Source organism: Novosphingobium indicum (assembly GCF_014645195.1).
Lineage (GTDB): Bacteria > Pseudomonadota > Alphaproteobacteria > Sphingomonadales > Sphingomonadaceae > Novosphingobium > Novosphingobium indicum.
In genome coordinates, this window is sequence record NZ_BMLK01000004.1 from 1 (window position 1) to 56,341 (window position 56,341).

The 56,341-nt window shown below is 62.0% G+C and carries 56 protein-coding genes (1 of these 56 cut by a window edge); 31 read left to right on the forward strand and 25 right to left on the reverse strand.

What is annotated here, in order from left to right; translation table 11 throughout:
- Positions 1-368: 368 nt before the first annotated feature.
- Positions 369-1,346 (reverse strand): helix-turn-helix transcriptional regulator, encoded by a 978-nt coding sequence (locus tag IEX64_RS04665; protein ID WP_188818530.1) that lies wholly within the window; start codon positions 1,344-1,346, stop codon positions 369-371.
- A gap of 396 nt (positions 1,347-1,742) precedes the next feature.
- Between IEX64_RS04665 and IEX64_RS04670 the strand changes: the two genes are divergently transcribed.
- The 4 genes from IEX64_RS04670 to IEX64_RS04685 are packed head-to-tail and all read left to right on the forward strand — an operon-like array spanning position 1,743 to position 6,046.
- Positions 1,743-3,671 (forward strand): TonB-dependent receptor, encoded by a 1,929-nt coding sequence (locus tag IEX64_RS04670; RefSeq protein ID WP_188818531.1) that lies wholly within the window; start codon positions 1,743-1,745, stop codon positions 3,669-3,671.
- A gap of 10 nt (positions 3,672-3,681) precedes the next feature.
- Positions 3,682-4,827 (forward strand): PepSY-associated TM helix domain-containing protein, encoded by a 1,146-nt coding sequence (locus IEX64_RS04675; protein ID WP_188818532.1) that lies wholly within the window; start codon positions 3,682-3,684, stop codon positions 4,825-4,827.
- Positions 4,824-5,018: a hypothetical protein gene (locus tag IEX64_RS04680; protein WP_188818533.1), complete on the forward strand. Its 195-nt coding sequence runs from the start codon at positions 4,824-4,826 to the stop codon at positions 5,016-5,018. The genes IEX64_RS04675 and IEX64_RS04680 overlap by 4 nt, the downstream gene beginning before the upstream one ends.
- The gene (locus IEX64_RS04685; protein ID WP_229710074.1) at positions 5,015-6,046 is read left to right on the forward strand and encodes a pyridoxamine 5'-phosphate oxidase family protein; all 1,032 of its coding nucleotides are present in this window, start codon (positions 5,015-5,017) and stop codon (positions 6,044-6,046) included. The genes IEX64_RS04680 and IEX64_RS04685 overlap by 4 nt, the downstream gene beginning before the upstream one ends.
- 98 nt (positions 6,047-6,144) lie before the next feature.
- Here the strand turns inward: IEX64_RS04685 and IEX64_RS04690 are convergent, their stop codons facing one another.
- Positions 6,145-6,339 (reverse strand): type II toxin-antitoxin system VapB family antitoxin, encoded by a 195-nt coding sequence (locus IEX64_RS04690; RefSeq protein ID WP_188818535.1) that lies wholly within the window; start codon positions 6,337-6,339, stop codon positions 6,145-6,147.
- On the opposite strand from IEX64_RS04690, the gene IEX64_RS04695 reads away from it, so the two are divergent.
- Both IEX64_RS04695 and IEX64_RS04700 read left to right on the forward strand, forming a co-directional pair.
- Complete coding sequence (locus IEX64_RS04695) at positions 6,320-6,532, forward strand: TonB-dependent receptor (protein ID WP_188818536.1); 213 nt, start codon at positions 6,320-6,322, stop codon at positions 6,530-6,532. The two genes, IEX64_RS04690 and IEX64_RS04695, sit on opposite strands and share 20 nt — an antisense overlap.
- A 161-nt stretch (positions 6,533-6,693) precedes the next feature.
- Positions 6,694-6,843, forward strand: a complete 150-nt coding sequence (locus IEX64_RS04700) for a hypothetical protein (RefSeq protein WP_188818537.1) — start codon at positions 6,694-6,696, stop codon at positions 6,841-6,843.
- A gap of 152 nt (positions 6,844-6,995) precedes the next feature.
- Here the strand turns inward: IEX64_RS04700 and IEX64_RS04705 are convergent, their stop codons facing one another.
- Complete coding sequence (locus IEX64_RS04705; RefSeq protein ID WP_188818538.1) at positions 6,996-7,325, reverse strand: YnfA family protein; 330 nt, start codon at positions 7,323-7,325, stop codon at positions 6,996-6,998.
- A complete protein-coding gene (locus IEX64_RS04710; protein WP_188818539.1) occupies positions 7,322-7,738 on the reverse strand; it encodes a MerR family transcriptional regulator in 417 nt (138 codons plus the stop codon). The genes IEX64_RS04705 and IEX64_RS04710 overlap by 4 nt, the downstream gene beginning before the upstream one ends.
- Before the next feature lie 68 nt (positions 7,739-7,806).
- Here IEX64_RS04710 and IEX64_RS04715 point away from each other — a divergent pair, with 68 nt between their 5' ends.
- Positions 7,807-8,451: a cation efflux transmembrane domain-containing protein gene (locus IEX64_RS04715; RefSeq protein ID WP_188818762.1), complete on the forward strand. Its 645-nt coding sequence runs from the start codon at positions 7,807-7,809 to the stop codon at positions 8,449-8,451.
- 196 nt (positions 8,452-8,647) lie between these two features.
- Here IEX64_RS04715 and IEX64_RS04720 read toward each other — a convergent pair whose 3' ends face one another.
- Entirely contained in the window at positions 8,648-8,842 is a 195-nt protein-coding gene (locus tag IEX64_RS04720) for a type II toxin-antitoxin system VapB family antitoxin (protein WP_188818540.1), read from the reverse strand.
- 151 nt (positions 8,843-8,993) lie between these two features.
- Here IEX64_RS04720 and IEX64_RS04725 point away from each other — a divergent pair, with 151 nt between their 5' ends.
- The gene (locus IEX64_RS04725) at positions 8,994-9,254 is read left to right on the forward strand and encodes a ribbon-helix-helix domain-containing protein (RefSeq protein ID WP_188818541.1); all 261 of its coding nucleotides are present in this window, start codon (positions 8,994-8,996) and stop codon (positions 9,252-9,254) included.
- A 3-nt stretch (positions 9,255-9,257) separates the two neighbouring features.
- A complete protein-coding gene (locus IEX64_RS04730; RefSeq protein WP_188818542.1) occupies positions 9,258-9,680 on the forward strand; it encodes a putative toxin-antitoxin system toxin component, PIN family in 423 nt (140 codons plus the stop codon).
- A 281-nt stretch (positions 9,681-9,961) separates the two neighbouring features.
- On the opposite strand, the gene IEX64_RS04735 is transcribed toward IEX64_RS04730, so the two are convergent.
- The 3 genes from IEX64_RS04735 to IEX64_RS04745 are packed head-to-tail and all read right to left on the reverse strand — an operon-like array spanning position 9,962 to position 16,514.
- Positions 9,962-10,147, reverse strand: coding sequence for a hypothetical protein (locus IEX64_RS04735; RefSeq protein ID WP_188818543.1), 186 nt, complete (start codon positions 10,145-10,147; stop codon positions 9,962-9,964).
- A 2-nt stretch (positions 10,148-10,149) separates the two neighbouring features.
- The gene (locus IEX64_RS04740) at positions 10,150-14,403 is read right to left on the reverse strand and encodes a translocation/assembly module TamB domain-containing protein (RefSeq protein WP_188818544.1); all 4,254 of its coding nucleotides are present in this window, start codon (positions 14,401-14,403) and stop codon (positions 10,150-10,152) included.
- The gene (locus tag IEX64_RS04745) at positions 14,403-16,514 is read right to left on the reverse strand and encodes an autotransporter assembly complex protein TamA (protein ID WP_229710075.1); all 2,112 of its coding nucleotides are present in this window, start codon (positions 16,512-16,514) and stop codon (positions 14,403-14,405) included. The genes IEX64_RS04740 and IEX64_RS04745 overlap by 1 nt, the downstream gene beginning before the upstream one ends.
- Before the next feature lie 279 nt (positions 16,515-16,793).
- Here IEX64_RS04745 and IEX64_RS04750 point away from each other — a divergent pair, with 279 nt between their 5' ends.
- Positions 16,794-17,843, forward strand: a complete 1,050-nt coding sequence (locus tag IEX64_RS04750) for a YihY/virulence factor BrkB family protein (protein ID WP_188818546.1) — start codon at positions 16,794-16,796, stop codon at positions 17,841-17,843.
- A gap of 2 nt (positions 17,844-17,845) precedes the next feature.
- On the opposite strand, the gene IEX64_RS04755 is transcribed toward IEX64_RS04750, so the two are convergent.
- From IEX64_RS04755 to IEX64_RS04765, 3 genes are read right to left on the reverse strand one after another with little or no spacing between them, the layout of a single operon-like run.
- On the reverse strand, positions 17,846-18,670 hold the full coding sequence (locus IEX64_RS04755; RefSeq protein WP_373290128.1) for a kinase: 825 nt from the start codon (positions 18,668-18,670) through the stop codon (positions 17,846-17,848).
- Between the two features lie 10 nt (positions 18,671-18,680).
- Positions 18,681-19,136 (reverse strand): MEKHLA domain-containing protein, encoded by a 456-nt coding sequence (locus IEX64_RS04760; protein WP_188818547.1) that lies wholly within the window; start codon positions 19,134-19,136, stop codon positions 18,681-18,683.
- Positions 19,133-19,807 (reverse strand): TetR/AcrR family transcriptional regulator, encoded by a 675-nt coding sequence (locus IEX64_RS04765; protein WP_188818548.1) that lies wholly within the window; start codon positions 19,805-19,807, stop codon positions 19,133-19,135. Before IEX64_RS04765 ends, IEX64_RS04760 begins: the two co-directional genes overlap by 4 nt.
- Positions 19,808-19,942: 135 nt before the next feature.
- Between IEX64_RS04765 and IEX64_RS04770 the strand changes: the two genes are divergently transcribed.
- From IEX64_RS04770 to IEX64_RS04800, 7 genes are all read left to right on the forward strand, one after another.
- On the forward strand, positions 19,943-22,048 hold the full coding sequence (locus IEX64_RS04770) for a PQQ-dependent dehydrogenase, methanol/ethanol family (RefSeq protein WP_188818549.1): 2,106 nt from the start codon (positions 19,943-19,945) through the stop codon (positions 22,046-22,048).
- Positions 22,049-22,177: 129 nt separating this feature from the next.
- Complete coding sequence (locus IEX64_RS04775; RefSeq protein WP_188818550.1) at positions 22,178-23,011, forward strand: coniferyl-alcohol dehydrogenase; 834 nt, start codon at positions 22,178-22,180, stop codon at positions 23,009-23,011.
- A 145-nt stretch (positions 23,012-23,156) separates the two neighbouring features.
- Positions 23,157-24,470, forward strand: a complete 1,314-nt coding sequence (ribB, locus tag IEX64_RS04780) for a 3,4-dihydroxy-2-butanone-4-phosphate synthase (RefSeq protein ID WP_188818551.1) — start codon at positions 23,157-23,159, stop codon at positions 24,468-24,470.
- Position 24,471: 1 nt separating this feature from the next.
- Positions 24,472-24,894 carry a 6,7-dimethyl-8-ribityllumazine synthase gene (gene ribH, locus IEX64_RS04785; RefSeq protein WP_188818552.1) on the forward strand — a complete coding sequence of 141 codons (423 nt, stop codon included), beginning with the start codon at positions 24,472-24,474 and terminating at the stop codon, positions 24,892-24,894.
- Positions 24,887-25,825: an aldo/keto reductase gene (locus tag IEX64_RS04790; RefSeq protein ID WP_188818553.1), complete on the forward strand. Its 939-nt coding sequence runs from the start codon at positions 24,887-24,889 to the stop codon at positions 25,823-25,825. Before ribH ends, IEX64_RS04790 begins: the two co-directional genes overlap by 8 nt.
- Before the next feature lie 301 nt (positions 25,826-26,126).
- Positions 26,127-26,291, forward strand: a complete 165-nt coding sequence (locus tag IEX64_RS04795; protein ID WP_188818554.1) for a hypothetical protein — start codon at positions 26,127-26,129, stop codon at positions 26,289-26,291.
- 185 nt (positions 26,292-26,476) lie between these two features.
- Positions 26,477-27,037 (forward strand): MarR family transcriptional regulator, encoded by a 561-nt coding sequence (locus IEX64_RS04800; RefSeq protein ID WP_188818555.1) that lies wholly within the window; start codon positions 26,477-26,479, stop codon positions 27,035-27,037.
- Positions 27,038-27,147: 110 nt separating this feature from the next.
- Here the strand turns inward: IEX64_RS04800 and IEX64_RS04805 are convergent, their stop codons facing one another.
- Genes IEX64_RS04805 through cysD form a run of 3 tightly spaced genes read right to left on the reverse strand, consistent with a single transcriptional unit; the run spans position 27,148 to position 30,790 of the window.
- Positions 27,148-27,885, reverse strand: a complete 738-nt coding sequence (locus IEX64_RS04805) for a 3'(2'),5'-bisphosphate nucleotidase CysQ (RefSeq protein WP_188818556.1) — start codon at positions 27,883-27,885, stop codon at positions 27,148-27,150.
- Complete coding sequence (gene cysN, locus IEX64_RS04810) at positions 27,885-29,822, reverse strand: sulfate adenylyltransferase subunit CysN (RefSeq protein ID WP_188818557.1); 1,938 nt, start codon at positions 29,820-29,822, stop codon at positions 27,885-27,887. Before cysN ends, IEX64_RS04805 begins: the two co-directional genes overlap by 1 nt.
- Positions 29,822-30,790 carry a sulfate adenylyltransferase subunit CysD gene (cysD, locus tag IEX64_RS04815; protein ID WP_268238440.1) on the reverse strand — a complete coding sequence of 323 codons (969 nt, stop codon included), beginning with the start codon at positions 30,788-30,790 and terminating at the stop codon, positions 29,822-29,824. Before cysD ends, cysN begins: the two co-directional genes overlap by 1 nt.
- A 195-nt stretch (positions 30,791-30,985) precedes the next feature.
- Between cysD and IEX64_RS04820 the strand changes: the two genes are divergently transcribed.
- Positions 30,986-31,912 carry a helix-turn-helix transcriptional regulator gene (locus tag IEX64_RS04820; protein ID WP_229710076.1) on the forward strand — a complete coding sequence of 309 codons (927 nt, stop codon included), beginning with the start codon at positions 30,986-30,988 and terminating at the stop codon, positions 31,910-31,912.
- A 36-nt stretch (positions 31,913-31,948) separates the two neighbouring features.
- Here IEX64_RS04820 and IEX64_RS04825 read toward each other — a convergent pair whose 3' ends face one another.
- The 4 genes from IEX64_RS04825 to IEX64_RS04840 form a co-directional block, all read right to left on the reverse strand.
- Positions 31,949-33,796 (reverse strand): GGDEF domain-containing protein, encoded by a 1,848-nt coding sequence (locus tag IEX64_RS04825; RefSeq protein ID WP_188818560.1) that lies wholly within the window; start codon positions 33,794-33,796, stop codon positions 31,949-31,951.
- A gap of 241 nt (positions 33,797-34,037) precedes the next feature.
- The gene (locus tag IEX64_RS04830; protein ID WP_188818561.1) at positions 34,038-35,306 is read right to left on the reverse strand and encodes an MBL fold metallo-hydrolase; all 1,269 of its coding nucleotides are present in this window, start codon (positions 35,304-35,306) and stop codon (positions 34,038-34,040) included.
- Positions 35,307-35,308: 2 nt separating this feature from the next.
- A complete protein-coding gene (locus IEX64_RS04835) occupies positions 35,309-36,313 on the reverse strand; it encodes a zinc-dependent alcohol dehydrogenase (RefSeq protein WP_188818562.1) in 1,005 nt (334 codons plus the stop codon).
- Between the two features lie 33 nt (positions 36,314-36,346).
- A complete protein-coding gene (locus IEX64_RS04840) occupies positions 36,347-37,135 on the reverse strand; it encodes an SDR family NAD(P)-dependent oxidoreductase (protein ID WP_188818563.1) in 789 nt (262 codons plus the stop codon).
- Positions 37,136-37,309: 174 nt separating this feature from the next.
- On the opposite strand from IEX64_RS04840, the gene IEX64_RS04845 reads away from it, so the two are divergent.
- The 4 genes from IEX64_RS04845 (at position 37,310) to IEX64_RS04860 (ending at position 41,267) form a co-directional block, all read left to right on the forward strand.
- On the forward strand, positions 37,310-38,206 hold the full coding sequence (locus tag IEX64_RS04845) for a helix-turn-helix transcriptional regulator (protein ID WP_188818564.1): 897 nt from the start codon (positions 37,310-37,312) through the stop codon (positions 38,204-38,206).
- 141 nt (positions 38,207-38,347) lie between these two features.
- Entirely contained in the window at positions 38,348-39,514 is a 1,167-nt protein-coding gene (locus IEX64_RS04850) for a sulfotransferase family protein (protein WP_188818565.1), read from the forward strand.
- Positions 39,515-39,635: 121 nt separating this feature from the next.
- Complete coding sequence (locus IEX64_RS04855) at positions 39,636-40,112, forward strand: VOC family protein (protein WP_188818566.1); 477 nt, start codon at positions 39,636-39,638, stop codon at positions 40,110-40,112.
- Positions 40,113-40,547: 435 nt separating this feature from the next.
- Positions 40,548-41,267, forward strand: coding sequence for a helix-turn-helix transcriptional regulator (locus IEX64_RS04860; RefSeq protein ID WP_188818567.1), 720 nt, complete (start codon positions 40,548-40,550; stop codon positions 41,265-41,267).
- Positions 41,268-41,270: 3 nt separating this feature from the next.
- Here the strand turns inward: IEX64_RS04860 and cofH are convergent, their stop codons facing one another.
- From cofH to cofE, 3 genes are read right to left on the reverse strand one after another with little or no spacing between them, the layout of a single operon-like run.
- Positions 41,271-43,613: a 5-amino-6-(D-ribitylamino)uracil--L-tyrosine 4-hydroxyphenyl transferase CofH gene (gene cofH, locus IEX64_RS04865; protein WP_188818568.1), complete on the reverse strand. Its 2,343-nt coding sequence runs from the start codon at positions 43,611-43,613 to the stop codon at positions 41,271-41,273.
- A gap of 2 nt (positions 43,614-43,615) precedes the next feature.
- The gene (gene cofD, locus IEX64_RS04870; RefSeq protein WP_188818569.1) at positions 43,616-44,569 is read right to left on the reverse strand and encodes a 2-phospho-L-lactate transferase; all 954 of its coding nucleotides are present in this window, start codon (positions 44,567-44,569) and stop codon (positions 43,616-43,618) included.
- A complete protein-coding gene (gene cofE / locus IEX64_RS04875; RefSeq protein ID WP_188818570.1) occupies positions 44,566-45,348 on the reverse strand; it encodes a coenzyme F420-0:L-glutamate ligase in 783 nt (260 codons plus the stop codon). Before cofE ends, cofD begins: the two co-directional genes overlap by 4 nt.
- A gap of 116 nt (positions 45,349-45,464) precedes the next feature.
- On the opposite strand from cofE, the gene npdG reads away from it, so the two are divergent.
- The 7 genes from npdG (at position 45,465) to IEX64_RS04910 (ending at position 52,020) form a co-directional block, all read left to right on the forward strand.
- Positions 45,465-46,115, forward strand: a complete 651-nt coding sequence (gene npdG / locus IEX64_RS04880) for an NADPH-dependent F420 reductase (protein ID WP_188818571.1) — start codon at positions 45,465-45,467, stop codon at positions 46,113-46,115.
- A complete protein-coding gene (cofC, locus tag IEX64_RS04885; RefSeq protein WP_188818572.1) occupies positions 46,112-46,723 on the forward strand; it encodes a 2-phospho-L-lactate guanylyltransferase in 612 nt (203 codons plus the stop codon). Before npdG ends, cofC begins: the two co-directional genes overlap by 4 nt.
- A gap of 54 nt (positions 46,724-46,777) precedes the next feature.
- Positions 46,778-47,635, forward strand: coding sequence for an SDR family NAD(P)-dependent oxidoreductase (locus IEX64_RS04890; protein WP_229710077.1), 858 nt, complete (start codon positions 46,778-46,780; stop codon positions 47,633-47,635).
- Positions 47,636-47,664: 29 nt separating this feature from the next.
- Entirely contained in the window at positions 47,665-48,585 is a 921-nt protein-coding gene (locus IEX64_RS04895) for an LLM class F420-dependent oxidoreductase (RefSeq protein WP_188818573.1), read from the forward strand.
- A 31-nt stretch (positions 48,586-48,616) separates the two neighbouring features.
- A complete protein-coding gene (locus IEX64_RS04900; RefSeq protein ID WP_188818574.1) occupies positions 48,617-49,864 on the forward strand; it encodes an MFS transporter in 1,248 nt (415 codons plus the stop codon).
- 62 nt (positions 49,865-49,926) lie between these two features.
- A complete protein-coding gene (locus IEX64_RS04905; protein WP_188818575.1) occupies positions 49,927-51,198 on the forward strand; it encodes an MFS transporter in 1,272 nt (423 codons plus the stop codon).
- 9 nt (positions 51,199-51,207) lie between these two features.
- Positions 51,208-52,020, forward strand: coding sequence for a sugar phosphate isomerase/epimerase family protein (locus IEX64_RS04910; protein WP_188818576.1), 813 nt, complete (start codon positions 51,208-51,210; stop codon positions 52,018-52,020).
- On the opposite strand, the gene thiE is transcribed toward IEX64_RS04910, so the two are convergent.
- Complete coding sequence (thiE, locus tag IEX64_RS04915; protein ID WP_188818577.1) at positions 52,017-52,670, reverse strand: thiamine phosphate synthase; 654 nt, start codon at positions 52,668-52,670, stop codon at positions 52,017-52,019. The genes IEX64_RS04910 and thiE overlap by 4 nt on opposite strands.
- A gap of 94 nt (positions 52,671-52,764) precedes the next feature.
- On the opposite strand from thiE, the gene IEX64_RS04920 reads away from it, so the two are divergent.
- Entirely contained in the window at positions 52,765-53,235 is a 471-nt protein-coding gene (locus tag IEX64_RS04920; protein ID WP_188818578.1) for a hypothetical protein, read from the forward strand.
- A gap of 32 nt (positions 53,236-53,267) precedes the next feature.
- Complete coding sequence (locus IEX64_RS04925) at positions 53,268-53,699, forward strand: hypothetical protein (RefSeq protein WP_188818579.1); 432 nt, start codon at positions 53,268-53,270, stop codon at positions 53,697-53,699.
- A 12-nt stretch (positions 53,700-53,711) separates the two neighbouring features.
- Here IEX64_RS04925 and IEX64_RS04930 read toward each other — a convergent pair whose 3' ends face one another.
- From IEX64_RS04930 to IEX64_RS04940, 3 genes are all read right to left on the reverse strand, one after another.
- Positions 53,712-54,512 carry a fructosamine kinase family protein gene (locus tag IEX64_RS04930; RefSeq protein ID WP_188818580.1) on the reverse strand — a complete coding sequence of 267 codons (801 nt, stop codon included), beginning with the start codon at positions 54,510-54,512 and terminating at the stop codon, positions 53,712-53,714.
- 323 nt (positions 54,513-54,835) lie between these two features.
- Positions 54,836-55,747, reverse strand: coding sequence for a fructose bisphosphate aldolase (locus IEX64_RS04935; RefSeq protein WP_188818581.1), 912 nt, complete (start codon positions 55,745-55,747; stop codon positions 54,836-54,838).
- Between the two features lie 97 nt (positions 55,748-55,844).
- Positions 55,845-56,341: the end of an acyltransferase family protein gene (locus IEX64_RS04940; RefSeq protein WP_188818582.1), read on the reverse strand. 640 nt of this gene lie beyond the right edge of the window; the window shows 497 of its 1,137 coding nt (coding positions 641-1,137); the start codon falls outside the window, past its right edge; its stop codon occupies positions 55,845-55,847.

The following is a 56,341-nucleotide window of genomic DNA, read 5'->3' on the forward strand; positions in this document are numbered from 1 at the left end:
TCTGAATCAGAAATCGTGACCAAAGGGAATCCCATGCCGATTCAGAACGGTCGAAAACCGCTCTAATATCCTGGCGTCCCGTAATTACGAGATGCTCGCCCCGGTGTTCGATAGCCTGATGCACCTATGCGAAGACGCGCTCGGACGTCGACTCGTTGTCGGTGGCGCCGCGGCACTGTCGGGTGACGAACATCTGCTACTTGGAATGATCGATGGATCGACGCCGCGTCGCGCCTGCATAGATTGCTCCGAAGGCGCAGCCTCGGCCCTCGATTGCGCCATCTGCTCGACACGGATCATGATGGGGTTGGTGATTTCCTCAAATGCCCATGCCCAAGACGCCTTACGCTGAGCGCAGGAGACAGATTTCACCGTCTTGCCGAGGGCGGGTGTCCATAGTGGCGGCGATAGGCGACAGTGAATGCCGCAGCATTGGTGAAGCCGACCCTGTAACCGGCCTCGGCGATGCCAAGCCCGTGATCGTGGATGAGTATCCGTGCCATCTCCAGCCTACGGCTGCGCACATAACCAAAGATCGTCGTGCCGAACGCCGCCTTGAAATTGGCCTGCAATGTCGAGACGTTGACGCCGAGTTCGCGGGCCAGATCGAGCAGTTTGGGCGGTTCGACGAGTGACCGGTCCAGTAATTCCCGGGCGTGGCGAACGCGATCATATTGCCGACGTCCGATCTTCCGGATCAGTTGCTCTTCTTCCTGCAACAGCGCGGCGACTTCGAGCGTGAAGCGCAACGCCTGCGATTCCCGAAAGAGTGACCGCAATGACCCACCATAAGGGGCGACCAGCCCCTCGTGAGCCTGATCGACGATTCTGCGCGACCATGGCAATGACGCGCTGTGCACTCCGGGCTCGATGTATCGTTCGAGAATAGCGATCCCGTCATCGGCAACCATGTCACCGAAGCGCTCGAAGAAACGGGGCTCCAGGGTAACGCTGAACACCTTTGCATGCTGCCCCCTGTGCCATGGGCGAGTGCAAATCTTTGTTTCGCCAAAGCCAAAGATGACCACATGCTCGATTTCATGCGTCACCGGCGGATGGCCCTGCACTTCGAGCGGCTCCCCCGAACCTTCAAGCAGGACAGCGCAGCAGACCGAGCGCTCCACTTTCGCATCGAGGCGGCATTCCGCAGTATAGGTGAGGTCGAAACCGGAGACGAGCAAACCGGGCTGGACTTCCTCGGCGAGAATCATGCCCGACATGGCAGGCGCATCGATCTCGGGGATGGTTTCGGTAACGTACCCCAACTCGATCGAGCGCTCCGCTGCTTCGCGAAGCAGATCGCCTATGGAAAAGTGGCCTTCGATGATCGGCAGCAGTTTACCCATCGTCTAGCTGACGCTCTTCCCTAGCTCGAACCGCATGTGTCTCCGACTCCGTTTTCGCAATAGACTTACAATATTCCGCAATAGTCCATTGAGTGGCAGACGGCCAGAACAATCGCTAATAAGAGGCAATCGCAATATGGAGCTGCCCTATTGCGTGGTCATGGGTGCGTGGCCGGTACAACGGCTCATGGCAGATAGACGCAATTGAGATGGCCTGATTTTTCCATCGGCGCCACGCGCCGGAGAAATAGGGGCTGATCGAATATGTCGAACAAAGTCAGGTTGGCGGTCGGGGCGGGATTGCTGATCATTGTGCAGGCACAGGCTGTCAGAGCAGAAGACAGTCCATATCGTTCAGACGTGATTGTTATCACGGCGGAGCGGACCGATCGCAGCTTGGACGACACGGCGGCCAGCGTCCAGGTCGCAACGCAGGATGACATTGAAACGCTGGCGGGAACCTACAGCACCGGGGACGTGCTTGCCCGCATACCCAATGTGGTCGCAATCGACTCCGGCGGTATCGGTCCTGCCGTTCGCGGCATCGATGGAACCGGCCCGGCGATCGGCGGCGATGCCTTTTTCGGCGGCACCCGCCCGCGCGTCGTCTTCCAGATCGACAATCGCCCGTTGAGCTTCAACGAGTCGATCTATGTCGATGGCCTCTTGTGGGACGCGCAGCAGGTAGAGGTCTATCGAGGCCCGCAATCCACGCTCCAGGGCCGCAACGCAATCGGTGGTGTGGTCGCAGTCAAGACGGCCGATCCCAGCTTTGAATGGAGCGGAAAGGTTCGCGGTGTCGTCGGCGAGAATGATATCCGACAGGTTTCGGGGGCTCTTGGCGGCCCGTTGGCATCCGATGTGCTGGCATTTCGCCTCGCGGCGGACTGGCGCACCGAGGATTTCTTCGTCGACTACACACCCTATACCGCGCGTCAGGCGGGATTGTCCGACGAACTCAAGGACATCGAGAACCCGTCACTCAAGCGCTCCCTGGCGTTCCGCGGCAAGCTGCTTTTCACCCCTTCTCCCGACGCGCGTGCGCTGATTACGCTTTCGCACAGCGACGCCTATGGCCCGCAAGCCGGCCAGGTATTGCGGCCCTTTAGCGAGCATATGCCGGCCTTCCCGCCGATGCCGCGTTTCCGGACGCGGGCTAATGTAGCCATCATCGATACGGACGTTCGGATTGCCGATGGCCTGTCGCTGGTCGTCCTGGGGACGGCGACGGACTTTCGCGTCCAGCGCTTCTCCCCCTTGTTCGAAGGCAACGCGCTTATCGATGGAACTGAATGGAGCATCGAACCGCGCCTGCGCTTCGGGTCTTCGGGCGAACGCCTGTCCGGTTTCATTGCCGGCCTTCTCTATCGTGCCGAGCAGGATGAAGAGATCGACCTCTTCAACAGCCTGTTCGATGACAGCACCCGGACCAATGCCGTTTTCGGCGAACTGCTGTTCAGGGCCAGCTCCTCAGTCGATGTAACGTTGGGAGCCCGTTACGAATCCGAGAAGCGCGAGCGCGCAGGCGGTGGCGGGCCATTCGCCATCGACTTTCATCGGACGTTCGAGGCCTTCCTGCCGCGCCTGACCGTGACGCTGAAGGCGAGCGATGCCGTAACCGTCGGTGCGACCGTGGGGCGTGGCTACAATGCCGGTGGCGCCGGGTTCAGTTTCGAACCGCCCTTCCCCAGCTATGTCTACGACAAGGAGACGGTCACCAATGTCGAGGGATTCGCGCGGGCCACGCTTGCCGGAGGCCGGCTCGATCTGAGAACCAATGTCTTCTTCAACAGCTATAAGGGCCTGCAACTGCCCTTCGATCTCAATCCCGATCCGGCGATTTTCGCGACCGTGATCCGCAATGCCGAACGCGCCACGACATATGGAGCGGAGATCGAAACGCGCTATCGTCCGCTCGACAGCCTGGAATTGTTTGCCAATGCCGGTCTGCTCAAGACCAAGGTCAATCGCTACGTGGAACCGGCGGTCGAGGGTAATGAACTTGCCCGCTCACCCGCGTTCACGCTCAATGCCGGGCTAGTGGCCAGGCCGGTCGAACAGCTCTCGCTGTCGTTCGATGTCCGCTATACCGATTCCTACTATTCGGATGTGTTCAACAACGCGCGCGGCAAGACCGATCCCTATGTCCTCGCCAACGCGCAGATCGCCTGGCAGGCGGGACCGGCACGGCTGTTCCTCGCCGCCACCAACCTGTTCGACACGACCGACGCCACGCTGATAACACCCGGTGCCACGTTCGCGCAGGACAACGCGCAGATAACGCGGCCTCGCCAGGTGACCGGCGGCATCGAATTCAGCTTCTAGGAAAGGGTCGATGGCACTTTCGCAAACCGGCATCAGGCGATGGTATCTGGTCCACAAATGGACCAGCATCGTGTGCACCGCCTTCCTGCTGATGTTCTGCATCACCGGCCTCCCGCTCATCTTCCATCATGAAATCGACGAACTGACCAGGGCTCCGGTGCTGTCGGAACAGACGGAGGGCACGGCCAGCCTCGATGCCGTCGCGGCCGATGCGGTGGGCAAGCATCCCGGTTGGCACAATATCTTCATCAGCTATGACGAGGAAGAACCGATCATTTACGCTGCGGTAGGACCGACCCTCACGGCGGGGGACGATACCGGCAAGCTCTACCTCTACGATGCACGTAGTGGCGAACATCTGAATGCACCGCCTTTCGATGAGGGCGTGATGGCGTTCCTTCTGGATCTCCACGCCCATCTGCTGATGGGGATTCCCGGCCAGCTTTTCCTTGGCGTCGTCGGGCTGGTCTTTCTCGTGGCTGTCATTTCGGGAGTCGTTGTCTACGCACCCTTCATGCGCAGGCTTTCCTTCGGCACCGTCCGCAAGGACCGAAGCAAGCGCGTCAAATGGCTCGACACGCATAATATGGTGGGCATCGTCACGCTTGGCTGGGTCACCGTGGTGGGGCTGACCGGCTTCATCATCACGATGACCGTGCCGATCCAGGCGATCTGGCAGATGGACCAACTCGCGGAGATGGCCGCTCCCTACAAGGATGCACAACCGCCCGAGAAGCTCGCTTCCGTCGATGCTGCGGTCGCCACCGTCAGAAATGCCGTACCTGACGCCAAGGTCAGTTTCGTCTCCTGGCCGGGCACGCAGTTCAGCACCACACATCACTATATGGTCGCGCTCGCAGGCGACACCCCGCTTACCGAGCGCCTTATCAATCCGGCCATGGTCGATGCCGAGACAGGTGAGCTCACCGACGTGCGCGACATGCCCTGGTATGTGCAGACCCTGTTTCTCTCTGTCCCGCTGCATTTCGGCGATTATGGCGGATTGCCGCTCAAGATCATTTGGGCGCTGCTCGACATCGCAGCCATCGTCGTCCTCGTGACCGGCCTTTACCTGTGGCTCGGGCGTCGGCGTGTGCCGATCGAAAAGCGTATTGCGGAACTGAACAGCGGCGGCCTGGCGGAGCCGGCGGAATGAAAGCGCGGCAGAGCACACGCAACAATGGTTGGCAAATCTTCCGCTGGCCGTTGCTGATGGCGCTTGCCAACGCGGTCGGCCTTATCGCGGCGCTGGTCGGCAATGGCTGGTACGACCTGCTGTCTTGGGCGACGCTCGGCCTCACTCTTGTCGTGATTGTGGCCGCCTGGCGCGGATGGAGCGCAAAGTGAGCAACAGTCCCGTCGAAACGGCTTCTCATATCGATACAGTTGCCGCGCTAGAAAATGTGATCGGCAAGACACCCGGCGCGATGCATCTCAAGGTCATCGACCATCTCGACGACGGCGCGTTGCGATGGATCGCGGCCTCGCCGCTGATGTTTGCGGGGTTTGGAAGCGATGCGGGCGTCAGAATTACCCTTGGGGGTGGTGCGTGCGGCTTTGCCCGTGGTGATGCGCGCGAATTGCGTATCCCTCTATCGTCTCTCGACGATCCCGGGCTTGCGCAGCCCGGTGCGGCCTTTGGTTCCTTGTTCCTGATCCCGGGCATCAGGGAAACGCTGCGCATCAACGGCAAGGTATCGAGCGCCGATTCTGGCGAAATTCGTATCGCGGTCGAGCAATGTTACGGACATTGCGCCAAGGCACTCATCCGCTCCGAACTGTGGTCGGCTCAGCCTATGGTTGACGCACCGGGCGATCCGGCGGCATTAATTGCTACCAGCCGGTTCATGGCGCTGGCAACGATGGGGATGGATGGACGCGCCGATTTGAGCCCCAAGGGCGATCCTGCCGGCTGCATGGCTCGGCTCGACGGCGACACGCTCTGGTTCGCCGACCGTCCCGGCAACAAGCGCGTCGACAGCTTCCGCAATATTATCGAACAGCCCAGTGTGGCCGCGGCGCTTCTGGTCCCGGGTGCCGATCATGTCGCTATCGTGCGAGGCAAGGCGCAACTCACCACCGACAAGGAGAAGAGAGTGCTGTTTCGCGTAAAAGAGAAAACACCCCTGCTCGCAATCCAAGTTGAGGCGAGCGTGATCGAGGTGCGCGCCAGTGCGACGCTGGAACGAGCCCGCCTGTGGCCTGCCCAGAAAGAGACCGATATCGATCCGGCCAGGCTGTTCATGGGACATATCAAGCTCAACAAGGCAAGCGGGATTGGCGCCGCTCTCGCCCGAGGCAGCCTGTCCGTGCCGGGCGTGACCAGCCTTGTGAAGAAGGGGCTGGAGAAGGACTATAAAGATAACCTCTACTGAGACCCGTCGGTGTGGCGCTCGCTCCAAAAATGCTGCAGCTTGGCTTCGAGAGAAGCAATCCCTTGAAAAGTCGATCCTGTCGCTCGAATCGACCAGGATCATGTGTCGGATCGCATGGCGTCCAAATCACCTTTCAAGGCTAGCTTGCCACGAGAATTGCGGATTTGCGCATGCGAGCGAAGCTTCAACAGTGCCGGAAATCCGTAATCCACTACTTCCTGCTTCGTTTTGAGACCGGTGGCGTGAAACGCTCGAGCCACGAGATCGTCATCGATGACGATGTTGGTGCGCATGATGTGTAGCCGTGTCGGTGCCCAGACGCTGGTCAACGCGAAGATCGGTTACAATGCCGACCATTGGAGCATGTCGCTGTTCGCCAACAACCTGTTTGATGAAAAGTACAATCAATACGTCAATAACCGCACCAACTTCGCCATCATCGGAGCACCGCGCAGCGTTGGCTTGATACTGGACGCCGGCTTTTGACGGGCGCTGCATTCCTCGCCGCGATAGGGGGTATTCTCGGCGGAACCGCTGCCGGAACGTGGATGCTTCGCCGGGCCTGGACTCTGAAGGCCGACAAAGCGCCGTGGCGATGGGGCGAGCTTGGGCTGCTGACACTCAGGATCCTGTGGCCCGCATAGCTCATGGGAGAAGCGCGCGGCCCTTTTATCGCGGTGATGCTGCTTTCGATCGCGGCCTTCGGCATCATCCTCTCGGCCTATACGCTCCGGCCAGTCGGGGCGAGCCGAGCGGCACGCGTAGGACTGGCGCCTGAACCGACGGAACGCCGCTGAATAGCGGCATGAAGCCGGGGTCGCGTATGCAGTCCCGGCTTTGCTCTCCGCGTTCCGTAATAGGCTGGAAAATTGCTTCTGCACCCAATCAGCTTTAGCCAAATTGTTATGCATCTGATCGACGCCGCTGGGAACTTACCCGGCTCGGCAGTTCAAATCGAACGGGGACCAAGCAGGATAATGTCCGCTCCAACAAGACAGATCGAGGCGCCGGTAATATCCCATCTATCGGGGCGAAACCCTTCAATCGCCCACAGCCAGCCCAGTGAGGCAGCAATATAGACGCCGCCATAGGCAGCATAGGTACGTCCCGCCGCATCGCTGTCGACCAGAGTCAGCAGCCACGCGAACAAGGCCAGCGAGATCATCCCTGGGACAAGCCAAAAAGGTGACTTGCCGAGCCGCAGCCATGCCCAGAAGGAGAAGCATCCTGCGATCTCGGCCAAGGCTGCGCCGAGATAGGCGAACGGTGTGAGGTTCACAGGGCCTTTACTGAAGTGGCAGGCGGTGCGAGCGCCTCGATGATCCGGCAATCCCCGATCGTGCCGCCCTTGCAGGAGTCGAGTAATGCGGACAGCTGGCTCCGAAGCGCAGTCAGATCAGCGATCTTGCGCTCGACCTCGGCAAGGTGATTGCGGGCCAAGGCATCGATCGTGGCGCAGTCGCGTGTCCGATCATCCGACAGTGACAGCAGCGCTCGCACCTGGTCGAGCGGGAAGCCGAGATCGCGTGCACGGCGGATGAATGAGAGCCGACCCAGTTCGGTCTTGCCATAGGAACGATAGTTCCCAGAAGTCCGTTCGGGCTTCGCAAGCAATCCGATCCGCTCATAATAACGGATCGTCTCGACCTTGGTGCCCGTCGCCTTGCCCAGTTCGCCAATCGTGAACGCCATGCCCTTGACCCTGTAGTTACTACAGGGTGTATATAGGCGATCACATCGACAGAATCGAGGTGACGGATATGGCAGGCGGATGCTGCGGCGGTTGTGAAACGACTGCACTGACCAAGGACAAGGCATGGCGGCGGGTGCTGTGGATCGTGCTGGCTATCAATGCCGGTATGTTCGGCGTCGAGATGATGGCCGGCGTCGCAGCGCATTCGGCATCGCTCAAGGCCGACGCGCTCGACTTTCTCGGGGATGCGGCCAACTATTCGATCAGTCTGGGCGTTGCCGGCATGGCGCTCCAATGGCGCGCGCGCGCCGCATGGCTCAAGGGCGCCTCGCTGCTCCTGCTCGGCCTTTGGATTCTCGGAAGCACCGTATGGATGGCGCTTGCCGGCACGCTTCCCCGAGCTGAGACGATGGGCATTATCGGCGTGCTAGCGCTCATTGCCAATTGCGCCTGTGCCGTCATGCTGTGGCGGCACCGAGACGGCGACGCCAATCGCAGGTCCGTCTGGATCTGCTCACGCAACGATGCGATCGGCAATGTGGCCGTGGTCGCCGCCGCGCTCGGCGTGTTCGGCACGGGCACGGCCTGGCCCGACATCGCCGTTGCCGCGATCCTGGCTGGTCTCGGTGTCAGTGGCGGTTGGCAGATCGTCCGGCAGGCGCGGTCTGAGCTGCGGGGACTTCCGGGAAGAAGGGAACGCGTCACGGCTTGAGGCACAATTCGCCCGTGTGACTGCATACGGCTCGACATTGGCCGCCAGCATTGCGCTGGTGCGATTTTACATTGCGTCAAGCCGCGTAAGATCGCCGATCCGCAAGGGCTCAGCGCCCAGCAACACGTCCAGCCGGTCGGTTTCCGGAGAAGGTGTACCTCTGAAAAATCGATCCAAGCACTCGAATCGACGAGGATCATGCGTCGGATCGCATGGCGTCCAGATCACCTTCCCAGGCAAGCTTGCCACGAGCATTGCGGATTTGCGCTTGCGAGCGAAGTTTCAAGAGCACCCGCAATCCGCCTTCCACGACTTCTCGCTTGGTTTTGAGGCCAGTGGCGCGAAGCGCCTTTGCCATGAGGTCATCATCGATGACGATATCGGTGCGCACGATGTGTATCCTTTTACAGAAATATACACGTACGCCATCCGCGCCCTAGTTCAATGTTGATCTACGTAGTCAACGAGGATTGCCTCGATACCCTTGAAAAGCATCCGCAGGTTGATATATGCGTTTAGACACATAAACGCATAGGTGGCTTATGGGCGAACTGGCTCGGTGGAGTTTGAAAGTATCGCGGGAAACGGACATTGCGCTTCGCACTTTGCTTGCCACGCGCGGAGGCAAGAAGGGTGATATGTCGCGGTTCGTTGAAGATGCGGTCAATCGAGAAGTGCTGCGGGAAACTGTCCGGGATATTCAGGCTCGCAATGCGGATGCTGATCCGGACGAATTGGAACGGCTGATCGATGAAGAGGTCGGCGCCGCTCGACAGTCTTTCTGGGCACAGGACCGTCACTAGCAGGTGCGCGTCATTCTCGATACAAATGTGCTGTTGAGCGGGCTCATATCCCCCAACGGTATTCCTGCCCGCCTCATAGAAGCATGGCTGGATCGCCGGTTTGTGCTCGTCAGCCATGCGGTCCAAATCGATGAGATCCGGGATGTCTCCCGGCGAGACAAGATACGCGCCCTGGTCCGCCCCGCCGAGGTAGGACGTTTGGTAAACCAGATCGGGCTGGTGGCGGACATGCCCGCCGACCTGCCCTACGTAAGGCGTTCGCCCGATCCCCGGGATGATTTTCTCCTTGGTCTATGCGAAGCCGGGAACGCCGATTGGCTCGTCACTGGAAACAAGGACGATCTACTCGCGCTTGAACGTCATGGATCAAGCCGCATCGTCACCGCCGCCACGCTGGCCGATCAACTGGGCATGAGCAAAAGGTGACAGTTTCAAAATCAAACTGGAAGCACACCTTCCATGGAATCCCAACTTGTGCCGTGAACGTCAGCGGGTCCTAGGTGGACGTGAAATTGTGCCGTGACCTCTTGGGGATCGTTGGTTCTCGGTGTTACTCAATGTTAAGTTCGAAAGTGCAAAGACGCAGCTAGATGCCTGTTTAAAATAGAAATTTCACTTCGAAATTCCCTTCTCTTAATCAGCGGGTCCTAGGTTCGAGCCCTAGTGCGTCCACCACCTCGCTCACTACATCACAAACGGAATGCCGATCAGGGCGCTGCGTCGCTGGCTCGGGGCTGCGGTACGTCGGTCGCTTCAAGCCGCGCGTCGATCTCTTCCGCGGTCTCGCTGATCTTCTCGCTCGCGGCGTCGTAGCGCTCGTCGAACGTCGGCTCGCGCTTGCACGCACAAAGCGGGAGCGCGAGCGTCATGGCGAGCAGGATTGCCCGCTTCATCCTCAATAGTCCTTCTTGATCTGCAGGTTCACACTGTTGACGCCCGAACCGCCGGCCTGGCTGAGCACCGAGAGCCACTTGGTGATGCTAACCTCGAGCTGCGTGGCGGTGAAGCCGCGAGCATCTGTGATCAGTTCGACGTAGATGTCGTCCGTGAGGTACTGCCCTGCTGCGAGCGAGGTCCCTCGGCCGGTGGCTTCGTCGGCTCCAAGGATGCGCAAACGGTCTATTCCCGCCGCCGAGCGCAACTTGCCAAGCGGATTAAGTCCGCCTCCCGAGCCGCGCAGCGAGTTCAGCGAACTGGCGAGCTGCACGGCCTGAATGGCCGAGAGGTTCGCAATCGAGCTGCCGAACAGGATGCGCGAGAGCACTTCATCATCCGGCAACGCTGGCGAGGAACTGAAGCCGACCTGTGGACTGTAAGCCCGGCCCGAAACGTTCACACTCACGTCGACATCGTCGATGGAATCGGTCGCCGTGATGGCCACGGTGGGATTGATCGTCTGACCACCATTGAAGGAGATCAGGCCGTCGTCGAGATTGAACGACCGGCCTGCGAAGCCCAGCGTACCCCGCACGAGTTCGACCTGTCCGGTCAGGCTCGGCGCCGCGCTCGTTCCGCCAAGGTGGAACCGTGCGCTCCATTCAGACTCGAGGCCCATACCGGAAACGTACAGTTTCTCGGGCGCACGCAAGTCGAGATCGAGGCGCACCTTGGCAAACACGCTGGACATTTGCGGCGCCGGCTCATCGCCGGTCACGCGCGCGAGCTGCTTGCGCTCCTTGAAACGCACACCCGTCAGGCGCGGCACCTGCGCGGCACCTTCGCGCACGATCTTGTAGCGCGTTTCCGGCAGCCGCAGGTTACCGCTGAGCAGGGCTGCCTCCCCCGCCGCCTTGGTCAGATTGAGATTGCCTGTTGCCGTTGCCGAAATGCCGTCGCTCTTGGCAAGGCGGGCATCGTCGAGCTTGACCGAGATATTCATCGGATAGCCGGCATCGGCAGCCAGGCTGACCTTGCCGCTGGCATCCACCGTACCGCCACCGGCTTTCGCGGTCAGCGTATCGAGCTGAAGTGAGTTGCCGTCGAAGGTGCCGGCGAAGTTCATGTTGGTCAGCTTGGTGCCGTAGGTCTGGTTCTCGTAGGTAAGGCTCTGGCCCTTTACGACACCGTTCAGACATGGATCGGAGACGCGGCAGGAAAAGTCCGCCGCCAGGCCAATCGAACCCTTGAGAGTCTGGCCTGCCAGCCCTGCGAAGGAAAACAGCGTGTCGGCAGGCCCATTATAGCGAATGCCTCCGCCCAGCGGTGCTTCGAGCAAGCGGGTGGTCCACGCGCCCTTGCCCGGAGGCAAAGGCCGCAGCGACGCTACGAGACGACCGATCACGGAACCTCTGCGGCGAATGACAGCACGCGCCTCACCCCCGTCGGCCAGCAACTTGCCGACGAAGTTGACGTCCACCGGCTGGCTCACCGTGGTCGCACTGGTGCGGGTGAAGTTCTTGAAGGTCATGCGCGCATCGGCCCGCGGAAAGGCGGCCGGGCTCGTCTGTTCAAAGTCGAGGCTGCCATTCGCCGTGCCACCGATGCCGTAACCGGGGGCAAATGCATTGATCAGCCCCATGTCGACGCCTTCGAGCCGGCTCTGCAACTTCATGCCCGCGCCGTAATTGCCTGCCAGCTTCACAGTGCCGCCACCAACCGAGATCGCCGTCGGCATCAGTTCATAGCCCTGGTCCTTCGGAACGATACGGGCGGGACTGAGCGTCTTGATCGTCTGACCGCGCACCCGACCCCGCAGCGCCACACGCCAGATCTCGGGAGTCAGGTCGGCATTGACGCCGAGCCGGAACGGTACGCCGCTGACCCCTTCGATCACGGCCTTGGCCTTGCCGCGCCCATCGCGGTAATCGACCTGAACGCGGGCTGCAGCCAGATCGAACCCGCCCAAGCTGGTTTCGGATAGTTGTGCATCGGCGACGACCAGAGGTTGATCGTAAAGCACCGCGCGCCCGTCAATGATGGCAGAACCGATGGCAAGCTGCGCCGGGCCGTCGAACACGGAGTTCTTGGCACGCAGGTTGACATCGACCGCCTGATACCGGCCTTGCGCGTCAAGCTTCAAAATGCCGCCCACGCCATTGCCGTTCGCCGTCAACTGGCCGGCGAAGGGCCCGGCAGCTGTCTGGTCCAGCTTTCCGGCAAACTTGACGCCTGAAAGGTCGGCATTGTTGATCTGCAGCGAGGTCCGCTCGCCCATTCCCAGAGTTACGTCCGCCTGTAGGGGCCCGTAGTCGGTATCGCCCGTGGCCACGAAGTTGTAGCCGCCGCTTGCCCCGGTAACCCGCGCATCGAGGTTGGCGAGACCAATGCCCAGATCGGGGCGTTCCGCCGTCAGGTGCGCATCGGGATCGGACAGCGTACCGGTCACGCGTATGCCAATGGCTCCATAGCGGTCCGAAGTACCGTCCGCCGTCAGGGCTATCCGTCCGCCGGGAGACCAGCTGCCCTGCCCGCCGACCACACGCAGGTCGGGCGCGTTCAGACGCAGATCGGAGAAGCGGACCACACCGTCCGAACCGTAACGCACGTTCGACGATGCTGCGAAATTCCCGCCAAGATAGTTCTGCAGGTTCTCGTTGAGCAGCTTGGTCGATTGCGCCTTCACATTGCCCTGAAGCGCGAAACCCTGACCTTCGCTGCGCAGGTCCATGTTGGTGCTGATGTTGAAGACACCGACACTGGCCATACGATAATTGTCTATGCGTCCATCGATGGCACCGGTGTAGAGCCCCTTGCTCACGTCGGCGACGAGGACCACACCGGCATCGATCCGGTTCGATCTGATCCGCATGTTGTCCGAAAGGACCCGCGCGCCGTCTATAGCGACATCGCCGCTCAGCTTAACGTCGGTCAGCGAACCGCCGGCAACGCTATCCAGGCCGGTAATGCGGCTGACCCTTGCAGAGACGGGGATGAGAATGCGGCCGGAATCGACCTTGGCTGCGCCAGCGGCGGAGAGGTTCTGCAGCCCCATGTCGTTCATAACGAGGCGCTTGGCGTTAATCTCGTAGTCGACGGCGGGCGTGGAAAAGGCGCCGTCCAGGCTGAGCTGAGCCCGAACTCCAGCCCCGCTCAGATTGGGTGCAATCGCGGAAGGCTTGAGCAACACGAAGTCGAGCACAAGCTGGTCGAAGCTGTTGTTCGCGAGGTCCACCGTGCCGTTGGGCGTCAGGTTGAACGCATCGCTGGAGATCATGCCGGAAAGCGCAGCGCGTCTCTGATCGAGCGCGGCCTTCAGATCGAAATTGGTGACCGGTCCGAGCAGGCTGGCAGTCGATCCGCTCAGCAGGCGCGCGATGCGTGTCGGCCCCTCGATCGCGAAGGTGCCATCACGGGCCGCCAGATCCAGCCGCGCGAGTTCACCCTCGCCAAGGTCCGCATTCAGCGCGCCGTTCCATCGCGCCCAGTCGCCCTTGCCTTTGATGGTGAGGTCGAGCGGCTGCGTCAGACCGCCCAGCGCTGCAATAAGACCACCGGTGGGGGCGTGGAGATCCAGGTCGATATCCAGCCGGTTCTTTGCCGGCACGGCGTCCAGCGTCAGGTCGAACCTGTCTCCGCCTTCCTTGTCCTGAACAGCCAAAGTTCCGCCCTTGGCATAGACTTGCGCCCGACCGTCGGCGATGTGCGTACGGCCATCAATCGTCACGACGCGCAACTTGCCCGAAACCGGCGGTTCGACAATGAAGCGGTCGATCCTAAGTTGGCCCACATCGATATCGAGATCGGGCAGAAGCGGCCCTTCGCTCGGCGGAGTTTCCTTGAAGGCCGGCGTCCGGCGCAGGATCATGCGCTGGGCGGTGGCACTGCGAACGTCGACGTGATTGCTCAGATAGGCGAAAGGCCGCCAGTCGATGTGGATCTCCGGCGAGAACAGGAATTCGCCCTTCGGATCGCGCACGGAGAGGTCATGCAGGGTGAACTGGCCGTAGAGCGATCCATCGATCCGCCCCACCGAGATGCGCATGCCGTTTTCGAACTTGAGCCCGCCAATCTGGTTGGCGACGAAGCGGTGCCCCGGCCCGGTATCGATGCCGAAAACAACTGCGACAATGAGCGCGAAGAGTCCGAGCACGCCGACCAGCAAGGTTTTCAGGGCACGCTTGCGGAACCGCTGACCCAGCGTGGGCCTAGCCTCGGCTTCTTCGGTCACCTCGGGCTGGCCGCCGGTTTCGATCTCGTCCTCCTGCGCCATCAGAACGCCTGCCCGATCGAGACGTAGACATTTATGCGCGCTTCGCCGGGCCTGCGATTGACGGGCGTTGCCACGTCGAGACGGATGGGCCCGAAATTGGTATAGAAGCGTCCGCCCAGACCGACGCCGTACCGCAAGTCCGAGAACTGCGGCATGGTTTCGCTATAGGCCTGCCCCGCATCAACGAAGGCCACCACGCCGTAGTTACCGAACCGGTAGCGCGCCTCCACCGATGCCTCGTTCAAGCTACGTCCGCCGACCGGCTTTCCGTCCGGCGCCTGCTCGCCAAGCCCCTGATAGGCATATCCGCGAACCGACCCGCCACCACCGGCGTAGAGCCGCCGCGACGGGGCAATATCGTAGAGACCGACGCCCTGGATCGTGCCAAGGCGGATCCGACCGGCGAGCACAAGGCTGTCGCTTACCGCGTAATAGGTCGAACCGTCGATGCGAGCGCGGACATAGGGATTGAAGCCCTGGTTTACCGTCGCTTCGGGCTGGACCAGCGCGGTCAGTCGGAAACCTTCGGTGGGATTTAGCAGGTCGTCGGTGGTATCGAAGCCAAGCTGCCCGTTCACACCGGCAATGTAGTAAGTGTTGCGCTTGCGATCGCCGGTTTCGGCGTCGTAGTCCGTCTCGGCGGTCGCGAGCAGTTCCACACCGTAGGCATAAGTGTAGCGCTTCTGCCAGATCGGCGTTGAATCGCGGCTGATGCGCGCCGCAAGACGGCCGGTATATGCGCTGTAGGCGTCGTAGTTATTGTGAAAGGCCTCCGCCTTCATTTCGAAGGTGCGGTCGCGCTTGCCTGCGTTGGAGCGGCGGAACGTCACACCCGCGCCCTGTTGCTGAGTACCGGCAATGGCATGCCCGATCAGTGCGCCTTCGGGCGGGAACATGTTCCGGTGGGTCCAGGTCGCTTCAGCCGTAAACCCCTCGCCCGCCGCATATCCAAGCGAACCGGCAATCGTGCGCGGCGGCCCGGCTTCCTGATGAACATGCAGCGTTACATATTCGCTGTTCTCGCCCGCGGTTTCGCCGCTGCGCTTGGGTTCGACGGAAACAGCCTTGAACAGATTGGTGGCAACAAGCGCCTTGCGAAGATCATCAACCTTGCGGCTGTCATAAAGCTCGCCGCGCTTGAAGCGCGAGAGGACGCGAATGTGATTGGCGTCGAACGCCAGGTCGCCGTCCGTCGTAAAACCGTCGAAGCGCCCGCGCGGCCCGATGTCCACCGGCAGCGTGTAAACGCCCTCCCCCGTGTCGCGATCGAGCAGGATGTCGCGATTGCCTACCGTAGCGAAAGGATAGCCGTTTTCCGGAAGAGCGACAGCAATCTGTGCCTCGGCGCCCTGCACGCGCTCGGCGACAATGGGCTCGCCGGTCTTGAGCGCCAGATTGTCCGAAATCAGGTCGGGCGGTTCGGTGGGATCAGCCTGGATGACGATATCGGAAAACACATACCGCTTACCCGGCGTTACCGAGAGCCAGGCTGTGAGTTCGTTGCTTTTCTCGTCGCGCGAAGGAACGATCCGACTGCGTATCTCCGGCGAATACCAGCCCTCTGATTCGAGGATGGTCTTCAAAAGCTGCTCGTCTTCGTCCAGACGGGCGCGGACCATGGCTGCATTAGCCGCCTTGCCGTCCCCATTCTTCAGCGCGGACAGGGAATTGAACTGGCCCTTCAGGCTGGCATTGGTTTCCTTGTCCGCCGCATCCAGCCCCTCGACATCGACCTTGTAGGCAACTTCCAGCTGCTCCTCATCGGTCGTATCTTCGGCGAACTCCACGGGCGTGACTTCGAACTGATCAAGCGAAGGAAGCGGCGCAACGAGTTCGGTATCGCGCACAGGCGCATCACCGATTTCCTCGGCCGCGTCCTGATCGGCCAGCGCGGGTGTATCGAGCGGTGCGGCCTGCCCTTCTTGGGGCTTGGCATCGGACTGTTCCTGCGCCAGCCGGCGTTCGAAAGCCTCGATCGACTCCAATGGCATGTCGAGTTCGGCATCGTCCGCAGCGTCGAGCGCCGGAACCAGCCGCTCGAATTCACGCTCGGTTATGACCGGATCTACCTCCGGCAGGTTGGCATCGGCCGGAGGGGAAGGGATCTGCATCTCAGGCGCGGCATCTTGCGTGTCAGACTGTGCGTCCTGCTGCTGGTCAGGAGTTTCTTGCGCAAAAACCGGCGAAACGCCGATAACCATAGCAAGAGAAAGAGCAACAAGCCCTGCCCCGCAACGAAGGCGCGGGGAACAACGTTTCGGGTGATCGATTAGCCCAACCATGATCAACGCGACGAATCACCCCTTCTTCTCTCGCACCGGGATAGAGAAATTCTCCCGAACATGCCTATCGCATTGCAACAGCGAAAGTTCCCGCGCAGATTTACAGGCATGACGGAAAGCGAATCGCCGCCAACAGACCTGCCTCCCGGCGCTTCGGCAACCGCGCCATGGAGTATGCCCCGCGCAGCCTGGTACAAAGTCCTGAAACGCGTGTGGGTCATGATCGGCTTTCATGAACTGGGGCTGCTCGCGGCGGGGCTCGCCTTCTATACCTTTCTTGCCATCACTCCGCTCATTGCGTCGACCGTGATGATTTACGGTCTGGTTGGCAATGTCGAGACGGTCCGCAAACAGATGGAAAGTCTGGCGCAGGTTCTCCCGGCCGACGCCGCCCACGTGCTGGAAGCACAACTTATCCAGATCGTATCGACGAGTTCGGGCGTGACCGGTCTTGCCCTATTGATCGCCTTCTTCTTCGCGATCTTCGGCGCGATGCGGGCTGCCAGCGGCATGATCAGCGCTCTCAACGTCATCTATGAAGAACGCGAGACACGCGGCACCATCGCGCTTTCGCTGCGCGCCGCTGCCCTGACTTTGGCGGCGATCCTGATCGCGCTCACCGGTGTCCTTTCCGGCGGCGTCTTTGCCTGGTTGCAGACGCAAACCAGCGTCTATCTCGGTTCCGCTACCCAGACCCTGTTCAAAAGTCTCACCTGGGTCGCGGCAATTGCGCTCGGTAGCGGCGGCTTTGCGCTCATCATGCGCTATGGTCCGGACAGGCGGCCGGCCAAGTGGCGTTGGCTTGCTCCCGGAGCCCTCATGGCGACCGTGCTCTGGATGCTGATCTCGTTCGGGTTCTCGCTCTACGTCGCCTACATCTCCGACTACAACGCGATGTACGGCTCGCTGTCGGCCATCGTGGTATTCCTGATGTGGCTGTTCCTGTCGGCTTACGGCGTTCTTGTCGGGGCGCTGCTCAATGCCGAGATCGAACGACAGACCTTTCACGACACGACGGTGGGGCCGGCTCGTCCGCCTGGCGAACGCGGAGCCATCCTTGCCGACCGTGTGGACAATACAGTCCCGTCCCTGCGCGCACTGCAAAAGCTGAAGACGCAGCGAGCCGAAGCCGAACGCAAGCATGCGGACGGGAACTGAACTCAGCGACGTTGCTGGATTTCGACAGGATACCGGTCGGCATCCAGGCTCACGACCAGATCGGCACGGTCGGGCATTTCGTACAGGATGTAGCGCGTCAGCCGCTCGTAGTGCGCAATGAAACGCGCAAGAGCGGCCTCATCCATGACCTTGGCGTTCGCGTCCGCCCTGGCCCCGAGGTCACGCTCCTGCTCCAGTCGCCAGCCATACACGACTTCGAAACCGGGCGCCGCAAGCAGAACAAGGCGATCGATCCGTGCGAACAGGTCCTGATAGGCTCCCGCCAGCGCAGCATTGACGTATCGGCGCCAATCACCGCCCGCGTCCTCTTCTGCCTCCAGCGCATTGATCGGTTCAACCAGATCCTGTTCCGGCTGGGGCCTTGCACCCACGCACCAGCCCTCGAACAGCAGGACATCGCAATCAGCCGGCGCGGGCGCCCAGGTGTCCGCAGGCGCCCTGTCATCACGGCCCTTGTCGAAGCGCGGGAGCGCCGCAGCCTTACCGTCTTGCAAAGCATCGACGAGCGAGAGACCGAGCAACACGTAATGGGTACCCGGCACTCCGCGCGTGGCCAGCAGAGGATGAACGTTCCTTGCCAGACCCTCGCGCTCTGCCCTGGTAAGGTAGAGGTCATCGATCGAAAGGGCGGCTGTGCGCAATTCTTCCAGGCCACACGCATCCAGAACTGCGCGGGCCAGCGTCGTCTTTCCCGAACCCTGCGCCCCGCATAGCCCGATGACGACAGGCCTGTGGTTCTTCTCGCCAAGCGCCGCCCGAACCTGAACCATGACGGCCTCGACCACACGGGGATCGGCCTTGCTCATGCGGCGCTTATCACGGCGCGAAGCACGCTGCCTGACCGTGCCGATGCCCTTTCGCATCGATAAGGTTCCACACGACGGCCGGCCCGATCCGGAAACGCCTGCCCTTCGCACTAATACGCACACCGGCATAGTCGTCGATGAAGCCGTTTGCCGTCACCCGATCGAGCAGGGCCTGGCGTTCCTCGCGTAAGGGCGCTTCAGCCGAGAGCCGCGAGGGCATACGAACGAAAGCGTCGGTATCGGCCTCGAAAGCCGTCAGCGCCGCAGCATTCCCGAAGAAAAAGATCGGATCCGCTTCTGTGCCATGGGCAACAATGGCCTTGGGCGAGGCCCAGAGTGCAGCGACCACATCGTCGGCAGAATCGATCAAGGAAAAGCCCAGCAGCCTCTCGTAGCTCTCTGCAATCAGCGCGATCCGTGCCGCCCGCGCCGGTCGGCGATAGAGGTCGGGAACCGGGTCTGTCATGCTACCACGACCGAGGACGGAATGGGCTCGGCAGCCCGTTCTGCCGAACGCACCGAACGCAGGACGAAGCCGGCGTAGAACTCGGTCAGCGCTTCCAGCGAATAGTCCGCCATCGCATCGAGCGGGGACCCGTCTTCATGGCGGTACCAGTCTGCACCGCTGTTGAGCATGCGCATGATCGTCGAGATCGTCAGGTAGCTGTCGATACCGGCATGGAACAGGCCTTCGCGAACGCCCTGCTCCAGCACGTTGCGCCACGCCTCGAAGCTCTCCTTGCGCGCCTTCATCAGGTCGAGGAAATCAGGGCTGCGCCGGAAGAATTTCCGCTCGTTGAAGATGATCGCGTAGGCCTCGATCCGCTCGGCCAGCGCCGTCAGTTCCTCGCGGATCAGGGTCACGAATTTGGTCTCGGCATCGTGAGCCGAGCCAGCGATGCGCAGCGCTCTTTCGCGCTGGTCCAGTACGGCATCGCGGACCACTTCGGCCAGCATCTCTTCCTTCGTTGCGAAGTGATGATAGAGGCTGCCCGAGAGGATATTCACGTCATCGGCGATCTGGCGAACGGTCGTGGCCTCGAAGCCGAATTCGGCAAAGCGCCGCGCCGCCGCATCGAGGATGACCTGACGGCGATCCCCGTTCTTTCTGCGCGTGCCTGTCTGCCGTTCCGCCACCTGAGAACCTTCCTCCGTTGTGTTCCAGCATCCGCCCTAGCAAGCACAAGCCGGCAATGCGAGCGGGCGAGATACGATTTACAAAGGCTCAAAACGCCTTAGACAATGGGCAAAACACGTGGGAAGGGAAGCGGGATGAAGCGCAAGTTCGGGCCGGTCATGGCAGCCTCGGCGCTGGTGCTGGCCAGCACGCTCAGCGGATGCACGGCAAAGGCGGACGGCACTGGCGGCGTGGGCGTCGAGGTCGGTGGCGCCGCGGACTGGACCGCCGTTGGCGGCGGCTTCGACGAGACCAGCTATTCCCGCCTCGACCAGATCGGCACCGGCAACATCGACAAGCTGGGCCTTGCCTGGGCACTGGACCTTCCCGGCGAAGTCACGCTCGAGGCCACGCCGCTTGAAGTCGATGGCGTGATCTACTTCACCGGTAGCTATGCCAAGGCCTATGCGGTCGATGCGACAACCGGCAAGGTCCTGTGGACCTACGATCCGGAGACGTGGAAGCACGATCCGGCAGCCATGCACTTCTCCTTCGGCGCCAACCGCGGCATGGCCTATGAAGATGGCAAGGTCTTCGCGGCCTCGCTCGATGGGCGGCTCTTCGCCCTCGATGCCAAGACGGGCAAGGAGCTGTGGGTTTCTGAATCGATCCCCGAAGGCGCGCTCAACATCTCCACCGGCGCGCCGCGGGTGATGAACGGCAAGGTCATCATCGGCAATGGCGGCGCCGACTTCGGTGCGCGCGGCTTCGTGACGGCTTTCGATGCCGAGACCGGCAAGCTGCTCTGGCGCTTCTACACGACCCCCGGCACCGACGAGGAAAACGCAGGTAAGCCGGCCATGGAACTTGCCGCCAAGACATGGGGTCCCGACCACCTCAAGGCGGGCGGCGGTGGCGGCACCGTCTGGAATGGAATGACCTACGATCCGGAACTCAACCGGATCTATATCGGTGTCGGTAACGCAGGCCCCTACGATCCCGACATCCGCGATCCGGACAGCAAGGGCGACAACCTCTTCACCACCTCGATCGTCGCGCTCGATGCCGATACCGGCAAGTACATCTGGCACTATCAGGAAAATCCGCGCGATTCCTGGGACTACAAGTCCACGCCCAATATCCAGATTGCCACTCTGACCATCGACGGAAAGCTGCGCAAGGTGCTGATGCACGCGCCCACCAACGGCTTCTTCTATGTACTCGACCGCAAGACCGGAAAGCTCGTGAACGAGCCGGGCAAGACCACGCTCATCACCTGGGCCAAAGGCATAGACATGAAGACCGGTCGCCCGATCGAGGCGCCGCAGATTCGCTATGAAACAGGCCTGACCAAGATGTGGCCGGGCACCATCGGCGGCCATAACTGGCAGGCGATGAGCTACAGCCCGAAGACCGGGCTGGTGTACATTCCCCAGCAGCAGATCGGTGCCCGCTTCTCGCGCAAGGGCGGATCGGAAAACGCCTTCAACGTCATGGGCTTGATGCTCGAGCCGATCACCGAAAAGCCCGGCGATGGCCACGGCTATCTCGTCGCCTGGGATCCGGTGGCGCAAAAGGAAGTCTGGCGCGTTCAGCACAAGGGGCTGTGGAACGGCGGCACTCTTGCCACCGCCGGGGGCGTCGTGTTCCAGGGCACGGCCACGGGTTACTTCAAGGCATACGACGCGAAGAGCGGCAAGGAACTCTGGAAGTTCAACGCGGGTCTCGGCATCATCGGCGCGCCGATGAGCTATAGCCGTGACGGCAAGCAGTACGTCTCCGTCCTCGTGGGCTATGGCGGTACGACGGCGGCCTACGGCCACTTCATGGACATGGGCTACAAGTACGGCCTGCAGCCCCGCCGCCTGCTCACCTTCGCCATCGGCGGCGACAAGTCGCTGCCGCCCTCGCCGCCGCCGGACTTCACGGTCCACGCGCTCGACGATCCCGCTCTCACGCTCGACGAGGACGACGTGCTTGCCGGCCGGGCGCTGTCGGTCCAGTGCGCCGCGTGCCACGGTGTCGGCCTGCAGGCGACCGGCACGCCCGGGCCCGACTTGCGGGAATCGGCCATTGCACTTGATCTCGACAGCTTCCGCGCCTTGCTGCAATCAGGGCCTCTGATGTCACGCGGCATGCCGCGTTTCGAGAACCTGACGGAAGACCAGATTCGCCAGCTTCACGCCTATATCCGGGCCAAGGCACGCGAAGCGCTGGGCAAGCGGGAGAAGGACGATACGGCCCCTTCGGCCAAGCTCTGACAAGGGTCATCGTGCCAGCGATCAGCCCTCAAGGCGGTTGAAGAGAACGCCGGTCACAGCCTAGCTACCGCACCATGAATTTGGGTCCGGTCGCCACGCGCCGCGCCCCGAGAGAGGAAGGACCGAAAAATGAGTGATGTTCTGGGCTACAAGGGTAAGCGCGTAATCGTCAGCGGCTGCTTCTCCGGCATGGGCGAAGCCACGGCCAAGCTGCTCGTGGACCTGGGCGCAGAAGTCCACGGCTTCGACTTCAAGGAAAGCTCGGTGCCGATGGCGTCCTTCACCCAGATCGACCTTCGCGATCCGGCGACCATCGAAGCGGCCGTGGCCGGTGTCGGCGGCAAGGTGGATGCGCTGTTCAACTGCGCGGGTCTGCCTGGCGGCGGCGGCTTCCCGCCGATGGACGTGATGAAGGTCAACTTCCTCGGCACCCGTCACCTCACCGAACAGGTCATTCCGCTGATGGGCGACAAGGGCGCGATCGTTTCGATCGCCTCGACCGGCGGCCTCGGCTGGAGCCGACGCATCCCCACCCATATGCAGCTCATGATGACCAAGGGCTTCCAGGGCGGCCTTGAATGGTGCGAAGCCAACATGGACCAGGTTTCCGAAGGTTATGCTTTCTCCAAGGAAGCCGTGATCGTCTGGACCCAATTCATGGGCGCCCAGCTCATCAAGAAGGGCATTCGCATCAACTGCTCACTGCCCTCGCCGACGCAGACGCCGATGATGAAGACCTTCCACGAGACCTCGGGCAAGGAAGTCGTCGATGCCGCTGCCGAACCGCTCGGCCGCTACACCACCCCGGAAGAGCAGGCTGGCCCGCTGGTCCTGATCAACTCGGATCTCGCCGGCGTGGTCAACGGCATCGTCATGCCGGTCGATGGCGGCTTCATGGGCGGTCTCGCCACCGGTCAGGTGGACATAACCAAGATGATGGGTGGCCAGAAGCAGGGCGGCTGAACCATCCCTTTTTTGAGAGAATGGAATGCGAGGCCGGGTCGAAAGATCCGGCCTTTCGCTTGTCCACACAGAGGCAGACAGCGGTTGCATTGCGATGTGATTATCTCATATGGGGATCACATCTTGATGTGAGCGAGTCATTCCTATGTCCAGAAATGTGATCGAAAAAGTCCGCCAGCTCGTATCCGAGGGCGGCATGAGCAAAGCCGGCCTCGCCCGCGCTGCAGGCCTGCACGCCAACACCTTGCGCGACTGCACCGATACCGACTGGAACCCGACCGCCGAAACGCTCGGCAAGCTGGAGCGCGTGCTGTTCTCGAACGACGACCGCGAAGTGCTCGTCCCGATCGAGGAAATCATCGACGAGGCCCGCAATGGCCGGATGTTCATCCTTGTCGACGACGAGGACCGCGAAAACGAGGGGGATCTCGTCATTCCGGCGCAGATGGCGACTCCCGCCGCCGTAAACTTCATGGCGACGCATGGACGCGGCCTGATCTGTCTCACACTGACCAGTGAACGGGTGGACCAGCTCGGCCTCGACCTGATGAGCCAGCACAACGGCACCCGGCACGAAACCGCCTTCACCGTCTCGATTGAGGCCCGTGAAGGTGTCACCACCGGCATCTCGGCCGGGGACCGGGCGCGAACCATCTCTGTGGCCATTGATGGCAGCAAGTCGAAGGCAGACATCGTCACCCCTGGCCACGTCTTCCCCCTGCGCGCCCGCGATGGTGGCGTGCTCGTCCGGGCCGGGCATACCGAGGCGGCCGTCGACATATCACGGCTCGCCGGCCTTAATCCCTCCGGCGTGATCTGTGAGATCATGCGGGACGACGGCACCATGGCCCGGATGGACGACCTGATCAGCTTCGCGCGCATGCACGACCTGAAGATCGGCACGATCCGCGACCTCATTGCCTACCGCCGCAAACACGACCGCATGGTGGAAAAGAGGGCCGAACTTACCTTCGAAAGCCGATACGGCGGCCAGTGGACTGCCCGCACCTATTTCAACAAGGCGACCGGCGACGAAACGATCGCGATCATCAAGGGCCGCGTCGATCCGGCGAAGCCCACACTCGTGCGGATGCACACACTATCGATCTTTTCCGACATTCTCGGCGAACAGCAGAACGACCGCTCTGATCTGCTGCAGCGCTCGATGGAGATCATTGCGGAGGAAGGAACGGGCGCTATCGTCGTGATAAACCGCCCGATGAACCGCCTGATGTCCCGCGCCATAGACATCAAGCAGAAAGTCCGGGCCGGAGAAAATCCGGACCTGGAGGAACTGCGCGACTATGGTGTCGGCGCCCAGATCCTCGCCGAGCTAGGCATTCATGACATGATCCTCCTTACCAACACTCACCATTCGCTGGTGGCGCTGGAAGGCTATGGCCTGAACATCGTCGGCGAACGCCGCATCACGGCCGCCGAGGCCAAGGGAGAAAACTGACATGGCCCGTTTCCTGATCGTCGAAGCCCGGTTCTACGACCACCTCAACGACATGCTGATCTCCGGGGCCAAGGCGGCCCTGATCGCAGCCGGCCACACGGTCGACGTCATCACCGTGCCCGGCGCACTGGAAATCCCCGGCGCGATCTCGCTTGCCGATGCCTCGGGCCAGTACGAAGGCTATGTCGCCATCGGCGTCGTCATTCGCGGCGAGACCTATCACTTCGAGATCGTGGCAGGGGAAAGTGCCCGCGGGATCATGGCGCTGACCATGGACGGCATTGCCATCGGCAATGGCATCCTTACCGTAGAGAACGAAGCCCAGGCGCTCGTGCGCGCCGATCCCGGGCAGAAGGACAAAGGCGGCGAAGCGGCCAAGGCCGCTATTGCCCTGCTGGAACTGAGAGAGAGATTTGATGGCTGACATTTCTGGAGATCATCCAGCCCTTGCTGGCATTCCGCTCGTGCTGGGCGGCAACGTTTTCGGCTGGACGATCGACAGGGATGGCAGTTTTGCCGTGCTCGATGCCTTCTACGAGGCAGGCGGGCGCATGATTGACACCGCCGAAGGCTATTCGAACTGGGTGCCGGGAAACAAGGGCGGCGAATCCGAAGCGCTGATCGGCGAATGGCTCGAGAGCCGCGGCGTGCGCGCGGACATGCGGATAGGCACCAAGACCGGTCAAGGCGGCCCTCCGGGCGCACTCAAGCCTGAGGCTGTCGCCGCCGCGCTGGAAGGCTCGCTCGAACGCCTGCGCACCGATTACGTCGACCTCTACTACGCCCACCGCGATGACCGAACGACGCCGCTGGAAGAAGTCGTGAGCGCCTATGACGAAGCCTTCCGTTCGGGCAAGGCGCGAGAGCTTGGGGCCTCCAACTATACGACCGAGCGGCTCGGCGAAGTTACCGACCTGGCCGCCAGCATGAAGGCGTGCGGGTTCACGGTGATGCAGCCGCTCTACAACCTTGTCGACCGGCAGGACTATGAAGGCGCGTTGCAGGAACTCTGCGTTCAGCGAGAGATAGCCGTCCTGCCCTATTACGGCCTCGCTTCAGGCTTCCTCACCGGGAAGTACCGCAAGGCGGAAGACTGGGCGGATTCGAGCCGCGCCTTTTCTCTCGATCAGGCTGTCGCGAACGGCGGCTGGGACGTCCTGAAGGTTCTGCGCGAGGTGTCAGATGAGCTTGGTGTGGCCTGCACGCACGTCGCGCTGGCGTGGCTCAACAGCCAACCGGGCATTGCCGCCCCGCTGGCAAGCGCCACGACCCCGGCCCAGGTTGCCGATCTTGCAGCCGCCGCCTGTTTGGAGCTTGCACCGGAGCACGTGCAACGCCTCAACGCCGCGAAGTAGATAAGCATCTTTACTTAGGTGATATTGCTAGCCGTAATACGCGGTAACAGCGTGAAATCACTTTGCAATGTTCTCCCAGCTATTGTTCGCTTGCAATTTGTTCACAATTTGGACAGTTCGAATAAATCGATTTCAGTTTCCTTCTGATCGTTTAGGCGGCTGGCACCATTACCGGGAGCAACACGGATAATTGCTCCGGAGTGGACATATTGGACGGCTTCGAGAAGCCGATTCAAGGGTCGCAAGAACGGGCTCGAAAAGAGCCGGGTGCGTTTCCGGACGCGCCTTACGGAGAACATAAGTGGACAAGATCGCGATTGCGAAATCGTTGGCTAAAGACCTTGAGGGAAGACTTCGGACGATGGAAGAAATCGGTGCGCTCGTCTCTGCAGCGCATCTTGATGCCGCCATCGACAGCCTTTGCCGGACATTCGATATCCCGAGAACAATCTCCGATACGGAGTAAGCTTGCCAAGACGCCTTACTCAAGGAATGTCAGTATTTCTGGTGTTGGCGGCAATGGGGCAAACAAGTATTGACCTGATTTCTCAATCTTCAGGTACTCTCTGCTCTCCCTGTCCCGCGATCTAGTAATTTCTGCAAGATTGTCTTTTCGAGAATTTTGCAGCCTGACACTGGTGAGCCCACTTGATGGATAATGCGGACCAGTCATTGAAGAATCGGGCAAAGGCTGTCCGCCTTATCGGTATTGCCAATGAACTTCTGGCCATGGCGCGCGAGCTGGAAATTGGTGAGACAACACCTGCTCTACCCAGTCTGAACGAAGTTGGCATTGCCGGCGGAGGTCGGTCCGCAGTAACGAAGGACCACCCGATGTGGTGCGAGCTCGCGCGGCAGACCTACGATGATCGCCGCCGGCGCACGAAGATCTTCAAGTCCGAAGATCTGTTCGGCGAACCGGCTTGGGATATTCTGCTCGACCTGTTCATTGCGGCCAAGATGCGCCGCCGCGTTTCGGTCACGAGTGCGTGCATCGGTGCAGCTGTTCCCTCCACAACGGCGCTACGCTGGATCGCTGTTCTGGAACGGCAGGAACTGCTGGTACGCGAAGCGGATCCCGGTGATGCCAGAAGGGTCTACGTCAAGCTCAGCGCGCGTGGTTACGATGCCATGCTGGAATATTTCGCCTCCGCATCCCGTTCCGTCGTGCTGATGGACGATGCCCCCCCGCACGCCGCTGCGGCACGCTAGGAATCAAAATGGGCGCCGGCCCCCTCTTCTACCCCGGAGCAGAGGACCGACACCCGAATTGCGGAGGCGGGCGGATGACCGGTGCCCCCGGCACCGGTCATCCGCAGCACTCAGAGAAAGGCCCTGACTTTCTCGAGCACCATGTCCGCGTGCTCTTTCCGGCAAATCAGCAGGTCGGGCATGTAGACGTCCTGCTGGTTATAGACGAGCGGACTGCCGTCGATGCGCGAGGCATGGAGCCCCCACCCCAACGCCACGGCCGCGGGCGCCATGCTGTCCCACTCGTACTGACCGCCTGAGTGGAGGTAGATGTCCGCTTCGCCACGCAGGATCGCCATGGCCTTGGCCCCGGCCGACCCCATCGGCACCAGTTCGCCGCCGATCGCTTCGCAAACGCCGGTGGCTTCCTTGGCAGGGCGGGTGCGGCTGACGACCATGCGCAGCTTTTCCGGCGCAGCCGGGATCTCGCCCGGCTGGTCAGAACGCAGCACCACATCGAGACCCGGGAGTGCCACGGCGCCAAGGTCAGGCGCACCGTTCACAGCCATGCCAACGTGGACCGCCCAGTCGGTGCGTTCCTCGCCATATTCGCGGGTGCCGTCGACCGGATCGACGATCCAGACGCGCTCCTTCTCGAGGCGGTCCGCATTATCCTTCTCTTCTTCGGAAAGAAGGCCGTCCTCGGCGCGCTGCTGACGCAGCGCGTGAACGAGGAACTGGTTCGCGGTCTGGTCCCCGGCCTTGCCGAGCGACTTTCCCTCGAACATGCCCGAGGCGCGGACCTGAAGCAGGATCTTGCCTGCCTGGTCCGCGAGATGCGCTGCGAGATCACCGTCCGACATGCTCATCAGGCGTCTCCCAGCAGGGTGTCGACGATGAGGGTCGCGGCTTCTTCCGGCGACAGCTTGGTCGTGTCGATGCGGATCTCGGGGCTGCGTGGTGCCTCGTAGGGGCTATCGATGCCGGTGAAGTTCTTCAGTTCACCCGCACGCGCCTTTTTGTAGAGGCCCTTCACATCGCGCGATTCGGCGACCTTCAGCGGCGTGTCGATGAACACCTCGAAGAACTCGCCTTCGGGCAGCATCGAACGCACCATCTCGCGATCCGCCTGGAACGGCGAGATAAAGGCGGTGATCACGATCAGGCCCGCATCGGTCATCAGCTTCGAGACTTCGCCGACGCGGCGGATGTTCTCGATGCGGTCGCTCTCGGTGAAGCCCAGGTCCTTGTTGAGACCGTGCCGCACGTTGTCGCCATCGAGCAGGAAGGTGTGCCGGTTCATCCGGTGCAGCTTCTTCTCGACGAGATTGGCGATGGTCGACTTGCCCGAACCCGACAGGCCCGTGAACCACAGGACCGCCGGCGCCTGGTTCTTGAGCGCGGCGTGCTGCTTGCGACCGATGTCGAGCGCCTGCCAGTGGACGTTCTGCGAACGGCGAAGGCTGAAGTTCAGCATGCCGGCCGCGACCGTGGCGTTGGTCATCTTGTCGATCAGGATGAACCCGCCAAGCGCGCGGTTCTCGCCATAAGGCTCGAACACGACCTGCTTGTCAGTCGAAATCTCGGCCACGCCGATGGAGTTCAGTTCCAGCGTCTTGGCCGCGAGATGCTCCATGGTGTTGACGTTGACTTCGTACTTCGGTTCCTGGACCGTCGCCGACACCATCTGGGTGCCGAGCTTGAGCCAGTACGCACGACCAGCCACCATGGCATCGTCGGCCATCCACACGATAGTCGCTTCGAACTGGTCGGCGGTCTGCGGCGGATTGTCGGCCACCGAAATGACGGAACCACGCGAACAGTCGATTTCGTCCTCGAAACAGACGGTCACCGACTGGCCGGCCACGGCCTGTTCCAATTCGCCGTCGAACGTGACGATCTTGCTGACGGTGCTGGTCTTGCCCGAGGGCAGAACGCGGATCTGGTCGCCCGGCTTTACTTCGCCCGTCGCAACCAGGCCGGAGAACCCGCGGAAGTCGAGGTTCGGACGGTTCACCCACTGCACTGGCATGCGGAACGGCTTTTCGGCATCGGCCGAACTGAGCACTTCCACCGTTTCGAGATGATCGACCAGCGTCGGACCCTTGTACCAAGGCGTGTTGTCCGAAGGCGTGGTGATGTTGTCGCCTTTGAAGCCGGAAATCGGCATCGCGGCGAAGCTCTCGATCCCGATCGAATTGGCGAACTCGGTATAGTCGGCAACGATCTTGTCGAAGACTTCCTGCTTGTAGTCGACAAGATCCATCTTGTTCACGGCCAGGACGATGTTCTTCACACCCAGCAGGTGGCAGATGTAGCTGTGACGGCGAGTCTGGACGAGCACGCCCTTGCGCGCGTCGATCAGGATCACTGCGAGGTCGGCGCTCGACGCGCCGGTCACCATGTTGCGGGTGTACTGCTCATGGCCCGGACAGTCGGCGACGATGAACTTGCGCTTCTCGGTGTTGAAGAAGCGATAGGCCACATCGATGGTGATGCCCTGCTCGCGTTCGGCGGCGAGGCCATCGACCAGCAGCGCGAAGTCGATTTCCTGGCCCTGCGTGCCGACCTTCTTGGAATCGGCGCTCAGCGCGTCGAGCTGATCTTCGAAGATCATCTTCGAATCGTAGAGCAGACGGCCGATCAGCGTGGACTTGCCGTCGTCGACGCTGCCACAGGTGATGAAGCGCAGCATCGTTTTGTGTTCGTGCTGCTTCAGGTACTCGTCGATATCCTCGGCGATGAGGCTGTCGACGACGTACTTCGGTTCGCCGTCATTCTCGGTCTTGATGTCGGTATCGGCCATCAGAAGTACCCCTGCTGCTTTTTGACTTCCATGCCGGCACCGCCGGCGTCCTTGTCGATCACACGGCCCTGCCGCTCTGACGTCGTGGTCAGCAGCGTTTCCTGGATCACTTCGGGAAGCGTCTTGGCTTCGCTCTCAACAGCACCCGTCAGCGGGAAGCAGCCGAGCGTGCGGAAGCGGATGGAACGTTCTTTCGTCTCGGGACGGTAGCCCAGGATCTTCTCGATCCGATCCATGTCGTCGGCCATGAAAAGGCCGCCTTCCCATTCGAAGGTCGGGCGCTTGTCCGAAAAATATAGCGGCACGATCGGAATGTCGTTGAGGTGGATGTACTGCCACACGTCGAGCTCGGTCCAGTTCGAGATCGGGAAGACGCGGATCGATTCGCCCTTGGCCTTCTTCGCGTTGTAGATGTTCCACAGCTCAGGACGTTGATTCTTCGGATCCCAGCCATGCGACTGCGTGCGGAACGAAAAGATGCGCTCCTTGGCGCGGCTCTTTTCCTCGTCGCGGCGGGCACCGCCGAACGCAGCGTCGAACCCGTACTTGTCGAGCGCCTGCTTCAGACCCTCGGTCTTCCACATGTCGGTGTGCAGCGAGCCGTGCTCGAAAGGATTGATGCCTTTCTCCTGCGCTTCCGGGTTGTGATAGACGAGCAGATCCATGCCCGACATCTCGGCCATCTTGTCGCGCAGTTCGTACATCGCCTTGAACTTCCACGTCGTATCAACGTGGAGCAGCGGAAACGGCGGCGGCGAAGGATAGAATGCCTTGCGGGCGAGGTGCAGCATAACGGCGCTGTCCTTGCCGACCGAGTAGAGCATCACCGGCCGTTCGGCTTCGGCAACGACTTCCCGGATAATGTGGATGCTTTCAGCTTCCAGCCTCTCTAGGTGCGTCAGGGTTTTCATCGAGCTTCCCTTTGTTGGGTTGGCCCCTTTGCGGGTTGCGAATCTTCTTGCAGGGATGACTTTTACAAAAACCTCCCATATGGGAGGGCAATGGCGCTAACCAGTCGAGACGAAACGGATTTGCTGCTCCCCCTCTTCCGCGGATTGTCGGAGAAATCAGCATTTTCAACGTTTCTTGAAAGAGTTAGGCGTCGCACCGACGCGGAATATGTTGCTCTGATCCAGCGCGTGGGCTCCGGACCGCACGCCGAAGTGAGCACTTTTCACGCCGGAATCGACTTGCGAGCACGCGCGCTAAACGCCGATTCACTCGATATCCATGCCCTCGACCGCTTCCATTACGACGCGCTCCGACCGGGCCGCGTCTATGCGATTTCCGAGTTCTTCGACCACGATCCGGTCTATCGCGCCGACCGCGCCCAGCGAATGAAACAGCTCGGCATAGCGGACGAGCGGGTCGTGCGATTGCCCGATATCGAGGATGTCAGCGCGTGGCTCGTGATGGCACGCGCAAAGCCCTGCACAGCGGCAGACAGCGCTCTGCTCTCCAACCTCGCGCCTTATGTTGAAGAGGCCCTGCGCGCCCATGTCGAACTGGAACGGCACCGTGTACGCGCAAGTGTAAGCGTTCAGGGGCTAGCGCGCTCGGCCACGGCGTGGATGGTCATGGACCGTGAGGCGCGACTTCTGTCGATCGATCCACGGCTTGAGACCTGGTTGGAGAAAACGCTGGGCTACCACCCTCGGATCGGCGAACGCCTGCGTGATCTTGGCGTCCAGATCGAACGAGATCTCTTGGCCGCCGCCATTGATTTTACCAGCGACGAACCGGGGCCGCCCCGCCCTCTCCTGCTTAACGAACACCCCCGCCTCGAGGCGCTGCTTTCCGCCACGACAGATATGCCGCGACGCTCGATGCTGGTGCTCTGCCGCCTGCCCAACACGCGCACGTCAGAGAGCGTTGATCGCCTGGCCCGCCTGTTCGATCTGCCGAGGCGCGAAGCAGAGCTTGCTGTTGCGCTCAACGAGGGACAGTCGATCGCAGAAGCGGCCGAACACATGGGCCTGACGCTGGAGACCGCGCGCAATTACTCGAAGCGCCTCTATGCCAAGCTTGGCGTACGCGGACAGGCAGAACTGGTTCGACTGGTGAGCGATAGCGTGGCGGTTATGGCCTAGGCCTCCTCAGCCGGTTCAGCAGACCGAAAGTTCAAGTCATTTCTCAGACCAGACGCTGCGATTGCGGCCGGCTTCCTTGGCTGCGTACAAGGCCTGATCGACACGCTCCAACACTTCCGAACGGCTTCGCGAGGCATCGTCGAGCAACATCGCCCCGGCACTGGCGGTCAATCGACCGAACGCGCTCTCGGCATGCGCAATCGCAAGGCCTTCGACATCGCGCACAGCCTGCCGGACCTTCTCTGCGGCCTCGCGCCCGGCTCGACACGGAATGATCGCCGCAATCTCTTCGCCACCGTAGCGATAGACCTTAGCACCAGGCAGAGAATCGCCGATACAGGCAACGATCCGCTCCAACGCCTTGTCTCCCGCGACATGGCCATAGTGATCATTGTAAGCCTTGAAGAAGTCGACGTCGAACAAGGCAAGAGAAACGGTGACGCCGTTCTTTTCGACGGCGTCCAATGCCTTTTCCAGATCCTGATCGAAGGCCCGGCGATTGAACGCGCCGGTCAATCCGTCTCGCAGGCTGCGTTCGGCCAATTGCTGGTTCGCGAGTTCGAGTTCGATGGTCCTCTCGGTGACGAGATGTTCCAGGCGGTTCATGATACTGTCCACCTGCCCTGCCATGAACTGGAAGGAACGTGCCAGCATCCCGATCTCGTCATTCCGCTTGGTCGGGATCGGCACGCTGCCATTGGCAACCGCCGTGTAGTCGCCGTCGGCAAGGCGGTGGGATGCTTCGGTCATCTGGCGGATCGGCTTCGAGACGCTGGCACGCAGAACCAGTACCACCGTGAGGATGAAAGCTCCGAACAGTGCGGCGATGAGAACGAGCGCAAGGCCGGCGGAGCGCAGCGCGCGGGCCTGGACGACTGACTTGGGATAGACCGTCACCAGCCACCACTTCGGACCTTCCAGACCGACACTGGCGACATAGGCGTCCAGTTCCGGGGCGTAGGTCACCCTGCCGACACCATCAGCGCGTTGTTCGGCATTGGCCAGCTGGCGATAAATACTGGTGACGGCGGGGTTGCCGAATTGCTCGACGCTGATCTGCCCTGCCTTCTTGTTCCGATCATCCAGACCGGCAGGGTGGGCAATCAGCTTACCGTCATGCGAGAGAATGAGGTCGTAGATCCCGTCCGGTCGATCATCGACCACATCACCGATCAGTTCCGTTAGGCCCACATCCACGCTGGGGTTGATGAGGTGCCGCCCTTTCCAATCCACCGGCCGTTGAAAGGTTATGGCCCATTTGGACGCCGTGGCGTCGAAATAGAGGCCGGTCCAGATCGGTTTCCTCTGCGGGTTTTGCGAAGGCAGCGTGGCGCCTATGACCGAAAGCGCGGTCATGTCCAGATCGCTGTCGGCATCGAGCCCCCAAGGTTGTCCGGGCCAGTTTATGATCAAGGCGTTTTCGGGCAGGCTGGCGTGGACGTTCATGAATTCGCCCGATGCCGCCGGCCCGAATTCGGCGACCGTTTGATAGGTGATGACCAAACGCCGTTTCAGTTCGGGAGTAAGCTCCGGCCGGTTGCGCGCGACGAACCCCGAGACGCCACTGTGCGTCAGCCCATTGCGATCCCGATAGCCTGAATAGTATTTCGAACGCAGCCGCACGGTGCCATCGAGCATGTGCTGGTAATAAGCCTCGAAATCCGGTGAGGGAAAGACGTTGGGGTCGGTGTAGCTGTCCAGGAAGCGGCGCGTGAAGCGATCCGTCAACGCTTCGGCACGTAGAAACCGTTGGCTTTCGTATCGGCCACGCTGTTCGATCTGGGTTCGCCACTCGACGAGAAGAGCGCGCTGGGCCTCTCGTTCGGCAGAATAGAACGAGAATATGGCTACAATAGCCGCTGCACAGAACGCAAAAGCGACCATCCGGAGCGCGACCTTGCGCGTAAATGACCGCTCATTGCGCAGAAAGTTCTGGTCCCCCTGCGCAATATCTTCGTGCGGTACGAGCCTGCCTGTGTGTCGCACTCGGTCTGACCAATTCGATACCAATTCCTTACGAGTATCTGGCCGGAAAGGGTTAAGAATAGGTGAGAGCCGAGACCTTGCAAGCGATGAGTGCGCGGAGACCTCTACTTACGTGTAAAAGTATAGGAAAAAGGAGCCCTCAGGCCCCTTCCCCCAGCAGCTTTTCACATTCAGCGATTTCCGAGCGCAACCACATGGTTTCGCTAAGATTCTTGCCGCCGCATTCCTTCAGCAGTACCTCGTTCGCGGCCTTACGCACCTTGAGTGCGGGAACATTGCCGGGTTCGGCCCCCAGCGCGACATCGACGAGATGGATCGCTTCGAGTGGCTTGCCTGCGTCGAGCTTGGCTTGCGCCCTTTCAGCGAGCTTTTCAGCCCCGCCTGCCAACTCAGCCAGATCGGCGTCCACGCTCGAACGCGGAACGCCGTAGAGTGCGGTGGTACCGTCCTCGTAGTGCAGCCAGCCGGCATATTCGCGCCAGATCGACTTAACCGCCCAGCTTGCCTTGCCGTGGAACTCGCCGATTTCCAGCCCCTCGGGCCAGGCGAACTCTCGCATCAACGTGTGGACGTCCTTGCCCGCGTTCATCCCCTCGAACGTGTAATCGCGAACGTAGCTGACCGCTGCGTGCAGCTTGTCGAGATCGGCCTTGATGCGATCCTTGCCGACGATGGCATCGCCGTGGCCGGTGATGACGATCTCGGCGCCAAGATCGCGGATCGTTTCGAGCGACTTGAGATAGTTCCGCACCAGGCGGGGCTTGTCGCCGCGCAGGGTGTTGAGGAAGGGCATCGACAGCCAGACCGGGCCGAAGACGTTGCCGGTGAAGGCGATCTTTTCCTTCGGCATCCATACGGTAAGCGCGTCGATCGTCTCGCCTTCCGGCGTCGAGATAATCTCGAAGGTTCGTCCGCCCAGATCCAGCGTCAGCTTGCGATCGACGAGGATGTCGGGCTTCACGTCCGGCGGCGGCTTGGGCGTGCCGCCGCGCTTGAGCGTCGATCCCCAGAGCTTCCCGCTTCGCGGCCCGAAGAAGGGCTGCAGCCCCATCATGTCTCCCACGGCCTCGTCGAATCCGGGACCGCCGATGACCTGCGTGCCTTCCTCGAGGAACTCGGGCAGGCCGCCATAGTGGTCGGCATGGCTCTGCGTCAGCACGATGAAGGCCAGCGGGCCGGTGCGATGCGGCGCCAGCAGGCGCCTGGTACGCTCGGCATTATCCATGAAGCCGGTGTTGATCATCACGTCGCCTTCGCTCGTGGTCACGAGGTAGGCGTTCGAGATGTCGTTGGCCTGGAAGATGAAGTCGGTGACGGCGATGGCGTCGGTCTGCTCGTCGCCCGAGCGCACGAGGCCGGCCAGCTTTGGACCGTCGCCGTTCGCCGGCGCTTCCTTGGTTTCCGCCATGGTCAGTCCTCCATCTCGATCATGACCTTGGCCGACGAAGGCGTTGCCGCGATTTCGAGGCCCTTCATCACATCCTTGAACGGGAGCTTGTGGCTGATCATCGCCGCAATCTTGTCCTTGAGGCGCGGCATGGCCGCAATCACCTCGGGCATTTCGGTGGGATAGCCGACGGCCGTGGTGATCGTCATTTCGCTCGTCAGCATGCGGCCGACCGGGAATTCGAGCGGCTTCATGTAGGCGGCGGTGATGACCATGCGCGCATGGAACTTGGCCATCATGATCACGTCGGTGAGGATATTCGGCGCACCCGCCGCGTCGATGTAGGCATCGGTGCCGACACCGACGCGGCCGTAGCTCGGCACTTCGCCGTGCAGCTTCGCCAGTTCGGCGCGCAAGTCCACCTTGGTCGGATCGAGCGCGGCCTGCACGCCAAGCGCACGGGCGCGTTCGAGACGCTCTTCCGAGAGGTCAAGCGCGACGACATCGGTGATCCCGCGATCGATCAGCCACAGCAGCATGCCAAGCCCGATCGGACCGCAGCCGAAGACCACCACCTTGTCACCGGGCTTTACTTCGGCACGATTGACGCCGTGCATGGCCACGGCCAGCGGCTCGCACATGGCGGCGACGTCGTAGGAAATGCCTTCGGGGATAGGCAGAATGGAATCGCCCAGACGGGCTTCGCGCACCAGCAGTTCCTGCGTGAAGGCCCCTTCCGGGCCGCCCGAGCCAATGTTGCTCGGCGTCATCATCGGATTGACGATGACAGGAGAACCGACGGAAATGCCCTCGACCTCTGCTCCGACTTCCATGACCTCACCGGCGCCCTCATGGCCCAGCGCGGTCTCGGCGCCTGGCGGAATGCCGCCCATCTTGATGTAGGACAGGTCCGATCCGCAGATACCGACCGACTTCATCTTGACGACAACGTCCTTCGGTCCCGCCGCCGGACGCTGGTAGGAATCGAGCCGGACATCGCCGACACCGTGAATCTTGAGCAGTTCCATCGCTTCTCTCCTCGCCCCCCGATTATGTTGCGATTACGGGCGGACCATGTAGCCGCCGTCGATCGTGACCGTCTCACCGGTCATGAACGAGCTGGCGTCAGAGCACAGGTAGGCGCCGATGCCCTCGAAGTCCTCGGGACGGCCGCATCGCTGCATCGGAATGGTCGGCGCGAAGTGCGCCGCCACACCTTCAGCGCGGGCGCCCTCACCCATCATCGGGGTGATGATCAGGCCCGGCGCGACGACGTTGGCGCGAATGCCGAGCGGCGCGAGCTCGACGGCAAGGCAGCGGATCGTGGCGGCCACAGCGCACTTCGATGCCGCATATTCCATCTTGCCCGGGAGGCCCTGGAACAGCGAGAGCGAACCGCAAGCCACGAGGCTACCACCCTTGTCGCCGGCTTCCGCGCGTTCCTTCATCAGCCTCGCGCCTTCGCGCAGAGTGAAGAAAGCACCGTGCAGCGCGGTCTTCTGGAAATCGTACCAATGCTCGGTCGGCATATCGAAGACCGAATTGTAGCGCGGCGATGCGCCCGAGTTGGCGAAGACGCAGTCGACCCGGCCGAAGTCTTCCATCACCTTGTTGTAGCCTTCGGCGATGTTCTCTTCCTCGGAAACGTCGACCTGATAAGCGATCACCTTGCCCGCACCCGCGGCTTCCAGCTCGGCCTTGGCCTTGGCGCTTTTTTCCGCGTTCCGCGCCCAGATGGCGATGTCGCCGCCCATCTTGGCCGTGCCCATGGCAAAGCCGAAGCCGATGCCGCCGTTGCCGCCGGTCACTACCGTTACCTTGCCCGTGCAGTCGAAAAGGCCCTTGGCCATCGTCGTATCTCCTCGATCCCGAAACATGCGCCACCGGTGGCGCGGTTATGGCCTAAGGTTTCGGCGGGCACGGCTTGCCTATCAAGGGCAGCGACTATAGAAATCCAGCCCAATCATCCCATCAGGGACATATTTCCGGCCAGTGGCAAACGGCCCGCGACGTGGAGTGCATCGATGCCTGAAAGCCAGGCGCTGCTACCGACCATGGAAGTCGATTCCGAACTGCGCGCACCCGGCATTGTCGCGCAGATCGTACGTTTCGGCATTCCGGAGCCCACCGCGACCCTGCACCAGATGGCCGAGGGGTACCACATTAACATGTGCCTCACCCCGCGCCCGCTCGAATCGCGCGCCGGCTATCCCAAGCGCTGGGGTCCGCATCGTTTCGAGCGCCTCGGCGACATCTTCCTGCTGCCGCCGGGCGAAGAACTCTACGTGAAAGGCGGGACCGGGCGGCAAGCCTCGCTGATCTGCACGCTGGAGGCGGCACTGCTTCATGATGTCGTCGGACGAGATCTCGAATGGGACGACCAGCACCTCGCCGCGACGCTCGACATCTCGAGCGCACAAGTGCGCGCCCTGCTCTTCCGGATCACGGCCGAAATTCGACACCCAGGCCTCGCCGCCACCAAGATGCTCGAACTGCTCGGTGCGGAACTGGCCATCGAACTCGGCCGCTATTGCTACGAAGTGGCTGAGCGCCCGGTGACCGGCGGCCTTGCCGGATGGCGCTTGCGGCTGATCGACGAGCGGCTCGATGAAAGCCTTGCCCCCCCCTCGTTGCAGGAACTGGCCGATCTCTGCTCGCTGTCGGTGCGGCAATTGACCCGTGGGTTTCGCGTCAGCCGCGCTTGCTCGATCGGCGACTACATGGAGCAGCGCCGGATGGAAGCCGCCAAGCGGCTGTTGATGGAGGGCGAGAGCGTGAAATCCATCGCCTTCGCCATGGGCTTCGCGTCTCCGTCGAGCTTCACCTTCGCTTTTCGCCGCGCCGTGGGTACCAGCCCCAGCACGTTCCGACAAAGGCAGGTGCGAGTGCTGGATGCACCGCTCGCTACTGCCGGGAATTGACCTGAATTCGATAGTCCGGCTGGAATTATCGGGACAGGTGCATTGCCAATGTACTGTCCGCAGGCGTTATCTCTGCCCCAACACGGCGCTGTGCATTGCAGCCCGTCAGCACAACCCAACGGGACAGAGGATAGGAAACCCATGACCGAGCTACTGGTCGCCGACGCCCTCATCGAACAGGCGATGAAGGAAACAGGCATCGATGCCTTCGACAACGACACCTACCGCGAAGGCCTCGACGTCTTCATCCAGTCCTTCAACGAAGGCATCGAAAAGGGCTGGATGAGCGAGGGCGGCGCTGGTCGCGCGCGAAACGACACGCTGCACTACTTGCGCGGACGCCTGAAGGTTTCGAAGTATCTTGCTGAAAATCCGGAACTTCTGGATCGCCCGGTCGAGAAGCCCGTCTTCGTCATGGGCGTGCCGCGCACCGGCACCACGCTGATGTCGAACCTGCTCGCCGCCGACCCGGCCCGTCGCTCGCCGCTGACCTGGGAAATCGACGATCCGGTGCCGCCAGTCTCCTCGACCGACATGCTGATCAACGATCCCCGCGCGCAGGGCCGTCTCGCGCAGGAAAAGGCGATGCTCGAAGCCAATCCGGAGATGGGCAAGTACTATCGCGGTTCGGCCATCTACCCCAACGAATGCGTGTTCTTCATGGCGCACGACTTCAAGACGCTGATGATCGAGTCCAAGGGCAAGCTGCCGCTTTACAAGGATTTCATCTTCTCGTGCGACATGACCAGCGCCTACGAGTACCACAAGAAGTTCCTGCAGGTGCTGCAGCAGAACGCAGGCGGCGTCTGGAACGTGAAGAAGCCGAGCCACGCCCTGTGGCTGGAAACGATCTTCAAGGTCTATCCCGACGCCCGCGTGGTCTGGACGCACCGCGATCCCTTCACTGCGACCGGCTCGCTGTGCTCGATCATCTCGCTCAGCCACATGGCGCACATGGGCAAGATCGACACCGAGTGGCTCAAGGAAGACTACCCCTGGCAGGCCGCCGAACACGCCAACCGCATCATGGATTTCCGTGACAAGTTCGGCGAGGACAAGATCATCGACGTGCACTACGCCGACCTCGTCGAGGACCCGGTAGGCGAGACGAAGAAGCTTTACGCCAAGCTGGGCGACGAATGGACCAGCGAAGCCGAGGCCGGCATCCAGAAGTGGGTGGATGACAACCCGCAGAACAAGTTCGGCAAGCACGAATACAAGCTGGACCAGTACGGCCTCAGCAAGGCCGATCTGGAGCCGCTCTTCGAACGCTACCTCTCGCGCTACGACGTCGCGCGCGAAGGCTGAGCTACACCCATCCGCGTCGCCCCCGCGCAGACGGGGCCCCGCTTCTCCTCGGCGTCGAAACGAAGCGGGATCCCCGTCCACGCGGGAATGACGGCCACTCAAGGCGCCAGGGAGAGAACTCATGCTCGAAGGCATGCATTACCAGAACGCCTATATCTGCGACGATCTCGAAGCCGGAATCGCGCTGTTCCGCGGGCGCGGAATGACCAAGGAACCGATCATCATTCCGGTCGACCAGACCGTGCAGACGCCCGAAGGCCCGAAGCGCCAGAAGGGCCGCATCTGCTTCATCTGGATCGGCGATCTTCAGTACGAGCTGATCGAGAACGAAATCGACGAAGTGGGCATATATGCCAACTGCCTGTCGAATGGCGGCCCGCTGCGCTTCCACCATATCTGCTTCCGCATCGACGACTGGGAAGATTTCCGCGCGCGCGTCGACGAACAGGAATTCCCCGTCGCCATGGAACGCGATCTGACCGGTGAGGACCCGAACGGGCTCAAGTTCCTTTACCTCGATGCCCGCAAGGTCTTCGGGCACTATATCGAATATACCTGGATGCCAGAAGCCATGTGGCAGCAGATCCGCGCGATGTAAGGGGCGTTTAACGGCTGTTGACCTGTCAGCCCTGGTGCAGGACTGACAGGTCGTTCAGGCACTGTAGCCGTCTAGTGCGTGCACAGCTCCTGGTGCGACCCGAGAGCTCGGCAAGCGTCGGAGGGAGGAGGAGACGACGCCTGCTGCGATGCAACCCGATGCAGATAGGGCGGCGACCAATTGCAGACGAGTCACGCACCCACGGGACACATTTCAGCGTCGATCTGGAACGATTTGACTGGACAATCTCGCGGTCGCTATTCGAATGATTAATTCTTGCGTTACGGGACCGTAATTTTGGAGTATAGTTGCGCATCTTCAAAGGGAGAGGCGGGACTAAATCTTGCTGCCTTCAAGCAAAAAAACGGAACAGAATCGACCGCTCCGGCATAATCGGCGAATCTGCCGGCGCGCTCTATTTTGCGGGATGGCCTGATGCCCGCGATAATGGACAAAATACTGCGCAGCAAAAGTTTACCCGAACTTCTCAAGCTGATGCCCGCCTACTTCAAAGTGCGGGGTTTTGCCGCCTGCTTCTATTTTTCGGCAGCTCCCGGCTCCAGGGGCAACGCCCCGCGCGCGCTGATGGAACCGGTTCACCACGGCCTGAGTCGCGAAGTGGTGGAGGCCTATCTGTCGGCCAATTTCCAGCGACTCGACATTGTCCCGCGCACGGCCATGGCTTTAGGCATTCCCGTACGCTGGACCGAGGCCTGGGCGTCCGTGGACGCTACGCCGGAAGAACGCGGGTTTCTGCAATTGATGCGCGATCTTGAAATCGGGGATGGCTTCACCTTGCCCTGTTACGGGCCTAATGGCCGCGACGGCTATGTCGGCATAGGCAGGATGACTGAGCATGCTCTGACCGATACGGATGCGTTGCGGGAGATGAACCTTGCCGCACAGGCCGCGCATTTGCGGATCTGCGAATTCAAGGCCGGCGATCAGGCCGATGACCGCCCTCTGTCCGGACGCGAGCGCGAAGTTCTCGACTGGGTAGCCCGCGGCAAGAGCAACAGCGTGATCGCCGATATTCTCGGAATTTCAGTTGGCACCGTCGATACTTACCTGCGCCGCATTTACGACAAGCTGGACGTCACCGACCGCACATCGGCCGCCGTGCGCGGCATCGGCATGGGGCTGATCGCCGCCTGAACCTCAGGCGACCTCGTCCGTCAGCATCGATCCGGCCACGTCGCCATAAAGCGTGGTACGCTGCTTTAATCTGCGCCCGACGCTTTCGGCGGCCTTGCGCAGTTCATCAACGCCCACTTCCTGCCCATGCGAAGCGCCTGCAGCACGGCTGATGCTTTCGTTCATCAGCACACCGCCAAGGTCGTTGGCACCGGCAGCCAGCACGGCAGCCGCACCGTCCATGCCGAGCTTGACCCACGAACACTGGATCGAATCGATCGCGCCGTTGAGCGCCAGACGCGCCACCGCGTGCATCAGTACCGCTTCACGCCAGGTCGGGCCCTTGCGGCTTTGTCCGCGCCGGTAGAACGGCGCTTCCATGTGGACCAGCGGCAAGGGCACGAATTCAGTAATTCCACCGGTATCGAGCTGGAGGTTGCGCAGCGCCAGCAGATGCCGGGCCCAATGCTCTATCCCTTCGAGGTGACCGAACATGATCGTCGAGGTGGTGGGAAGACCGACGCGGTGGGCACTGCCCACGACATCGAGCCATTCCTGCGTCGTCAGCTTGTCCGGACATATCTGGGCGCGGATATCGTCGCACAGGATCTCCGCCGCCGTTCCGGGCAGCGAACCCAGCCCGGCATCGCGCAGCTTTGCCAGGTAGTCGGAGACCGGCATGTCGAGCGTGCGGGCGCCCTGGCTCACTTCCAGCGGCGAGAAGGCGTGGACATGCAGCTCCGGGCATTCCTCCTTCACTGCACGCAGGATCGAAAGATAGGTCTCACCGGTATAGCTGGGATGGATGCCGCCCTGCAGGCAAACTTCCGTAGCCCCACGCTGCACCGCCTCGCGAGCACGGCCGGCGATCTCGTCTAGATCGAGATTGTATGGCTTGTCGCGGAAACCGGCCTTGATGCTGGTCTTCGAGAAGGCGCAGAACGAGCAGGCGTGAGTGCAGATGTTGGTGTAGTTGATGTTGCGATTGACGACGTAGGTGACGTCATTGCCGCTGACCTCGGCGCGCAAGGTGTCCGCAGCCTCCACCACCGCCTGCGCTGCAGCACCGCGCGTGGCAAAGAGCGTGACGATTTCGTCTTCGTTCAGCGATGCACCATCGGCAGCGCGGTCGAGAATGCGATGGATGCGAGAGGCGACCGGTCCCTCGTAGCGGCGCCCCAGCGGCTTGTGCACGGTCCCCGGTGCGCCGTCGGCCATACCTGGACTCCAGTGGCTGTCGCGACCAAGCCCTTCGGCATCGGCAAGCTTTAGCACGGCCGGGCGGATGACCGGATCGAGCCATTCGCTGCCGGCAGCGCCGATATAGCGCGGGTAGATCGTCAGGCGTTCGACCAGCGGCAGGCCGGCATGGGCGCATATCGCTTCGAGCCGTTCCACTTCGGGCCAGGGCGCTTCGGGGTTAACATGGTCGAGCGTCACGGGCGAAATTCCGCCCCAGTCGTCGATCCCGGCATCGATCAGTTCGGCAAGCCGCTCGTCGTTGAGGTTGGGCGGGGCCTGCACCGACACGGCATCCGGCAGGACGATGCGCGCGGCAGCGATAGTGCGCAGGAAATCCGCCTCGCCCGCTTCCGCCGCGCCGGACATCTTGGTACCGGGCTTGGGGCAGAAGTTCTGGACGATCACTTCCTGCAAGTGACCATGGGCCTCATGCAGGTCGCGCAGCGCCAGCAGCGCCTCGATGCGCTCCTCGGGTGTTTCGCCAATCCCGATCAGCACGCCGCTGGTCGTCGGTACGCGGGCGCGGCCCGCCGCCGCCAGCGAGGCCAGACGCACCGCCGGGACCTTGTCCGGCGAACCGTGGTGGCACATGCCCTTTTCAAGCAGCCGCTCGGATGTGCTTTCCAGCATCAGCCCCACCGACGCCGCAACCGGGCGCAGCATGCGATAGTCCTCTTCCTCGAGGATGCCAGCGTTCACATGCGGGAGCAGGCCGGTTTCCTTCAGCACCAGCTCGGCGCAGTGGCGAACGTAATCGATGGTGCGCGCAAAGCCATGATCGGCCAGCCATTCGCGCGCAGCGTCGTAGCGGCGCTCAGGCGCATCGCCGAGCGTGAACAGCGCTTCCTTGCAGCCTGCCGTCGCACCGGCGCGGGCCACTTCCAGCACTTCCTCCTCGGACATGTACGGCGCTTCGAGCCGCGAGGGCGTCGTGGCGAACGTGCAGTAGTGGCACACATCGGTGCACAGCCGCGTGAGCGGAATGAAGACCTTGGGCGAATAGGTCATTCGCGCGGGCGTGCCGGGACCGAGACGCGCATCGCGACGCGCGCGGGCTTCGGCAAGCAGGTCTTCAAGCGGTGTGGACAAGAGTCGTGTAATCAAAGCGCCGTCGTCGCGAGCCATAGTCATCCTGTTTCGATACGGGCTGCGGACAGTGCTACGCGCGCAAGCCGCTCCCGAACCTCGGCATCGCACATGACTGTTTCCGTTATCGTGACCGAAAGGCCGCTGGCACGCAACCCCTCGGCATCGGCCGCGTCTGCCTCGTCGATGATCAGGTGATCGAGCAGATCGCCGTAGTGATCGGCAATCGCGCGGTTCGATACCGGCTGTCCGAGTTCTCCCAGCAGCTTGGCGAGCGGGCCCTTCAGGGCCGCGCCGCCTACCAGCGGCGATACCGCAACGAGCGGCACCTTGCGCGCTTCCAGCGCCTCGCGAACGCCATCGACGGAAAGGATCGGATCTACGCTGAGGTAAGGATTCGAGGGGCAGACGACAATTGCAGCGAGATCCTCGCGCGCCAGAGCCGCTGCGAATGCCGGCGACGGCATCGTGCCCGGCACACCCTCGAACCGGATGCCCGTCGCTACCGGGCGGCACTGTTCGGCGACGAAGTAGCGCTGGAAGTCCAACCAGCCTTCACTGGTGCACACCTGCGTGCGCAAAGGCGCATCGCTCATCGGAACTATCGCATGCGCGATCCCGAGCGCGCGGGTCAGCCGCGCGGTCACGTCCGACAGGCTTTCCCCCGTACGCAAGCGCCAGGAACGGGCCAGATGCATGCCCAGATCGCGGTCGCCGAGATTGAACCAGTCCGCCTCGCCCAAGGCCTTGAGCATGGCCATCGCCTGCCATGTCTCGTCCTTCACCCCCCAGCCCCGCTCGGTGTCGTTGAGCCCCGCCAGCGCATAGGTCACGGAGTCGATGTCCGGACAGATCGTCAGGTCGAGGTGCTCGAAATCGTCGCCCGTATTGACGACGATGGTGAGGTCCTCCGGTGGTAGAACAGCCGCGAGACCTGCTGCCAGCTTTGCCCCACCAACGCCGCCTGAAAGGGCCAGCACGTGCTTTCCACTCATCGAAACATATCCTGTTCTACCGGCCGAAGTCCGCTCACCGCGCCCGCACCGTCTTCATCGCTGACCCAGCGTTCGGCCCCCCGCACCAATGCCACCGGAGTTCCTTCCGCACCCTCGCCCATGGCCAGTGCTCCCATGGCGGCAATCGAGTCCGCCACGGCGATCACGGTCGCCTGCAAGGTGCGTCCATAGAGGTCCACCCCCTTGCCGCGTCGATCCTCGAGCACCGTCAGCCCGGCGCAACCAATGGCCGTGCCGACTGTCCCGATCCGCCAGGCCCGGCCCATCGAATCCGCAATGACGACGCCAATGCAGGCGCCGCTGACTGTGCGCAGTTCGGCGCGGATGGTTCGGGCCGACGCATCCGGATCCCGAGGCCAGAGCAGGACGTTCTCTTCGTCGCCGCCTTCGATATTCGACGCATCGATCCCGGCATTGGCAAGCACGTGCCCGGTGCGATGCCGGGCAATGATCGCCGCTGGTGTGGCCCGCATAATCTCGGCGCTTTCGTCGAGGATCGCCTGCGCCATGGCGGGTTCGCGTTCGGTCCGCCCGGCAAGGTCGCGCGCCGCTTCGCCGGACGTGATTGCACTCAGACTGACCGCCCTGCCCTCGACCTTCGAGACGATCTTCTGGGCAATCACGCAGATATCGCCGTCGCGTAAGCCATCGCCTTCGTCAGCCAGCTTGCTGCAAATCGCTTGCACAATCGACATTCCGGGGGCGAACATGGGCAATCCGGCAAGCGGACGCACGGTGATCGCAGGGATGCTGTTCATTCAGGGCCCTTCTCTCGGCGGGTAAGCCGCCAGTCTCCTCGTGGGGACTTTCTCTAGGTCGACCGCACTGCCAACGACAACCGTAACGAACAAGAATTCGCAGGAGAGAAGATCAAATGGCATCGATAGCGGTCATCGGCGGAACCGGCGCACTGGGCAAGGGCATTGCACGCCGTCTCGTAAAGGCCGGTCACGACGTGACGATCGGTTCGCGCTCGGCCGAAAAGGCCCAGGTGACGGCCGAGGAACTCGGCGCTGCGGGCTATGCCGCCAATGCCGATGCCGCCAGCGGCAAGGACGTGGTGATCGTCACCGTTCCCCATTCCTCGCAGGGCGATACGCTGGCTCTCATAAAGGACAAGGTCGGCGATGCCGTGGTTGTCGATACCACCGTGCCACTGGTGCCGCCCAAGGTCATGCGCGTGCAGCTTCCTTCCGAAGGCAGCGCCGCCATGCAGGCCCGCGCGCACCTCGGACCCGACGTTAAACTGGTGACGGCGTTCCACAATGTCTCGGCCCACCACCTCGACAGCGACCATGCCATCGACTGCGACGTGCTGGTCTTCAGCGACGACATCGAGGCTCGCAAAACCGTTGTCGACCTGTGCCCCGGCATGGGTCTGCGCGGGCTTTCCGGCGGCTCGCTGGGCAACTCGGCTGCGGCCGAAGCGCTGACCTCGATCCTCATCTACATGAACAAGACCTACAAGGCCGATGGCGCCGGCATCCGCTTCACCAATCTCACGGAAGCCCCCGCTATTCCATGAGTGCAACGCCCACCATCTGGGCCCTGATCCCCATCAAGGGCAGTGGTCAGGGCAAGTCGCGCCTTGCCGGCAAGTTGTCCGCGCCGGAGCGGGACGCCCTGGTCGACGCGATGTTGCGCCATGTCGTCAGCACAGCCGACGAGGCCAGGATGGTCTCGCGCACGGTGCTCGTTGGCCCTTCGCGGCATGGGCTGGATCGAGGTATCCCGCTGATCGGCGATCCGGGCAACGGGCTCAACGACGCCTTGGCACACGCGCTGGGCGAGATCGCATGCGCTCAGGAGCGACCTGACCGGCTGATCGTGATCGCCGCAGACTTGCCTTGTCTCACACCGCTGGATCTGGATTTGCTGGCTGAGGCCCCGCATCGGTCTATCGCCATCGCCCCAGACAGGCATGGAACGGGTACGAACGCCCTCTCTCTACCCTTGCCCGAGGCGGCAGGCTTTCGCTTCCGCTACGGCACCGACAGTGCGGCCCATCACCGCGAAGAGGCGGAAAGGCTGGGCCTCAACGTGGAGACGATCCTCAGCACGGGGCTGGAGAAAGATATAGACGAGCCTTCCGATCTGGTTGATGCTGGACAGGTGTATACAATCGAGCACTAGCAGCCCATGCTGCAAGCGATGCCGAAAACGGCACGAAATGGCGGAGAGAGCATTTTGCAGGCAAGCGATATCGACCTGACAGGCCAGGTGGCCTTCGTGACCGGCGGCGGTGGTGGCATCGGCCGCGCGACCGCGCTGTGCATGGCCGACATGGGCGCGGATGTCGCCATTATCGAGGCGATCCCGGAGCGCTGCGATCAGGTGAAAGAGATGGTCGAGGCACGCGGACGCAAGGCGCTGTGTATTCCCGGCAACGTGATGGACGTCGAAGCGCTGCAGAATGCCGTCGCGGCCGCAGCGGACACATTCGGCCGGCTCGACATCCTCGTGAACAACGCCGGCGGCGTGACGCGCCGCAACTTCCTGGATCTCAAGGAAAAGAACTGGCGCCGCCACATCGACATCAACCTCGTCAGCAATATCGTCGCCACGCAGGCCGCGGTGCCGGTGATGATCGAGGGTGGCCGTGGCGGTTCGATCATCAATGTGACCAGCATTGAGGGATCGCGCGCCGCGCCGGGCTATGCCGTCTATGCCGCGTGCAAGGCGGGCATCAACAACATGACCCGCACGCTGGCGCTCGAATTCGGCGAATACGGCATTCGCGTGAACACTATCGCCCCGGACTATACCGTGACACCCGGCACGCGCGGGCAATGGGCGGGCCCGGTGGACGAAAGCACATGGCACCAGCCCACCGAAGCGCAGATCGATTCCGTGCGCCGCCGCATCCCTGCCGGTCGCGCGGGTATCGATGAGGAGTGCGGCCGTGTCGCCGTGTTCCTCGCCTCGCCGATGGCCAGCTACGTCAATGGCACGATCATTCCCGTCGATGGCGGCTCCTGGGCCTCCAGCGGCTGGGTGCGCGATCGCAACGAAACCTGGATCCTTCCCCCCGAAGTGATCGACTGACCTCCCCCGGATCAAGACAGAGCAGAACCATGACCTTTACACTCAGTACCAGCCTGCCCTTCGACCATGTGGAACAGGCCGACGAATTCGTCTCCATGCAGGCGCTCCACGAAATTGCGCGCGCCGTGGAAGACGCGGGGTTCTACGCCGGTTCGGTAACAGATCACCCGGTTCCTTCCGCGCGCTGGCTCGACAACGGCGGCCACTACGCGCAGGATCCGTTCGTGATGCTCTCGATGCTGGGTGCAGTGACTACCAAGCTGCGGCTGCAGACCAACATCATCGTCCTGCCCTATCGAAACCCGTTCATCACCGCGCGCGCGGTCTCCTCGCTCGACCATTTCACCGGCGGGCGCGTGATCCTCGGCATGGGCGCAGGCTACATGAAGGCCGAGTACAAGGCGCTGGGTGTCGATTTCGATACCCGCAACGACCTGATGGACGAATACATCAAGGCGATGAAGCTGGCCTGGACCGGCGAGGATTTCACTTTCGAAGGCACCGGCTACACCGCGCTCGGCAACCGCGTGCGCCCGACCCCGGCACAGACCCCGCATCCGCCGCTGCTGGTCGGCGGCAATTCCAAGCGCGCGCTGCGGCGTACGGTGGAACTGGGCGATGCATGGCACCCCTTCTTCGTCCCCAAGACCGTTACCGACACCGCACGCACCGCAGCCATGGAAGACGACGACGATGTGAAGGGCGCGATCGCCTACATGCAGGAGCACTGCGCCAAGGTCGGCCGCGAGGTTCCGCCCAAGGTCATCGCCTCATCCACCTACTCGATCAAGAAGGGCTGGAGCGCGCAGGAAGCGCTCGACCACTTCGCGCATCTCAAGTCGATCGGCATCGATGCTTCGGGCGCCACAGTCTATGCGGATAGCCGCAGCGAGTACTGCGATCTCGCCCGCGAATTCGGCGAAAAAGTGATCTCCAAGATCGACTTCTGATCCCGCTGAAAGCCTTGGGAGGGGCTGCCAGATGAACGAACCGACAACCGCGCTCGAAGAGTGGCGCAGGTATTGGCCTACGGTACTCGCGGCGATGGTCGGGATGTCGTTCTACACGGTCCTTACCTACTCACTGAGCACCTTCATCGGGCCTCTGGAAGCGGAGTTCGGGTGGAGCCGCACGGCACTGTCCTCGGGTCTGACCGTGTTCGCCGGAATCTCCATGCTGGGCGGCCCTTTCATCGGCATGGCGGTCGACAAGTTCGGCACCCGCAAGCTGGGCATCATCGGCATGGTCCTGGCGGGACTGGCCTTTGCCGCCTTCAGCCTGCTCAACGGGTCGATCGTCCAGTGGATCGCGCTCTATGTCATTTACGGCATCTTCGCGCTGGCCATCAAATCGACGGTCTGGAGCGCCGGCATTTCCAGCGTTTTCACCCATGCCCGCAGCCTTGCCCTCGCCGTTGTGCTGAGCGGATCGGCGCTCGGCCAGACGCTGGCCCCGCTTGCTGCCAACAAGCTCATCAACGCGTTCGGCTGGCGTGAGGCCTATATCTGGCTCGGTCTGGGCTGGGCCGGCGTGGCGCTCGTGCTGCTGATCCCGTTCTACTTCGACGCCCATGCCCGAAAAGCAAGAGAGGCCCCGGGTTCGGAGCAGAAGCCGGCAATCATCCTGCCCGGCCTCACCATCAAGGAAGCGACACGCGACAGCCGCGTGATCCGCATCGCGCTGGCCAACCTGCTCATGGCCTCGGTCGGTTCGGGCGTGTCGGTTCACCTCGTGCGGATCGTCTCCGAGACCGGCATTAGCATGGACACTGCGGTCGAGATCGCCGCGACGGCGGGCCTGGCCGGGCTGATCGGCAAGCTCGGAGTCGGCTGGCTGCTCGACCGGGTTCAGGGTAGCCTGATCCCCTTCAGCGGTTTTGCCATCGGCGCTTTCGGGCATTTCCTGCTCATCGGTCTCATCGGCGGTGCCACGCCGCTCCTGATCGGCGCAATGTGCATCGGCTTTGCCTCGGGCGCGGGCCTCCAGATCTCGACCTATCTCATCTCGCGCTATGCCGGCCTGCGCAACTTCGGCGCGATTTTCGGCACGATCAGCTCGATGATGATGGCCGGCACCGCGCTGGGCCCGATGTTCGCAGGCGCGGTGCACGACCTCACTGGCAGCTATGACATATTGGAAATGATCGCGGCGCCGGTCATGCTCCTGTGCGCCACGCTCTTCGTCGGCCTCGGCCCATATCCGGAGTTTACACGACCCGAACAGGATTGACCGAAACACCGGGGCCAGCGGCGGCGAAGACACGCGGCGGCCCCCGCTATTGGGGAGAGAGCATGACCGACCGAACGGCAGCATCGCCGGGATCCGCCGCGGGCGAATGGCGCGCGAACTGGGGCCTAGCCCTCTCCAGCTTCCTGGGCATGTCGGTCATCGCCATTCCCGCGGTGACGCTGGGCATCTACATGGGGCCGCTGGAGCAGGCTTTCAGCTGGACCCGCGCGGAAATCTCGCTCGGCATGACCGTCTTCGCGCTCATCACCACCCCGCTTGCGCCCTTCGCCGGTGCTCTGGCAGACCGCTTCGGATCGCGTCGGCTCGTTCTGCCGGGTCTGGTGCTGAACGGGCTGGCGTTCGCGGCCTTCTCGCTGATGACCGGCTGGTTCGCGCTCTACATCGCCTGCTGGGTCGCCTACTCGTTCTCGCAGCTGCTAATCCGCACGACCGTCTGGAACCGCGCACTGTCCGCAAACTTCCATGTCAGCCGTGGCCTTGCCCTAGCGGTCGTGATGCTCGGCCTGTCCTTGACCCAGACGGCGGCGCCGGTCCTGACCCAGAAGCTCGTCGCCGCCTTCGACTGGCGGACTGCGTTCGCGGCAATAGGTATCGGCTGGCCCGGCGTGGCGTTCATCGTAGCCTTGGTCCTGTTCCGCGAGCGCCGAAACGCTCCGCAGACATCCGGCGGCTCGGAGCCGGACGACAAGCCTGCCGAGTTCGGGCTGACCTTCAGCGAAGCGATCCGCAGCCTGCCGGTATGGCGGATCATTCTGGCCATGACGCTCTACAGCCTCGTGATGAGTGGGCTTTCGATGCACCTCTTTCCTTTCCTGACCGACTCCGGCGTCGCCCGGTCGTCCGCGGCCGGGGTCATTGCCCTGATCGGTGTTTCGGCCCTGGCCGGCCAGATCGTCACAGGCTTTCTGGCCGACCGCACCTCGAGCGCGCTGCTGCCCTTCGGGTGCTTCGTGCTGCTGGCGCTTGCGTTGATCGTGCTTCTGCAAGCTACCGGATCGCAGTCAGGGCTCACCTTCGGCGTGGTTCTGGCGGGCCTCAGCAGCAGCGCCTGCGTTACCATCGGCACCTATCTGATCACTCGCTATGCCGGCGTCCGCCACTTCGGCAAGATCTACGGTATCGCCTCCAGCGGCATGGGGCTGGGATCGGGCATCGGGCCGATCCTCGCCGGGCACATTCGCGATTCCAGTGACAGCTACAGCTTGTTTTTGATGATCGGCCTGGCGCTTTCCGTAATCGCCACAATACTGGTAACCCGGCTGGGCCCGTACCCGGTCTTTCTACCGCCGGTTGAAACACCCAAGGAAACCTAGGCCCCTCTCATGCAGACCACGCCAGACAGGCTCGCTATCGAATTCATCTGCATGCTCGGCATGCCTCCGGTGGAGTTCATCCGCCTCACGCGCGATCTGGGCGTCGCTGCTATCGGGCTTGCGCCGCAGCCGATCACCGCCAATCCGCATGGCTATCCGGCATGGAGCCTGCTGGAAGACAAGGCTCTCGTGCGCGAGACCAAGGCCGCCCTCGCGGATACCGGCGTCCGTGTGGCTCTTGGTGAAGGTTTCCTCGTTCGCGACGACATGGACCTGTCTACATTCGCCCCCATGCTCGATCTCTTCGCAGACCTCGGCGCGCCTGTGGTCAATGCCGTGAGCATGGCCGCATCGCCGCTGACCTTCGGTACCTTCGCCAGGATGGCCGGAGAACGCGGCCTGCGCACGACGGTAGAGTTCCTGCCGCTGATGCCGCCCGCGTCCTTCGCCGAAGCGCTCGCCTACGTTGACGCTTGTGGTGCCGACAATGCGCAAGTGCTGGTTGACGCCATGCATTTCTTCCGGGGAGGCAGCACGCTCGGAGAACTCGTCGCGGCCGACCCGGCGAAGATCGGCCATGTCCAGATCTGCGATGTTCCGATGCCCGCTGCAACCGACGACTATGGCCTGGAAGCGCGCGAGGAACGTTTGGCGCCCGGAGCCGGAGACCTTCCACTAGCGGACTTCGTGAAAGCCCTTCCACCCGAGATCACGATCGGCCTGGAAGTCCCCGAAATGGCAAAGGCCCGCGCAGGCATCGCCCCGGTCGATCGGCTTGCACCGGTGATCGCCGCAGCCCGGAAACTGCTCGCCGAAACCTAGAGGGCAGCTTCCATCGCGGCATGGAACGCCCTGACGGCCTCTGCTTCGTCACCGTTCCAGACCGCACCGCTGACAGCGAGGAAATCCGCGCCCGCTTTCACCAGCTCTGCACAGTTGTCGGGCGTTATCCCGCCAATCGCGACGCAGGGAATTTCGAACAGCGCCTGCCACCATTCGAGCAGATCGAGCCCGGCGGAGTACCTGGTATCCTTGGTCGTCGTCGGGAAGAAGGCGCCGAAGGCCACGTAGTCGGCCCCGGCCTCGCCCGCTTCCATGGCGAGGTGACGGCTGTTGTGGCAGGTCACACCGATCTGCGCATCGCGGCCAAGCGCCTTGCGCGCTTCCTCCACAGTGCCGTCTTTCTGCCCCAGGTGCACGCCGTCCGCACCGAGACGCTTGGCCAGACTGATCGAATCGTTGACGATGAAGGCGACCTCGCGCTCGGCGCAGATCGCCTGCAGAGGCTCCGCCAGTCGCGCCGCTTCGTGCTGGTCCATGTCCTTGACGCGAAACTGGAAGGCCGCGACCGGCGCGGCATCGAGCGCGCGGGCAAGGCGCTGCGGAAATTCTCCGCCCACGTCGAGCGGAGAAATCAGGTAGAGCGCAGTCGGTTCGCGCGCTATTTCGGTGTCGGCGGTCTCATCGGTCATGGCTGCGCTTTAGAGCGCAATCGGGCCGGTTGGAAGCGCTCTGTCGCGTCAGGCGTTCCGGAGCCGTTCAAGCGCGACCGGGTAAGGAAGGGACATGAAAATTCGCGCATCACTTGCCATTGTCGTCGTGGCCGGACTTACCGGCTGCACGGTCATCCCGGCGGAGACACCCCCACCCGCTCCACACCCGGCCCCTGCGCTCCCTTCCCCTGTACCGCCGCCCCAAGTGCCTCCGCCGCCTGCGAACGCACCGCTGACCTTCGCCGCCCTCAACGAGACGGTTTCAGTGGACGGCCTGAAGGTTACACCGAAGGAAGTGCTGGAAGACAGCCGCTGCCCTATGAATGCCCGCTGTATCTGGGCCGGACAGGTCCGCCTACGCATCAGCGGCCACATCGGACTGCGCCGCAAGTCGATGGAGATCACCTCGGGCGAACCGATTCAGGTCGCCGATGGTTCGCTGGAACTGGTCGAAGTGCGCCCGGACAAGGTTACGACCGTGAATGCCGGCGCCATCGATCCGGCCGACTATCGTTTCGGGTTCCGGTTCATGGGCGGGTTTTAGCTTTGGCCGGTGCCACAATGAGGCGTTCACAAATGCCAGAACACGATTGGTGGATTCCGTGCTCTCGGGTGGCAGGATTGACATTGAACCAACCGCCACCGGATTGGGAGGCATTCAATCGCAAGTTCGTGTTGGTAGAGAGGGATGATGAGGCGGCCTTTGGCCGCGACTACGAATCTCTGGATGGAGATTGCACCATAACGATTGTTGATGAAGGCATTTGCGGTGCGAATTTCACATGTTCGTTCTTCGTCGCAGGCGCAGACATTATAGGTCGCGCCACGAATGAAGCGATTTCGATTATCACGGCGGAATTTGATCTGAGCGCCAAACCACCAAGCTTCGACACTTGGGTGGAAGTAGCGCCGAACGTCCTGCAACGCTTCATCTACTTCGATGAACTATGCCTGTTCCTCACCGAGAACGAAGCCAACGCGATCATAGCAGCGGACGTTTTTGGCTGAAAAGGAACCCGTTTATACACCCAACTCCACCAGACAGCCCTCTACCGCCGAGCGATAGCCATCGCCGAATAGCCGCAGATGCACAAGCCACGACCAGAGCCGATACAAAGCCTGCCGTTCCTTCCACCCCGGTTCGAGATCCAGCATCTCAAAGAACCGGGCGGGCGGATGATCGAACAGGGTGAGCATCGCAAGATCGACTTCGCGGTGGCCATGGTAGCACGCCGGGTCGATCAGCGCTGAAATGACATCGCCACTCACCAGAATGTTTCCGCCCCACAAGTCGCCGTGCAGCAACGACGGAATAGGATCGGCAGGCAATCTCTCCGGCAATGTCCGGCTCAGAGCCTCGATTCTCCGAGTAAGAGCGGCTGAAAGATACGGAACGTGGCACAGCAGGCGACGTTCGGCCCAGAAGGTCGGCCAGTCGCGGTGCGACGCGTTGGCGATCTCCACGCCGCCGAAGGCATAATCCTCCGGCCAGCCATAGCTCTCGCCGTGGCAGGCATGGAGACGTTCGAGGACCTGCGCCAGATCGGTCCATGCCGATCCAGGGCGGCCTGCCGCCGGCATGTTCTCCATAACCAGCAGATCGCGTTCCACGGCCAGGACTTCGGGCGCAGGTGCTCCGGATCCGCGGACCGCACGCAGCATGGCGGCTTCCGTCTCCGCCCGGTCGCTCTCCTTGACCACCACCGTTTCGCCATCGGTCAGCGTTACCCGGTAAACTGTCGAGAGATCACCTCCGTGCCTGCGTGACAGCGACGATACCGGCAAGCCGATCAGTGCAGCGATCCTGGTTTCAATGGTCATGGCAACCTTCCGGATGGCGGGACGGGCATGCGCAGCCTCTCTGCCTGCGGCCGCAGTTGCAAGAGGGCGAGCGCCGATTTCCTACCCGGACGAACCATGGCACATTCGCACCAGGCACCTCTGCGCGGCTCTTTCCCATCGTTGGTTCCCAAACTTCATGCCCGCATGCACCATCGGGCCGTAAAGCTTTGAAACACCGAAATTAGATTAAGACTTCGCCATGGTCGAAGTGGACAAACTTTACGAACTTTGCCTTGCCCACAAACGAAAAGGCGGCGCCCGCAGGGCACCGCCTTCGCGTCTTGAACGATGGGTCGAAGCGATCAGGCCGTTGCGGCGGCTTCGGCCTTCTGGGTCGAACCCTTGTAGATGTCGTCGATCGCTTCGGCGAGCGAGGCATTAAATTCGGCATCGCTCATCTGCGCGCGCAGATCGTTGAGCAGCGCGCGGCTGAAGCTGGCGATGATGCCCTTGTTCTTCGCCAGTTCGACGCAGGCTTCCTTGCGCGAATAGCCGCCCGACAGCGCGACGACGCGCAGCACCTTCGGGTGCTCGACGAGCGGGTCGAACGTGCCCGGAACTACCGGCAGCGACAGCTTGAGCATGACCTGCTGGCCTTCGGGCAGCTCGTCGAGGTTCTTGAGGATTTCGGCGAGGAGGATCTTGTCGCAGTCGGCGCGGGTTTCGCTCTTGATGTTCACTTCCGGCTCGATCATCGGCATCATGCCGTGGCTGATTACCTGCTTGCCGACTTCGAACTGCTGCTTGACGATAGCAGCAATACCTTCGGCATTGGCCGAGTTGATCACCGAGCGTTCCTTGGTGCCGAACACGCCGAGAGCCTTCGAACGCTCAAGCAGGGCGTCGAGCGTCGGCATCGGCTTCATCATCTGCACGCCGTTGGCTTCGTCTTCCAGACCCTTGTCGATCTTGATGAAGGGAACGATGCCCTTGGCGATAAGCGCCGATGGGGTCGGCACGCCGCCCACCTGGCCGTCCATGGTGCGTTCGAACAGGATCGCACCGATGACCTTTTCGCCGGTGAACACGGGGGAGGAGATGATGCGGCTGCGCATCTCGTGAATCAGGCCGAACATTTCTTCTTCGGTCGACCAGGCATCGTCTTCAATGCCGTAACCCTTGAGCGCCTTCGGCGTGGAACCGCCGCTCTGGTCGAGGGCCGCGATAAAGCCGTTACCTTCGGCCATCTTCCCCGCCATATCCGTGTACTGCATGTTACTCCTCCTGAACGTCGAAAAACTTTAGATCACCGTTACCGCCGCAATGCGTATTTCGCAACTGCGGCAAGGACAAGTTACGCTGCCTGTGCGATCAGGCGGTACTAGCCGCCAACGATGACTTGCGGGTGCGATGAAAATAAGCGGAAAGTCGCCGCCGCACCGGTTCGTCGAACCATTTTACCGCGCACCACGACAGTATCAGGCCCGTCCCGATGTAAAGCACTGCGCTCAATAACGCTGGCACGCCCACATCGTTCTTCAGCCACTTGAACGGATCGATCAGTGCCCAGTGGACCGCATAGAGCGCAAACGACACGTCCCCGAGGAACCGGGCCGGCGGCGCGAGCATCGCCGGAACCTCGAAACGTGCTCCCAAAATCAACAGGATGGGCCACAGCACCAAGATGCACGCGAGATCGTACAGCCCCACTTCCGGGGTCTTGACCGGAATGCTGATCCCCATCCCAAATCCTACGAAGAGACCGAGCAGGTAGGCCGCCGCAAGCAGCAGCAGTGCACCAGCCCAACCACGAGGACGATCCGCCGGTTGCGGGAGGCGGGCAATCACTGCCCCAAGCGAGAACGAGA

Bases quoted from the DNA above. Each gene is read 5' to 3' on its own strand.
- IEX64_RS04840 (WP_188818563.1), bottom strand. From the start codon at position 37,135: ATGGCCAAGGGCCTTTTCGACTGCACGGGCAAGGTAACGGTAGTGACC.
- cofH (WP_188818568.1), bottom strand. From the start codon at position 43,613: ATGGCTCGCGACGACGGCGCTTTGATTACACGACTCTTGTCCACACCG.
- IEX64_RS04735 (WP_188818543.1), bottom strand. From the start codon at position 10,147: ATGAAGCGGGCAATCCTGCTCGCCATGACGCTCGCGCTCCCGCTTTGT.
- IEX64_RS04745 (WP_229710075.1), bottom strand. From the start codon at position 16,514: ATGCAGATCCCTTCCCCTCCGGCCGATGCCAACCTGCCGGAGGTAGAT.
- IEX64_RS04700 (WP_188818537.1), top strand. From the start codon at position 6,694: ATGGGAGAAGCGCGCGGCCCTTTTATCGCGGTGATGCTGCTTTCGATC.
- IEX64_RS04860 (WP_188818567.1), top strand. From the start codon at position 40,548: ATGCCCGCGATAATGGACAAAATACTGCGCAGCAAAAGTTTACCCGAA.
- npdG (WP_188818571.1), top strand. From the start codon at position 45,465: ATGGCATCGATAGCGGTCATCGGCGGAACCGGCGCACTGGGCAAGGGC.
- IEX64_RS04800 (WP_188818555.1), top strand. From the start codon at position 26,477: ATGGATAATGCGGACCAGTCATTGAAGAATCGGGCAAAGGCTGTCCGC.
- IEX64_RS04920 (WP_188818578.1), top strand. From the start codon at position 52,765: ATGAAAATTCGCGCATCACTTGCCATTGTCGTCGTGGCCGGACTTACC.
- IEX64_RS04775 (WP_188818550.1), top strand. From the start codon at position 22,178: ATGAGTGATGTTCTGGGCTACAAGGGTAAGCGCGTAATCGTCAGCGGC.
- IEX64_RS04910 (WP_188818576.1), top strand. From the start codon at position 51,208: ATGCAGACCACGCCAGACAGGCTCGCTATCGAATTCATCTGCATGCTC.
- IEX64_RS04750 (WP_188818546.1), top strand. From the start codon at position 16,794: ATGACGGAAAGCGAATCGCCGCCAACAGACCTGCCTCCCGGCGCTTCG.
- IEX64_RS04690 (WP_188818535.1), bottom strand. From the start codon at position 6,339: ATGCGCACCAACATCGTCATCGATGACGATCTCGTGGCTCGAGCGTTT.
- IEX64_RS04710 (WP_188818539.1), bottom strand. From the start codon at position 7,738: ATGGCGTTCACGATTGGCGAACTGGGCAAGGCGACGGGCACCAAGGTC.
- IEX64_RS04845 (WP_188818564.1), top strand. From the start codon at position 37,310: ATGCCTGAAAGCCAGGCGCTGCTACCGACCATGGAAGTCGATTCCGAA.
- IEX64_RS04675 (WP_188818532.1), top strand. From the start codon at position 3,682: ATGGCACTTTCGCAAACCGGCATCAGGCGATGGTATCTGGTCCACAAA.
- IEX64_RS04850 (WP_188818565.1), top strand. From the start codon at position 38,348: ATGACCGAGCTACTGGTCGCCGACGCCCTCATCGAACAGGCGATGAAG.
- IEX64_RS04755 (WP_373290128.1), bottom strand. From the start codon at position 18,670: ATGAGCAAGGCCGATCCCCGTGTGGTCGAGGCCGTCATGGTTCAGGTT.
- IEX64_RS04665 (WP_188818530.1), bottom strand. From the start codon at position 1,346: ATGGGTAAACTGCTGCCGATCATCGAAGGCCACTTTTCCATAGGCGAT.
- IEX64_RS04725 (WP_188818541.1), top strand. From the start codon at position 8,994: ATGGGCGAACTGGCTCGGTGGAGTTTGAAAGTATCGCGGGAAACGGAC.
- IEX64_RS04740 (WP_188818544.1), bottom strand. From the start codon at position 14,403: ATGGCGCAGGAGGACGAGATCGAAACCGGCGGCCAGCCCGAGGTGACC.
- IEX64_RS04895 (WP_188818573.1), top strand. From the start codon at position 47,665: ATGACCTTTACACTCAGTACCAGCCTGCCCTTCGACCATGTGGAACAG.
- cofC (WP_188818572.1), top strand. From the start codon at position 46,112: ATGAGTGCAACGCCCACCATCTGGGCCCTGATCCCCATCAAGGGCAGT.
- cysN (WP_188818557.1), bottom strand. From the start codon at position 29,822: ATGGCCGATACCGACATCAAGACCGAGAATGACGGCGAACCGAAGTAC.
- thiE (WP_188818577.1), bottom strand. From the start codon at position 52,670: ATGACCGATGAGACCGCCGACACCGAAATAGCGCGCGAACCGACTGCG.
- IEX64_RS04805 (WP_188818556.1), bottom strand. From the start codon at position 27,885: ATGAGCATGTCGGACGGTGATCTCGCAGCGCATCTCGCGGACCAGGCA.
- IEX64_RS04825 (WP_188818560.1), bottom strand. From the start codon at position 33,796: ATGGTCGCTTTTGCGTTCTGTGCAGCGGCTATTGTAGCCATATTCTCG.
- cofD (WP_188818569.1), bottom strand. From the start codon at position 44,569: ATGAGTGGAAAGCACGTGCTGGCCCTTTCAGGCGGCGTTGGTGGGGCA.
- IEX64_RS04905 (WP_188818575.1), top strand. From the start codon at position 49,927: ATGACCGACCGAACGGCAGCATCGCCGGGATCCGCCGCGGGCGAATGG.
- IEX64_RS04830 (WP_188818561.1), bottom strand. From the start codon at position 35,306: ATGGCGGAAACCAAGGAAGCGCCGGCGAACGGCGACGGTCCAAAGCTG.
- IEX64_RS04835 (WP_188818562.1), bottom strand. From the start codon at position 36,313: ATGGAACTGCTCAAGATTCACGGTGTCGGCGATGTCCGGCTCGATTCC.
- IEX64_RS04715 (WP_188818762.1), top strand. From the start codon at position 7,807: ATGGCAGGCGGATGCTGCGGCGGTTGTGAAACGACTGCACTGACCAAG.
- IEX64_RS04770 (WP_188818549.1), top strand. From the start codon at position 19,943: ATGAAGCGCAAGTTCGGGCCGGTCATGGCAGCCTCGGCGCTGGTGCTG.
- ribH (WP_188818552.1), top strand. From the start codon at position 24,472: ATGGCCCGTTTCCTGATCGTCGAAGCCCGGTTCTACGACCACCTCAAC.
- IEX64_RS04790 (WP_188818553.1), top strand. From the start codon at position 24,887: ATGGCTGACATTTCTGGAGATCATCCAGCCCTTGCTGGCATTCCGCTC.
- IEX64_RS04925 (WP_188818579.1), top strand. From the start codon at position 53,268: ATGCCAGAACACGATTGGTGGATTCCGTGCTCTCGGGTGGCAGGATTG.
- IEX64_RS04760 (WP_188818547.1), bottom strand. From the start codon at position 19,136: ATGACAGACCCGGTTCCCGACCTCTATCGCCGACCGGCGCGGGCGGCA.
- IEX64_RS04935 (WP_188818581.1), bottom strand. From the start codon at position 55,747: ATGCAGTACACGGATATGGCGGGGAAGATGGCCGAAGGTAACGGCTTT.
- IEX64_RS04855 (WP_188818566.1), top strand. From the start codon at position 39,636: ATGCTCGAAGGCATGCATTACCAGAACGCCTATATCTGCGACGATCTC.
- IEX64_RS04680 (WP_188818533.1), top strand. From the start codon at position 4,824: ATGAAAGCGCGGCAGAGCACACGCAACAATGGTTGGCAAATCTTCCGC.
- ribB (WP_188818551.1), top strand. From the start codon at position 23,157: ATGTCCAGAAATGTGATCGAAAAAGTCCGCCAGCTCGTATCCGAGGGC.
- IEX64_RS04695 (WP_188818536.1), top strand. From the start codon at position 6,320: ATGACGATGTTGGTGCGCATGATGTGTAGCCGTGTCGGTGCCCAGACG.
- IEX64_RS04900 (WP_188818574.1), top strand. From the start codon at position 48,617: ATGAACGAACCGACAACCGCGCTCGAAGAGTGGCGCAGGTATTGGCCT.
- IEX64_RS04930 (WP_188818580.1), bottom strand. From the start codon at position 54,512: ATGACCATTGAAACCAGGATCGCTGCACTGATCGGCTTGCCGGTATCG.
- cofE (WP_188818570.1), bottom strand. From the start codon at position 45,348: ATGAACAGCATCCCTGCGATCACCGTGCGTCCGCTTGCCGGATTGCCC.